Below are 53,435 nucleotides of genomic sequence, written 5' to 3'. Positions count from 1 at the left end.
CAACCGCCGCGGCCACCGCATCGATCGCCGCGCGGCGGGTAAAACTCTTGCGCCACAGGATGACGACCCGGCGCGAGGGCGCCGGATGGGAGAAGGGCACGTAGGTCAGCAGGCCGTTGGGGTCGTGCATGTCGGCCACCGAGGCGCGCGGCAGCACGGTCAGGCCGATGCCGCTCGCCACCATGTGGCGGATGGTCTCCAGCGAGGAGCCTTCGAAGGTGCGCTGCATGCCGTTGCCCGGCGACGAATAGCGCGCCATCTCCGGGCACACTTCCAGCACCTGGTCGCGGAAGCAGTGGCCCGCGCCCAGCAGCAGCATGGTTTCCAGCTTCAGGTCGTCGGCCGGGATTTCCTTGCGCTTGGCCCAGGGATGCGAGCGCGGCATCGCCACCACGAAGGGCTCGTCGTACAGGGTCTGCATCGACATGCCATGCTCGGGCAGGGGCAGGGCCACGATGGCGGCGTCGAGCTCGCCCTGGCGCAGCAGTTCGAGCAGCTTGTGGGTGTAGTTCTCCTGGAGCACCAGCGGCATTTGCGGCACGGTGTCGATCAGGCGTTTCACCAGCGGCGGCAGCAGGTAGGGGCCGATGGTGTAGATCACGCCCAGGCGCAGCGGCCCGGCCAGCGGGTCCTTGTTCTGTTTCGCCAGTTCCTTGATGGCGGCGGTTTGCTCCAGCACGCGTTCGGCCTGGGCCACGATCTGCGCGCCCAGCGGCGTGACGGAGACTTCGGAACCACCGCGCTCGAACAGCGTCACCCCGAGCTCGTCCTCGAGTTTCTTGATGGCGACGGAGAGGGTGGGTTGGGCGACGAAGCAGGCTTCGGCGGCATGCCCGAAGTGTTTGGCGCGCGCCACGGCGACGATGTATTTCAGCTCGGTCAGTGTCATAGGTTTTTTCCACGATGTCACGGCTGGTATGCCGTTAATCCTGACACAATGTTGGCATTTAGTCAGCCAGGATTTCATCACCCCCTCATCATAGTCGATATAATTGCCGGGCAGGATTTCCGCCTGCGTTTACGCGAGGTACCCATGTCGTCCACCTTCGGTCCGGCGGAAGCCCAGGCCTACATCCACAAGCTGCTGACGGTCATGCATCACCAGGGCGGCTCCGACCTGTTCATCTCCAGCGATTTCCCGCCCAGCATGAAGCACCAGGGCGCCATGAAGCCCCTGAGCCAGCAGCGCCTGTCCGGCGAGGTCACGCGCGCGCTGGCCCTGTCCCTGATGAACGAGCGCCAGCGTCTCGAATTCGAAGCCGAGATGGAGTGCAACTTCGCGATCTCGCTCCCCGGCGTGTGCCGCTTCCGCGTCAACGTCTTCGTGCAGCAGCAGAGCGTGGGCATGGTGGTGCGCACGATCGCCTCCGAGATCCCGAACTTCGAGAAGCTCGACCTGCCGGACGTGCTGAAGGACGTCGTGATGACCAAGCGCGGCCTGGTGCTGGTGGTCGGCGGCACCGGTTCCGGCAAGTCCACCACGCTGGCGGCGATGATCGACTACCGCAACAGCAACTCGGCCGGCCACATCATCACCGTGGAAGACCCGGTCGAGTACGTCCACAAGAACAAGAACTGCCTGGTCACGCACCGCGAGGTGGGCGTGGATACCCATTCCTGGCACAACGCCCTGAAGAACACGCTGCGCCAGGCGCCGGACGTGATCCTGATCGGCGAGATCCGCGACACCGAGACCATGGAGCACGCGATCGCCTTCGCCGAGACCGGCCACCTGTGCCTGGGCACCCTGCACGCGAACAATGCCAACCAGACCCTGGACCGCATCATCAACTTCTTCCCGGAAGAGCGCCGCAACCAGCTCCTGATGGACCTGTCGTCCAATTTACGCGCGGTGATCTCGCAACGCCTGATCCGCACGGAGGACGGCAAGGGCCGCAAGGCGGCCATCGAGATCCTGCTGAACACCCCGACCATCGGCGAGATGATCCTGAAAGGGAATTTCCAGAACATCAAGGAGATCATGCACAAGTCGCGCGAACTCGGCATGTGCACCTTCGACCAGGCCTTGTACGAACTCTATAACAAGGGCTACATCGGCTACGATGAAGCGATCCGCAACGCCGACTCGGCCAACGGCCTGCGCCTGCAGATCAAGCTCTCGGGCGAGCGCAAGGGGCCGGACGGCAGCGCAGGCAGGGCCACCGAGCTGTCGATGGCGATCGAGGAAGAACCGGAAGACGACGCACCCACTACCACCTGATTTTTTACAAGCCTTATGCCTGCATTCGAAAACAAGATCTGCACGCGCGCCGAGCTGGCGCAGCGTATCGCCCAATTACCGAAGCCGGTGGTGCTGACCAACGGCGTATTCGACATCCTGCACCGCGGCCACGTGACCTACCTGGCGCAGGCGCGCGAACTGGGGGGCTCGCTGGTGGTGGCCGCCAACACCGACGCCTCGGTCAAGCGCCTCGGCAAGGGCGACGACCGCCCGCACAACACCCTGGCGGACCGCATGGCGGTGCTGGCGGCACTCGAATCGGTGAGCCTGGTGGTGGACTTCGACGAGGACACCGCGCTCGAGGTGGTGCTCGAAAGCCGCCCGGACATCTATGCCAAGGGTGGCGACTACGACATGACGAAGATTCCGGAAGGGCAGGCGGTGCTGGCCTATGGCGGGCGGGCGGTGGCGGTCGATTTCGAGCATGACCGCTCGACGACCAAGCTGGTGGCAAAAATCCGCGGCTGAACGCTCAGCTGCGATGGGCGGCCGCCCGTTGGCGTGACGGCCACCCATGCCGGGCTCTATGCGGACGCTTTCGCCTTGCGGCTGCGGCGGCGCAAGGCCGTCATGCCAGCCAGGCCAAGACCCAGCAGCGCAACACTGCCTGGTTCCGGCACATCGGTGCCGCCGCCTTCGCCTTCCAATGCGATGCCGAAGAAGTTGTCGGCGCTACCTTGCGCATTCAGCAAGGAGGCCGTCAGGCCAATGCGATTGTTGGCACTGAGTACCCCATTAACGCCCGCGATGCCATCACCATCCAGGATGAAGCCAAATCCGGATCTGCCGTTTCCGGTTGGGGTCGACGTATAGGTGACTGGCGCGGCCAGACTGGTCGAGTACAGGAACGCGCCGCTCCCGGAATACACCGACAGGATCAGTGAGTTGATCGTAATGCCATTGGTGTCCGTATTGCCTGGCTCGTTGGGATTGAAAACCAACAGCAGGCTGGCGGCATCGGTAATGCCGAGTTCACCGAACGAATAGGTCGCATTCTTGTTATTACCATCTGAAGAAACATCGCCCGTAGCAAGGTCTTGCGTCCCGGACCAGGCCACGCTTCCTGTCGCGCTCGTGCCATTCGCCTTCGGCTTCAAGGAAAGCATCGAATTGACATTGCCAAATCCCGTGCCGTCCAGATCAACTGTCGTGTTTGGCGGCGGGGCCTGGATAATGCCCGCCTGACTCGACATGCAAATACCGGACAGGGCTGCGGCAATGAATAGTTGTTTTAATATATTCCGTTTCATCATTATTCCTTTCAGTGACAAAACATTCCCATATGAAATCCTGCTCCAGAGGAAGCAAGTGTTGACCTGATAAGTAATTGATTAACCACAACTTTTCAGTATCACATCTGGTTCATGCAGGATTCATACCAGAATTAGTATTTACAGCAAATTCAAATACTTAAAAAGGCGGGGAAGGAATTACGGCCTGAAAGTGTCAAATCCGTCGACAATATTCGTATAAATGCAAATTCTTTGAATAAACAGATAATATTGCCAAGAATTAATTCTATGTTTAAATAGAAGCAACAATTTTACTTGTCAGACAATCGTCTTGTCATTTGCTTAAAGACGTCAAAGGTTTCTTTAAATCAAAAATGCGACGTCTGCATGTTGCCTTGCGGAATTAAATCAACTAATATTTACGAACTGAAAAAGGCAAACCGCGCGAAAGCGCGGGACGCAAAGTCACGGTCTACCGGGCGCAGGCCCCATGACGGCAGGACTGCCAGAGCAAGTACGCTTCCCGGGCTCCGCCGTGCGGTCCGGTGCGGAGGCGTGCGTTCATGCGGCAGTCCTGTTCGGAACACTTAACAGGAAATGCCATGAATTTCATTCACATCCCTTTCGTGCTGCGCACCCTGACCCTCGCCGTGCTCGGCGCCAGCGCCGCCTTTTCCGCCGTAGCCGCGCAACCCGGCGATGAGCTGCTGGTCAAGGGCCGCATGCTGGTCGAAGTCCGCGACGGCGTCACGACCGATTCGCTCGGCAAGATGATCGAAACGCCCGGCCACAAGCGCTACAAGCTCGGCCAGAGCGGCATCTACATCGTCGACCTGCCGGCCAATGCCTCCGAAAAGGCCGTGCTGGCGCGCCTGAAGAACAACCCGCACGTGAAATCGGCCGAGCAGGATCGCCTGGTGCCGAGCACGCTCGCGGTGAACGACCCCTACATCGGCAGCGCCTGGCACGTCGGCAAGATTGGCGCCAACGCTGCCTGGGACATGGCGCAGGGCAGCGGCGTGACGATCGCGATCCTCGATTCGGGCATCGACGCCGCCCATCCGGACCTGGCGCCGAACCTCGTCGGCGGCTACAACGTCTACGATGCGAACACCAACCTGGCCGACGTCTGCGGCCACGGCACCTCGGTCGCGGGCGCCGCCGCGGCGGTCAACAACAATGCCATCGGCGTGGCCGGGATCGCAGGTCGCGCGCGCATCATGCCGGTGCGTGTCGCCTACAAGAAAGCCACCGACGGCGGCTGCTATGCCGCCTACAGCACCGTCGCCAGCGGCCTGATCTACGCTGCCGACAACGGCGCCCGCGTCGCCAACGTCAGCTATGGCGGCGTGACCACCAGCTCGTCGGTGACCAGCGCGGCGAACTACATGAAGTCGAAGGGCGGCCTGGTCTTCGTTTCGTCCGGTAACACCGGTACCGACCAGGGCTATGCTCCCAACAGCGCCATGATCGTGGTCGGCGCCACCGACAGCAACGACAACCGCGCCAGCTGGTCGAGCTACGGCAGCTTCGTGACGCTGACCGCACCCGGCAGCGGCATCTGGACCACCCGCATGGGCAACAGCTACGCCGCCGTCAACGGCACCTCGTATGCGAGCCCGGTGGCCGCCGGCGTGGCCGCACTGATGATGGCCGCCGCGCCGACCGTCTCCAACAGCCGCATCGAAAGCCTGCTCTACTCGACGGCCGTGGACCTGGGCGCCGTCGGCCGCGACAATTACTTCGGCCATGGCCGGGTCAATGCCGCCGCCGCGGTGCAGGCCGCACTGGCCGCCGCCCCGGTCGTGGACAGCAGCGCGCCCAGCGTCGCCATCCAGGCCCCGCTCGGCAGCAGCACGGTCTCCGGCCTGGTGGCCGTCGATGCCGGCGCCAGCGACAATGTCGGCGTGACGCGCGTCGACCTGCAGGTCAACGGCACCACGGTGGCCAGCGACACCAGCGCGCCCTACGGATTCAGCTGGAATTCGGCGGGCGTGCCGAACGGAATGGCCAACCTGGTCGCCGTCGCCTACGACGCCGCCGGCAATGTTGGCCGCTCGGCCAACGTAGCCGTCAACGTCGCCAACGCCACCACGGTGCCAGCCTCGAGCACGGATACCACCGCGCCGGCGGTCAGCATCCTCAATCCGGTGGCCGGCGCGGTCTCGGGCAACGTCAAGGTCAGCGTGAGCGCGAGCGACAACCTGGGCGCCGCGGCGCTGTCCCAGCAACTGCTGGTGAATAATGTCGTGGTGGCGCAGGGCAGCGGCGGCAGCCTGTCGTACACCTGGAACACCCGCAAGCTGGCGGTGGGGACCCACACGCTCAAGGCGGTAGTGCGCGATGCCGCCGGCAATATCGGCAGCGCGAGCGTGAGCGTGACGATCCGCTGAGCGTCGATCGTCGCTTGTCCTTCCAGCGCCCGGTGCATCGACCCGGGCGTTTTTCATTTCGTGGCAAGATGGCCGGATCTTAGACAGACAGGAGTCCGCATGCTGATCGCCCAAGTCACCGACCTGCACCTGCACGCGGACCCCGGCCATCCAAACCTGGCGCGTTTCAACAGGGTGCTGGATCACCTCCTGTCCCTGCAGCCGCAGCCCGGACTGCTGGTCCTGAGCGGCGACCTGGCCGACGACGGCGCGCCCGAGAGCTACCGGCACCTGCAGGGGGCGTTGGCGCGCTGGCCGCATCCGCTGCGTTTCGCGCTGGGCAACCACGACCATCGTGGGCATTTCCGCGCCGTGTTCGGCGAGCGCCACGACGCGGACGGTTTCGTGCAGGGCCGCGCCGAGTTCGGCGGGCTGGAGGTCCTGGTCCTCGACAGCCTCGAGGAGGGCCGCCACGGCGGCGCCTTCTGCGAGGCGCGCGCCGCCTGGCTGCGCCAGGCCGTGCAGGACAGCCGGGGGGCGCCGTTGCTGCTCTTCCTGCACCATCCGCCCGTCGACGTCGGCATCCCCTGGATCGACCCGGGGCCGGGCCAGGACTGGATCGCCCGCCTCGACGCCGCGCTGCAGGGCGCGCAGGTCGCAGGCATCTGCACCGGCCATGTGCACCTGGCGGGCGTGTTTTTCTGGCGCGGACGCCAGGTCGTGACCTGCCCGTCCTCGTCCTCGGACCTGAGCCTGGGCTTCGCGCCCATGGCGGCCGGGCAGCCGGACGGCCGGCCGCTGGTGGAGCAGGGCGAGCCGGCCTTCGCGCTGCACCGCTGGGAAGACGGCGCCCTGGCGACGCTTTTCGGCCGCTGCCCGCAGCGCTTGCTGGCGCGCTGGGATGCGGGTACGCAGCCCATGGTGGCGGCCATGCTGGCCGAAAAAAAGCCGGCCTAGGCGATCCTGTCGCTCTCGATGCGGCCGTCGACCAGGGTGATGGTGCGGTCGCATTGCTCCGACAGGCGCGGATCGTGCGTCACCAGCAGCACCGCGCAACCGAACTCGCGGTTGAAACGGCGGAACAGCTGGAACACTTCGGCGGCGGATTTGCTGTCGAGGTTGCCGGTCGGTTCGTCCGCCAGCAGCAGGGCCGGACGGGTCACCAGGGCGCGCGCCACCGCCACGCGCTGTTGCTGGCCGCCCGACAACTGGTCGGGCTTGCGCGCTTCCATGCCCGCCAGTCCCACCTGCTCCAGCAGGGCGCGGGCGTGATCGGCCTGCGCGCGGGTCGGCTTGCCGCCCACGGCCATCAGCGGCATCAAGACGTTTTCCAGCGCGGTGAAGGCCTGGATCAGGTGGTGGAACTGGAACACGAAGCCGATGCTGCCGCCGCGCAGGGCAGTGCGGCGGGCGTCGTCCATGGCGCTGGTCGGCTCGCCCAGCAGGAACAGCTCGCCCGCCGTGGGCCGGTCGAGCAGGCCGATCAGGTTGAGCAGCGTGCTCTTGCCGGACCCCGAGGCGCCCACCAGGGCGGCGAAGTCGCGCCGCTCCAGGCGCAGGTCGATACCGTGCAGCACCTCGACTTCGGTCGGCTTGCCGACGTTGTAGCTCTTGCGCAGGCCGTCCAGGCGCAGCACTTCCTGGCCGGCGTCGCGCCCGGGATCGCGTTCAGACATGGCGAATCGCCTCCACCGGATCGAGGGCCGCCGCGCGCCGCGCCGGCACCGCCGCCGACACGATCCCGGTCACGGTCGCCAGCGCCGCCGCGCCCGCCAGCAGCGCGGGATCGAGCGGGATGGTGAACAGCTTCGGCCCGAAGGTATTGAACGCGCCCACCAGGGCGTAGCCGGCGGCGCCGCCCAGCAGCGAACCGGCCAGCCCGAGGAGGGCACCCTGCACCAGGAACACGCGCAGCATCTGCCCGCGCGTGATGCCCATCGCGCGCAGGATCCCGATCTCGCGGGTACGCTGGACCACGCTGACCGACAGCACGCTGGCGATGCCGAGGGCCACGCTCAGGGCCACGAAGGTGCTGATCATCCGCGTCGACAGGCTTTGCGAGCGCAGCGCGTTCATCAGCTGCGCATTGGTCTCCATCCAGCTCTCCACTTTCAGGCCGGTCAGGCGGGCGGTGCGCGCGGCGATCTCGCGCGCCGCGAAGATGTCGTCCACGGTCAGGTCGATCACGGTGGCGGCGCCCGGCAGGTCGAGCAGCGACTGGGCCTGCTTCATGTCCAGGTAGACGTAGCGCGCATCCAGCTCGCGCACGCCCAGCTCGAAAATCCCGGCCACGTTCACCACGCTCTCGCGCCCCTGGCCGCCATCGAGCCGCAGCTTGTCGCCGACCCGCATGCCGAGGTCCCTGGCCAGCTGTCTGCCGATCACGGCGTCGCCCGCGCCGATGCGGAAGTCCCCTTCCACGATGTCCTGCTGGATCGGGATGATGCGCTGGTAGCGCGGCGGATCGATGCCCACCAGCGCCACCGACTCCAGCGCATCGCCGCGCCGCGCGAAGGCCGGCCCCGAGATCAGGGGCGAGACCGCCGTGATGCGCGGCAGGGTGTCGAGCACGTCGCGCACTTCCTGCCAGTTGTTGATCGAGCGCAGGCGCTGGGCGCGCTTGCTCTCCAGTACCAGCTGGGTGGTGCCGGCCGCCGGCGGCAGTACCCGGTTGTGCTCTTCGGTGGGCTGGACCTTGATGTGGGCCTGGGTTCCTAGGGTACGGTCGATGATGTTGGCCTGCAGCCCGTTGATCAGGGCGGTCAGGAACACGATCACGGCGACGCCGACGCCGATCCCCACCAGGATCAGGATGCTCTGCGCCCGGCCTTCGCGCAGGAAGCGGGTGGCGATGGTCCACTCGAGCCACATGGGTCAGTCCAGCCTGGCCGGCAGTTCCCTGCGGGTGGCCGAGTCGGCCGGCATGGCGGCCGGCGCCGGCCGTACCCGGTCGCCGGCGCGCAGGGTGGCGGGTGGATCGGCCAGCACCCAGTCGCCGGCGCCCAGGCCGGCCGTGACCTCGGTCTGGACCAGGCCGCGCAGGCCGAGCTGGACGCGGCGCCGCTCGGCCCGGCCGTCCGCCACCACCCAGGTCTCGGCCTGCCGGCCCTGCACCGCAAGCAGGGCGTCGTTCGGGACCACGATGGCGCGCTCGCGCCGGCCGGTTTCCACGTTCACCGAGACGGTCATGTCCTGGCGCAGGAAGGCGGGCGCCGGATCGACCGCGAGGCGCAGGTCCACGGTGCCGCGCTGGGGATCGACGGCCGGGGCGATGAAATCGACCCGGGCCGTGAAGGGCTGCAGCGGATAGGCGTCGGCGACGCAGAGCGCGCCCTGGCCGACGGCCAGCACTTCGAGGTTCTTCTCGTCCACCGGCACCAGGATCTCGGTGGCGCCCGCGCGCGCGATCTCGAACAGGATGCGGCCCGGCTGTACCAGGTCGCCCGGCTCGGCGTTGCGGGTCAGGACGGTGCCGGCGACTTCGGCGCGGATGGTGGTCTTGGCCAGCTGCGCCCTGGCATTGGCGAGCCGCGCGCGCGCCGCCTGTTCGCCCGGATTGCCCGGCACCAGCGCACGCGCGGCCAGGCGTGCCTGCTCGGCCGCGATGCGGGCCACGGTTTCGGCCTGTGCCGCCTGTTCCATGGCCTCGCGCGTGATCATCTGGCGCTGGAACAGGTCGCGCCGGCGCGCCGCTTCGCGGCTGGCCTGGGCCAGCCGCGCCTCGGCTTCGCGCAGGCTGGCCTGGGCCTGCGGCCGGGTCGACTGCTGCAGCTGGGCCAGCTCGGCTTCGGCTTCGCGCACCGCCGCCTCGAGGTCGTCGGCGCGCAGGATCGCCAGCACGTCGCCCGGCCGCACCGCGTCGCCTTCGCGCACGCGCCGCTCCAGCACCACCGCCGTCAGCGGACTGCCGACCTGGGCGCGCGAGACCGCCGCCACCCGGCCGGTGGCCACCACGGTCTGCACCATGGGCCGCTCGCGCAACTGGTAGGCGGCCAGCTCCAGCCCGCGCATGCCGTGGAACAGCCACCAAGCCAGGGCAGCCAGGATCAGGACGGAGGCAATGACGAGCAGTCGACGTCGTTTCACGGCATTCTTTTTGTTGGAATTGATGAGCTTTATTCTAAACGAAGGACCGCGGGACGGCGCAGTAACCCCATTCCATGAGCCGGTATAGACAAGCAATGTCCCTTCGCTGACCCGGTTTTAAGCAAAATTTGAAGCGTGCGTCGCGATTGTGAACCTATATTTAAAGCAGAAACATCATGGTGAACCGCTTGCGCATACAACTTATTCAGGATGTATCACTTAACCGGAGAACTGACATGACACTGCAAGGTTTCCTCAAATATGGCTTGGTGGTTTTTGCTTTCGCGGGCAGCCTGGCCGGATGCGGCAGCAGCGACGACGATGACGATATGGCGCCGGTTCCGATGCAGAAGAACATCGCCGACGTCGCGCGCGAACAGGGCTTCACCGCGCTGCTGGCGGCATCGAGCAAGGCCGGCATCGCCACCACGCTGGCCGACCCGAACGCCCAGCTGACCGTGTTCGCGCCGACCGACCGCGCATTCGGCGACCTGGCCACCCGGCTCGGCTTCGCCAGCGCGACGGCGATGGTCGATGCCCTGCCGGCCAGCGCGCTGCAGAACATCCTGAACTACCACGTGCTGACCAGCCGCAAGGCTTCCGGCGACCTGGCCGCGGGCGGCGCTACCCAGCAGACCGCCTATACCTATGCCGGCGCGCCGAGCCGCCTGAACTTCGACTTCAGCAGCGGCGTGAAGATCACCGACGCCGCCCTCACCAGCGCCACCGTCACCACCCCTAACGTCGGCGCCAGCAACGGCGTGATCCACGTGGTCGACAAGGTGCTGGTGCCGCCCGGCGTGCTGAACATCGTGCAGATGGCCCAGGCCAATCCTGTCTTCAGCTCGCTTGTCAATGCCGTGGTCGCGAGCAACCTGCAGGGCACGCTCGCCGGCGCCGGCCCGTTCACGGTGTTCGCACCGACCGATACCGCCTTCGCGGCCGCGCCGCAAGGCTTGACTGCGGCCCAGCTGCGCACCGTCCTGACCTATCACGTGGTATCGGGCCAGGTGTTGTCGACGCAGATTCCCTTCGGCACGCCGGTCGCCACGGTCGCCGGCCAGAACATCGTGATCTCCGCGGGCACGCCGCCGACCATCCGCGATACCACCGCGGTCGCGGCGCGCATCACCGCGGTCGACGTCAGGGCCAGCAACGGCGTGATCCACGTGGTCGACAAGGTCCTGATCCCCACCCTGTAAGCATTGCATCGGCCGGGCGCCGTGCGCACGGCGTCCCGCCATCCGTGGCAAGATGCCTGATATCGATAAAACGATGAAAGGCATCGATGCGCATCCTGCTGGCCGAAGACGACAGTTCGCTCGGCGACACCATCCAGGCCTGGCTGCGGCTCGACGGGCACGCGGTCGACTGGGTCCGCCGCGGCGACTCGGCCCGCACCGCCCTGGCGACCCACCGCTACGACTGCGTGCTGCTCGACCGCGGGCTGCCCGGCCTCTCGGGCGACGACTTGCTCGCAAACCTGCGCGCGGCCGGCGACACCGTGCCGGTGATCCTGATTACCGCCTTCAATGCGCTGTCCGACCGGGTCGAGGGCCTCGACCTCGGCGCCGACGACTACCTGGTCAAGCCCTTCGAGCTGGAGGAGATGTCGGCGCGCATCCGGGCGGCGGTGCGGCGCGGCGCCAGCCAGGCCAGCAACCTGCTGGCGCACGCCGGCATCGCGCTCGACCTGGAGACCCGCCAGGCCAGCCTGCACGGCCAGCCGGTGGCGCTGACGGCGCGCGAATACCACGTGCTGCTCGCGCTCCTGCAGCGCAGGAACGGCATCGTCACCCGCGCCCAGATCGAGGAAAGCCTGTACGGCTGGGGCGAGGAGGTCGAGAGCAATGCCATCGAGGTCTACATCCACAACCTGCGCAAGAAATTCGGCAGCGACAGCATCGTCACGGTGCGCGGCCTCGGCTACCGGCTGAAGGAACATGCGTAAGCGTTCCGGGCCGTGGTCGCTGCGCCGGCGCCTGCTGGCGGCCATCCTCGCCGCCAGCAGCGTGCTGTGGCTGGCCGGCCTCGGGACCCTCACCGCAATCGCCTGGCAGGAAACCGGCGAGGTGTTCGACGATGCGCTCGAAGAATCGGCCTATATGCTGATGGCGGCCACCACCGACCTCGATGCGCGCGGCCTGCTGGCTCCATTGCCGCCGATGGAGGGGGACGGGGTGCGCCGGGTCGACATGCAGTACCAGGTGGTGGCCGGCGGCCGGGTCGTGCAGCGCAGCGCCGGCGCCCCGGCGCATCCCTTCGTGGGCGGCTTCGACGACGAGCATGGCTTTGCCGACCTGCGGGTCGACGGCGACGACTGGCGCGTGTTCGTGGTGCGCGACGGGGTGCGGCGCTTCGAGGTGCAGGTCGGCCAGCGCGCCGACAAGCGCTTCGAGATCCTGGAAGACCTGGCCGAGGCCCTGTGGCTGCCGGCGCTCGGCATCCTCCTGCTCCTGGGGCTGGTGTGCTGGTGGCTGACCGGGCGTGTGCTGGCGCCGCTGCGCCGCACCGCGGCCAGCATCGCCGCCAAGACCCCGGGCGACCTGGCGCGGGTGGCGCTCGATGGCCAGCCGCGCGAACTGCTGCCGATCGTCGGCGCCCTGAACGAGGTGCTGGGCCGCCTCGACCAGGCCTTGCAGGCCGAGCGCCGCTTCACGGCCGATGCGGCCCACGAACTGCGCACGCCGCTGGCGGGCCTGCACATGCACGTACAGCTGCTGCAGCGCCAGCATCCCGCCCTGGCGGAGTCCTTCCACAAGCTGCGCCATGACATCGGGCGCCTGACCGCGCTGGTCGACAGCCTGCTGGCGCTGGCGCGCCTGGACCCGCTGGCGCGCACCCAGCTGGTGAGCCAGGCGGTGGCGCTGCCGCCCCTGTTCGCGGCGCTGCGCGCCGACTATGCGCCGGAGGCGGCGCGGCGCGGCATCGACCTCGCCTTGCACAGCGCGATCGATCAGGTCGAGGGCGACCCGCAGATGCTGGAGATCGTGCTGCGCAACCTGGTCGGCAATGCGCTGCGCTATTGCCCGGCCGGCAGCCGGGTCGAGGTCGAGGCCCTGCGCCATGCGGGCCGCGACCGGATCGCCGTGCGCGACGACGGCCCCGGGGTCGACGCCGCCAGCAGGGCGCGCCTGACCGAACGCTTCTTCCGGGTGCTGGGGCAGGAGGAGGGCGGCAGCGGGCTTGGCCTGTCGATCGTCCAGCGCATCGCCGACCTGCATGGCGTCAAGCTCGCCTTCGGGCCGGGCCTGGGCGGGCGCGGGCTGGGCGTGACGCTCGACTGGCCTGCGACGCAATCTTAAGATCGGTTTAATGTCCGGCCGGTGTAATGCGCCTGTGTCCCATCATTCACACCAGGAGCCAACATGAAACGCATTGTCCAGATTTCCGCTGTCACGACCCTGCTGGCCGCATCGGCCTTCGCCATCGGCCAGCCGGCCGGCTATACCGGGCCGTCCACCAAGCCGGCCGCGACTTCCGGCTACACGGGGCCGTCGAGCGTTCCCTTGACGACCGCCAAGGAACTGCTCGACAAGGGCAAGGACGACCAGCACGCGCGCCTGCAGGGCAAGCTGCTCAGCCACAAGGGCGGGGACGATTACGAATTCGCCGACCAGAGCGGCAAGATCACCGTCGAGATCGAACCCGAGCACTTTCCGGCGGGCGTGAGCATCGACCAGAACACCGTGGTCGAGCTGACCGGCGAATTCGACAAGGAGACCTTCGGCGACTCCAGTTTCGAAGTCAAGCAGATCAAGGTCGTGGGCAAATAAGCTTACTTGCGCTTGCGCCCGCTGCTGGCGAACACCTCGATCTTCTTGGTCGGGCCGGAGACGATCAGGAGGTCGTTCGGCAGGATGCGGGTTTCCGGCTGCGCATGCTGGAAGTCCTCGTTGGCGCGCTTGACGCCGACCACCGTGACGCCGTGGCGCGAGCGCACCTGCGACTCGGCCAGGGTCTGGTGGTGGGTGTCGAGCGGCGCATGGATCTTGGCGATGGCGAAGCCGTCCTCGAACTCGATGAAGTCCATCATGCGCCCGGTGATCAGGTGCGCCACGCGCGCGCCCATGTCCGCTTCCGGGAAGATCACGTGGTGGGCGCCGATGCGCTGGGCGATCTGGCCGTGCTCCGGCGTCTGGGCCTTGACCCAGATGTCCTTGATGCCGAGCTCGGTCAACACCATCAGCGTCATCAGGCTGGCGGACAGGTTCGAGCCGATCGCCACGATGGCATGGGAAAAGTCGGCCACCCCCAGCTGGAGCATGATGCTCTCGTTGGTGGAATCGGCCTGCACCGCGTGGGTGAGGCGGTCGCCCCAGAACTGGACCAGGTCTTCACGGTTGTCGATGCCCATCACGTCGTGACCCAGGCGCATCAGGGACTGGGCGACGGCGCCGCCGAAGCGCCCTAGGCCGATGACGACGACGCTGTCGCTCGCCGAAAAGGCGAACTGTTCTGTAAAAATCCTACCCAACAATTGGATGTTCCTCCGGATAACGATAAGGCATGCGCCGTTCGCCCAGGACGAGCGAGGTGGCGAGCGTGATGGTGCCGACCCGGCCGATGAACATCAGCACGGCCAGCAGCAGCTGGCCGCTGGGCGGCAGTTGGTGGGTGATGCCGGTCGACAGTCCCGCGCTGCCGAAGGCGGCGATTACCTCGAAGATGATCTGGTCGGTCGGGAAGTGGGTGATGCGCAGCAGGATCACCGTGCCCACCGCGACGATGATGGAGCCCAGGACCAGCACCGTGATGGCCTGGCGCTGGGCCGAGGCGCCGACGCGGCGCCCGAAGGCTTCGGTATCGGTATGTCCTTTTGCTTCGGCGATCACCAGGAGGGCCAGGATGGCGATGGTGCCGACCTTGACGCCGCCCGCGGTGCCGCCGCTGCCGCCGCCGATGAACATCAGGAAGTAGTGCACAGCCCAGGTTTCCGGGGTGAGGGCGCCGATGTCCACCGTATTGAAACCGGCGGTGCGCGCCGCGACCGACATGAACATGCTGTTCGATAGTTTATCGAACAGGGAAAATGGCCCGATGGTCCGCACATTGTTCCATTCCAATATCACGATCGCCAGGAAGCCGCCCAGCACCAGGATGAGTGAGCCGGTCAGCGTCAGCTTGGTGTGCAGCGACCAGTGGCGCGGGTCGCGCCAGCGGTGGCGCAGGTCGTGCAACACGGGGAAGCCGATGCCGCCGATGACGATGGCGATCATGATCGGTCCCAGCACCAGGGCGTCGCCGGCGTAACGCACCAGGCTGTCCGCATGGGTCGAGAAACCGGCATTGTTGAAGGCCGAGGCGGCATGGAACAGTCCGCTCCAGGCGGCATCGCCCCAATCCAGGCCATGGCCGAGGTGCAGCCTGAGCGTGAGGACCGCGAACAGCAGCAGCTGGCAGATCAGGGCGACCCTGAGCACGACCTTCGCCACGCTCGTGATGTCGCCCAGCCCGAGCAGGCGCGTCTCGGTCTGCGTCATCATGCGGGTGCGCAGCCTGGGCGAACGGTTGACCATCAGGCCGAGCAGGGTGGCGGCGGTCATCAGGCCGAAGCCGCCGAGCTGGAACAGGAACATGATCACGGCCTGCCCGAAGCCGGACCAGTAGCTGCCCGTGTCGACGATGGCCATGCCGGTCACGCATACCGCCGAGACCGAGGTGAACAGGGCGACCAGGGGCGGCGCCGGCAGGCCGTCGGCGCGCGCCGCCGGCAGCATGAGCAGCAGCGTGCCGACCACGATGGCCAGCAGGAAGCCCAGGGCGACGGCCCGTGCGGGATGGATAAGTGTTTTCATGCGCGCATCCGTGTCGATGCGCGCGGCAGGGCGCTAAGGGTTCGAAAGTCCATGGTGTCGTGAGGCCTGGCCGCTTGTCGCGGCACTCGTTGCCTTGAATCACCCGAACCCTAACACATGGAGCGGGGGCGACGCCGCAAAACTGCGGCCATGCCGCTATCGGCGGCGCCGTGCGCGCCAGGTCAGCCCGGCCAGGCCGGCCGCCAGCATCGCCCAGGTCGATGGTTCCGGCGCCTGCGACATCATGGTCAGCCGGGTGTCGCTGGTCCAGTACAGGTGGCGCTCCTGGGTCATGTTTGGATTGAATTCGTAGTCGTAGTGCTGGTCGCCGGTGGTGATCAGGCGCCCGCCGCCGACCCAGCCTTCGGGATCCTGGCCGTAGCTGCCGACGCTGAAATGCAGATCGGCATCCTGGGAAAAGGAAAAACTGGTGGCGCCGCACTGGTAGAACGGGTTGCTGGTGGCGGCGCAGGCGATGTAGTCGAGTTCGCCGACGACCAGGGCCAGCAGCTCGTCTTTTTCCAGCAGGCCATTGCTGTTCAGATCATGGCCCTTGAACGAGCCGGAGATGACTTCCTCGGGCAGGAAGCTGTCCGACACGCTGTCGTAGAAACCGTTGAAGGAAAAGCCCCAGGAAATGGTGTCGCCGGGGGCCGCATGGGCGGCGGTGCAGCACAGGAGCAGGGCGCCGGTGGAAAGTAACTTCTTCATTTGAAACCTCAAGCAAAAACAGGGGGCGCCGATCGACAACGCCACGTGGCCAGCGTACTCCTGTTCGCCAAATACTGTCGCGTTAAATTGTGGATATTTCTACATTGTGTCGTAACTTCGCGACAATAAGTAACATTGCCATTGGGAATGCTCGAGGTCGACTCTCAGGCGCCGCCGGCGTAGCCGTTCTGACGCCAGGCCTCGTAAACCACGACTGCCACCGTGTTGGACAGGTTGAGGCTGCGGTTGTCCGGCATCATCGGCAGGCGGATGCGCTGGCTTGGGGCGAAGGTTTCGCGCAGGGCCGGGTCGAGGCCGCGCGATTCGGCGCCGAACACGAACACGTCACCCGGCCGGAAACCGGCGTCGGCGAAAGGCGAGGAGCCGTGGGTGGTCAGCGCGAACATACGCGAAGGATCCGGTTTCACGTCAAGCAGGAAGGCGTCCCAGTTCTTGTGCACCTTCATGGTGGCGTAGTCGTGGTAGTCCAGGCCGGCACGGCGCATCTTGGCATCGTCGAGCGGGAAGCCGAGCGGCTCGATCAGGTGCAGCTGGACACCGGTGTTGGCGCACAGGCGAATGACGTTGCCGGTATTCGGCGGGATTTCCGGTTCGACCAGGACGACGTGGAACAACATGTTCTCCTTCAATTTCTATGGGTGGGCGGCGTACGCGCGAACACCAGGTTGGTGACGCGTGCCGCGCCGGCGCGCTTGAGCACGCCGGCCAGTTCATCGAGTGTGTGGCCGCTGGTCATGACGTCGTCGACCACGCCGACGTGCACGCATTCCAGGGCCGGATGGCCTTCGGCCAGGACGAAGGCGCCGCGCACGTTGCGGCGGCGCTCGCCCGGCGCCACGCCTGACTGCGCGGCCGTTTCCACCTGCCGTTCGAGCAGTCGCGGCGCCAGCGGAACGCCGAGCGCGCTGGACAGCGGCCGGGCCAGCTCGAGCGCCTGGTTATAGCCGCGCTCGACCAGGCGGCGCGGCCCGAGCGGCACCGGGCACAGCAGCTCCGGCAAGTCTGCGCCGCGCGCCCGAACGGCCTCGCGCAAGCGGCCCGCCATCCACGGCGCCAGCGCCAGCCGGCTGGCGAATTTCAGCTGCAGCACCAGCCGGTCGACCGGCGCGCCATAGTCGCAGGCCGCCACGGTGGCGTCGAAAGCCGGCGCATCGGCCAGGCAGGCGCCGCAGCGGCGGGCGCCGTCGGCGGTGCCGACCGGGTTCGCGCAGCAGGGGCAGCGCGTGTGCAGGTCCCGCGCATGCGCCTGCGTGCAGGCCGGGCAGACCGCTTGCTCTCCCAGGCTGCCGCACAGCACGCAGCTGGACGGCAACAGCGCATGAAGAACACGCGGCAGCAGGGAGTGGAAAAGCAGGGGCATCTACTCGAATCCACAGGAGCATGTACACTCCGCCATTATCTCACCAAGTTATCGCACTGAGCGCTTCACCACCATGGCTTCACCGCAACCTTCCCGCATGAGCGCGCCGATCGACCTCGAGCGCGTCCGTACCCTGTTCGCCCAGCCCGGCCGCATCCAGGCTTCCGATTTCCTGCGCCGCGAGATCGCCCAGCGCATGCACGAGCGCCTGCAGCTCGTGAAGATCGCGCCGAAGCAGGTGCTCGATGCCGGCTGCGGCACGGGCGCCGACCTGGCGCTGCTGCAGAAGACCTATCCGGCCGCCCAGATCCTCGGCATCGACGCCGCCCCCGCCATGGCCACGGCCGCGAAAGCGCCGGCGCCGGCCACCCGCTCGCTGAACCAGATGCTCAGCCGTTTGCTGCCGGCCAAGGCCGGCGTGGACATCGTGTGCGGCGACTTCGGCAAGCTGCCTTTCGGGACGAACTCGCTCGACTTGTTGTGGTCGAACCTGGCGCTGCACTGGCATCCGCAGCCGGACCGCGTGTTCGCGGAATGGCGGCGGGTCTTGCGGGTGGACGGCCTCCTGATGTTCTCGAACTTCGGCCCGGACACCTTCTCCGAGCTGCGCAGCGCCTTTGCCGCCATGGATGAAACGCCGCACACGCTGCCTTTCGTCGACATGCACGACTTCGGCGACCAATTGGTGGAGGCGGGGTTTTCCACCCCGGTCATGGACATGGAGCGCATCACCGTCACCTACGACACTGCAGAGAGCCTGCTGCGCGACGTGCGCGCCTTCGGCGGCAACCCGCTCGATACGCGCCGGCGCGGCCTGGTCGGGCGCGCGGCGTGGCGGCGCATGCTCGATGCCTTCGAGGCCCAGCGCCGCCCCGACGGCAAGCTCGGCCTCAGCTTCGAGGTCATCTATGGCCACGCCTTCCGTCCGGCCCCGCGCACCACCGCGGCAGGGGAGGCGATCGTGCGTTTCCAGCCACGCAAGTCTCAATAACTGCCGGCAACAACGACGCCCGATTTTCCTTGAATAAAAATTACTGATTTGATTATAATCAGTAGCTATTTTTGTCGTCTGGACGAGGAAAACGCTGAAAAAAGCAGCAATCCAGGCGCGAAAATAGAAATACAACGAGAAATGAATTGCAGCATCAGCAGAGCCGCTGATGGCGGGTAGCACAAAGCGACCGGCCCCCAGCGTGTAGGTTCCCACCGATTCCGCAGCGCAATTTCGCGGTACTGGTATAACCGTTCTGCGAATTACGTTTCGGAGCGGCGCCAGTTCGTTCATGGAGCTGTCGACCGTTAAAAAATATTTTTATTTTGGGTGGTTGGGGACAACATGACATACGCATCGCGACTTGGGGCCTGGATGTTCGGCCTCGCAGCAACGGCCGGCATCCCAGCATGGGCGGCTCCGGAAATCACGGGCCGGCCGGTGGAACACCAGTTGAACATGCAGCCCCCCGTGACCGGCGTTGGCGCCGATATCTACGACCTGCACAACTGGATGATGATCGTCTGCCTGGTGATCTTCGTCGGCGTGTTCGGTGTCATGTTCTATTCGGTGTTCAAGCACCGCAAGTCGCTCGGCCACAAGCCCGCCACCTTCCACGAATCGACCGCCGTCGAGATCGCCTGGACCATCGTTCCCTTCCTGATCGTCATCGGCATGGCCCTGCCGGCCACCAAGACCGTGGTCGCCCTGAAGGACACCTCGAACGCCGACATCACCATCAAGGCCACCGGCATGCAGTGGAAATGGGGCTATGACTACCTGAACGGCGAAGGCGAGGGCATTTCCTTCCTGTCCAACCTGGCCACCCCGCGCGCCCAGATCGGCCTGCCGGGCCAGGCTGCCACCGAGAAAAAGGGCGAGAACTACCTGCTCGAAGTGGACAACGAGATGGTCGTCCCGGTCGGCAAGAAAATCCGCATGGTGTTCACCGCCAACGACGTGATCCATGCCTGGACCATCCCGGCCTTCGCCATCAAGCAGGACGCGATTCCGGGCTTCGTGCGCGACGGCTGGTTCAAGGCCGACAAGATCGGCGTCTACCGCGGCAATTGCGTCGAACTGTGCGGCAAGGACCATGCCTTCATGCCGATCGTGGTGCGCGTGGTGTCCGCCGAGGACTACACCGCCTGGGTCGCCGGCGAGAAGAAGCGCATGGCCGCCCTGGCCGACGACCCGAACAAGGTCTGGACCATCGACGAACTGAAGACCCGCGGCGAGCAGGTCTACGCCGCCAACTGCGTGGCCTGCCACCAGGCCAACGGCAAGGGCGTGCCGAACGCCTTTGCCCCGCTGGACGGCTCGCCGAACGTGCTGGGCGCCAAGGCGCACCAGATCGACATCCTGCTCAACGGCCAGGACACCCCGGCCTATCCGTCGGCGATGCCGGCCTGGAAGCAGCTGTCGGACACCGAGATCGCCGCCGTGATCACCTATACCCGCAACACCTGGTCGAACAAGGCTGCGGAAAACATCGTGCAACCGGCGGAAGTGCTGGCTGCCCGCAGCAAATAACGTAGCACTGTGTTAGCTATCTAAGCTTCAGGGAATCGACATGACTACCAGCACCATCGATCACGCACACGACCACGGCCACGACCACGCGCACGACCACCCACACGGCTGGCGCCGCTGGCTGTTCGCCACCAACCACAAGGACATCGGTACCCTGTACCTGTGGTTCTCCTTCATCATGCTGCTCTCGGGCGGCGTGCTGGCGCTGATGATCCGCACCGAACTGTTCGAGCCGGGCCTGCAGTTCTTCCGCCCCGAGTTCTTCAACCAGCTGACCACCATGCACGGCCTGGTGATGGTGTTCGGCGCGATCATGCCGGCCTTCGTGGGCTTCGCCAACTGGATGCTGCCGCTGCAGGTGGGCGCCTCGGACATGGCCTTCGCCCGCATGAACAACTTCTCGTTCTGGCTGCTGCCGCCGGCGGCAATCCTGCTGGCCGGCTCCTTCCTGTCGCCGGGCGGCGCCACCGCGGCCGGCTGGACCCTGTACGCACCGCTGTCGACCCAGATGGGCCCGGGCATGGACATGGCGATCTTCGCCATGCACATCATGGGCGCCTCGTCGATCATGGGCTCGATCAACATCATCGTCACCATCCTGAACATGCGCGCGCCGGGCATGACCCTGATGAAGATGCCGATGTTCTGCTGGACCTGGCTGATCACCGCCTACCTGCTCATCGCCGTGATGCCGGTGCTGGCAGGCGCCATCACCATGACCCTGACCGACCGCCACTTCGGCACCTCGTTCTTCAACGCGGCCGGCGGCGGCGACCCGGTGATGTACCAGCACATCTTCTGGTTCTTCGGCCACCCGGAGGTCTACATCATGATCCTGCCGGCCTTCGGCATCGTCTCGCAGATCATCCCGGCCTTCGCACGCAAACCCCTGTTCGGCTACGCCTCGATGGTCTACGCGACCGCCTCGATCGCGATCCTGTCCTTCATCGTGTGGGCGCACCACATGTTCACCACCGGCATGCCGGTGACCTCGCAGCTGTTCTTCATGTACGCCACCATGCTGATCGCGGTGCCGACCGGCGTGAAGGTGTTCAACTGGGTCGCCACCATGTGGAAGGGCTCGATGACCTTCGAAACCCCGATGCTGTTCGCGGTGGGCTTCATCTTCGTGTTCACCATGGGCGGCTTCACCGGCCTGATCCTGGCGGTGACCCCGATCGACATCCAGGTGCACGACACCTATTACGTGGTGGCGCACTTCCACTACGTGCTGGTGGCAGGCTCGCTGTTCGCCCTGTTCGCCGGCTTCTACTACTGGGCGCCGAAGTGGACCGGCCACATGTATCCGGAATTCCGCGGCAAGGTGCACTTCTGGCTTTCCTTGATTACGTTCAACGTCACCTTCTTCCCGATGCACTTCCTGGGCCTGGCCGGCATGCCGCGCCGCTATGCGGACTACGCCACCCAGTTCACCGACTTCAACATGATCGTGTCGATCGGCGCCTTCGGCTTCGGCCTGTCGCAGGTCTACTTCCTGTTCGCGGTCGTGCTGCCGACCATCCGCGGCGGCGCCAAGGCCCCGGCCAAGCCGTGGGAAGGCGCGGAAGGCCTGGAGTGGACCGTGCCGAGCCCGGCGCCGTTCCACACCTTCGAAACCCCGCCGCTGGTGAAGTGATCATGGTCCAGGAACCACGCAAGCCCAGCAACCTGCGTACCGCCCTGATCCTGGGCGGGATCGCCTTGTTCTTCTTCGCCAGCGTGTTCGTCAAGTTCACCTGGCTGAGCTGAAGGTAGCGTCGAGATGAGCGCGAGCAAACGGCTGCTGCAACTGAACCGCACCACCTTGATGAAGTTGGTGGTGGTGGCGGTGGTGATGTTCGGCTTCGGTTACGCGCTGGTGCCGGTGTACCGCCAGATCTGCGAGGTACTCGGCATCAACGTGCTGACCCAGGGCGAGTTCGTGGAAGCGCCCAAGAATACCCAGATCGACAAGAGCCGCAAGATCGTCGTCGAGCTGGATGGCAATGCGCAGGGACCGTGGCGCTTCCGCCCGGTCCAGCGCAGCATCGAAGTGCATCCCGGCGAGCTGACCACCGTCACCTACGAGGTGGTCAACACGCAGGCGAGGGCGGTCAAGGCGCAGGCGATCCCGAGCTACGCACCCCAGGTCGTCGCGCCGCACTTCAAGAAAGTGGAATGCTTCTGCTTCCAGGAGCAGACGCTTGCCGCCAACGAAGCGCGCCAGATGCCGGTGGTCTTCTTCATCGATCCGGCGCTGCCGCGCGAGGTGAAGAACATCACCCTGTCGTATACCTTCTTCGAGATCGGCGGCGCGGTGCAGACGGCGTCGGCGAAAGCGGCGACAGCGACAGTCAAGTAAGGGCAGTAGACAAGACTTAGCGACACAAAAGAATCACCCGAAAACACAAGAGTAGATGAGGAGATGAAAATGAGTTCGCCACAAACCGCGCCCTACTATTTCGTGCCAGGCCCGTCGCGCTGGCCGATGTGCGCCGGCATGTCGATGCTGGTCACCATGGCCGGCGCGTCCGGCTGGGTCAACAGCGCCCCCTGGGGGCCGGCAGTGTGCCTGGCCGGCATCGCCGCCACCCTGGTGGTGCTGTACTTCTGGTTCGGCGACGCCATCAAGGAATCCGAGTCGGGCATGTACGGCAGGCGCATCGACCTGTCCTACCGCTGGTCGATGAGCTGGTTCATCTTCTCGGAAGTGATGTTCTTCGGCGCCTTCTTCGGCGCGCTGTTCTACGCGCGCGCGGTCACCATGCCCTGGCTCTCCGACCTCGACCACAAGATCATCTGGCCGGATTTCGCACCGACCTGGGGCAACACCGGCCCAGCCGGCGTGGTGGACCAGTTCCAGACCATGGGGCCGTTCCCGATCCCGACCATCAACACCGCGCTGCTGCTGCTGTCGGGCGTGACCCTGACCATTTCGCACCACGCGCTGCGCGCCGGCCACCGTTCCAAGACGGCGTTCTGGCTGTTCGCCACCATCCTGCTGGGTGCGATCTTCATGGGCTTCCAGGTCTATGAATACATGCACGCCTATGCGGACCTGAACCTGAAGCTGACCTCGGGCATCTACGGCTCGACCTTCTTCATGCTGACCGGCTTCCACGGCTTCCACGTGACCATGGGCGCGATCATGCTGTCGGTGATCCTGTACCGTGTGCTCAAGGGTCACTTCACGGCGGACAATCACTTCGGTTTCGAAGGCGCGGCCTGGTACTGGCACTTCGTCGACGTGGTGTGGCTGGGCCTGTACGTCGTCGTGTATTGGCTGTAAGCAAGTTCGAGGTAACACGTAGGGTGGGCGGGTTCCCCGCCCACGCGGTGATTGTTGGCAGCAAGATCATCGAACGCGAAAGCGGAGCCGATGGCGATCACCGCGTGGGCAGGAGACCTGCCCACCCTACATTTATGATGGTGGTTTCGCGGTCAGCGAATACCGGTCGGGGCAATCCACCCCATCTTGTAGGCGCCGAGCAGGCACAGGAACAGGGTAATCGACAGCCCGACCCGCAGCGCCAGCGCATGCACCGTCCGGTTGCTCTGGCCTTTGTCGCGCATCAGGAAGAAAAGGGCCGACGCAAGGCTGGCTAGGATTAGGATGAAGGCAATCGCAACAAGCAGTTTCATGGTTGGCCCAGTCAAGGTTGAGGCATCATTGTAATGCGCTTCCCCTTCCATTTTCGCCTCATTCCCTTCATCGCCGCACTGCTTGTTGCCCTGGTAGGTATTGCGCTGGGTAACTGGCAACAGGGCAGGGCCGCATACAAGCTGGCCGTGCAGGAAAAGCTGGCCACCCTCGCCACCGAAGCACCCATGGCGCTCGGCAGCGCCCTCACGCCCGCCGCCCAACTCGAATACCGGCATGTCAGCGTCAGCGGCGAGTTCGTCGCCGGCTGGCCGCTGTTCCTGGCCAACCGCCCGATGGCCGGCCGTCCTGGCTACTACCTGGTCATGCCGTTTAAAATCGCGGGATCGAACACACATGTGCTCGTGATGCGCGGGTGGTTGCCGCGCGAAGCGGAATACGGCAAGCTGCCTGCCTTCACCACGCCCTCGGGCACGGTCACGGTCGAAGGCATCGTCGTGGCCTCGGCCGGGCACGTGATGGACCTGGGTGAGGCCGCGCCGCTGGCGCCGAAGGCGATCGTCCAGAACATCGATCCGGCCCTGGTGGCCAAGGCCACCGGACTGGTGCTGCAGCCCTTCTTCGTGCAGCAGACCGGGCCGGACCAGCCGGGCGAGCTGGACGACATGCTGCTGCGGGTCTGGCCCTCGCCCTCGAGCGGCATCGACAAGCACCGCGGCTACGCCTTCCAGTGGTATGCGCTGGCGGCCATGGCCATCCTATTTTTTGTGATAACAGGGTTCCGAAGTGGAGCAAAGAGTGGAGCAAAACAAGCCGATGCAGGAAAACCTGAAGCAGAAACCAGTGATGCAGGCAACTGATCCCGCCAAGGATCCGGTGAAGGCCCGCCGCACGGGCCGCTGGAAACTGTTCGCCGTGCTGCTGGTCTGCGCGGCACCGATGATCCTGTCCTATCTCACCTATTACGTCATCAAGCCGACCGGGCGCACCAACTACGGCACCCTGATCGACCCGCGCAGCAGGCCGATCCCGGCCATGGCCAGCACCACGCTCGACGGCCGCCCCGAAACGCTGGAGCAGTACGCGGGCAAGTGGATCATGCTGAAGGTCGGGGGCGGCGAATGCCTGGAGGCCTGCCAGAAGCAGCTGTTCGCGATGCGCCAGTGGCGCACCATGCAGGGCAAGAACATGGACCGCGTCGAACGTGTCTGGCTCGTCACCGACAATCAGCCGCTCGACACGATGACGATCCGCCAATACGACGGCATGCACCTGCTGCGCGCGCCGAAGGAGGCCGTCGACCAGTGGCTGCCGGCCGACAAAGGCACGCAACCGTCCGACCACATCTACCTGATCGACCCGCTCGGCAACCTGATGATGCGCTTCCCCGTCAATCCGGACCCGGGCAAAGTACACAAGGATATCGCCAAGCTGCTCAAGGCTTCCGCGATCGGCTGACCAGGCCCGATCCCATCCAGGGCCATGCGCATGGCCCGCGACACCCTGATAGATAATGCAAGCTTCTTCCCTGATCCAACTGGCCCTGATGGGCGTGCTCGTGGCCATCCTGCCACTGTCGATGGTCTGGATGTCCTCGGACCCCAACAAGTTCCGCAAGCTGGTCTGGGTCGCCGTTTTCCTGACCTTCGACCTGATCGTCTTCGGCGGCTTTACCCGCCTGACCGACTCGGGCCTGGGCTGTCCGGACTGGCCGGGCTGCTACGGCATGGCCAATCCCTTCCTGGCGCACGAGCAGATCTCGGCGGCCGAAGCCGCCATGCCGACCGGGCCGGTCACCGTGGTCAAGGCCTGGATCGAGATGATCCACCGCTACCTGGCGATGGGCATCGGCGTGATCATCATGGCCCTGCTCATCACCGCCACCGTGCAGTGGCGCAAGACGAAGATGCAGGCCTTCAAGCCGGGCATCCCGCTGGCGCTGTTCATCTTCGTGTGCATCCAGGGCGCTTTCGGCGCCTGGACCGTCACCCTGAAGCTGCAACCGGTGATCGTGACCATCCACCTGCTGCTGGGCATGGGCTTGCTGGCCCTGCTGACCTGGCTCGGCGGGCGTGAAGACTACCTGATGCACAAGCCGCCACGCGCCGGCGACGACGCCGCGCTGCGCGGCATCCGCACGCTGGCGCTGCTGGCGGCGGTCGTCATCACGGTGCAGATCGCGCTGGGCGGGTGGGTGAGCACTAACTACGCGACCCTGGCCTGCGATGAATTCCCGCTGTGCGACGGCCGAGTGGTGCCGGAAATGGATTTCGAGCACGGCTTCCACCTGTGGCGCGAGCTGGGCAAGACGGCGGCCGGCCACTACCTGCCGTTCTCGGCCCTGGTGGCGATCCACTGGGTGCACCGCAACTTCGCCATCCTGGTGGTCGCCGTCGTCGGCCTGCTGGTGTGGCGCGCCTGGCGCCATGCCTATCTGGCAAAACACGCCAAATGGCTGGCCGGGGTGCTGGTCGTCCAGCTGCTGACCGGGGTGGCCACGGTCTACTTCGACTTCCCGCTCGCCATTGCCGTAATGCATAACGCGGGGGCGGCCCTGCTGGTCCTGCTGGTGACCATGTTAAACTATCGGGTGAGACAGCAACTTGAAGTGAACCGCGCCGGATGAGCAGCGAATTGAGCCTCGACGAGAGCCGCGACCTGGCCGGCGCCACCGCGACCCCGGCCTTGCCGCGGTTCGAGTCCCCACGCCCCCCATCGATGACGACCCAGACAGCCCTCCATAAACCCCCGAGCCGCGTTGCCCAGTACTGGGCCCTGACCAAACCACGGGTCACGCAGCTGGCCGTGTTCTGCGCGGTGATCGGGATGTTCCTTGCCACCGACGGTTTCCCGGGCTGGCAGGTGCTGGTTGCCGGCACCGTCGGCATCTGGCTGCTGGCGGGCGCCGCCTTCGCCGTGAACTGCCTGGTGGAGGCCGAGATCGACGCGCGCATGGCGCGCACGGCGCGCCGCGCCACCGCCATGGGCGAGCTCACCAGCACCCAGACGATCGTCTTCTCGACGATCATCGGCGGCCTGGGCATGGGCGTGCTGTATTTCCTCGTCAATCCGCTCACCATGTGGCTGACCTTCGTCACCTTCGTCGGTTATGCCTTCATCTACACCATGCTGCTCAAGCCGGCCACGCCGCAGAACATCGTCATTGGCGGCCTGTCGGGCGCCATGCCGCCGGCCCTGGGCTGGGCCGCCGTCGCCAATGAAGTGCCGATGGAAGCCTGGCTGCTGGTGCTCATCATCTTCGTCTGGACCCCGCCGCACTTCTGGGTGCTGGCCATGTACCGCCGCGAGGACTACGCCCGCTCCGGCCTGCCAATGCTGCCGATTACCCACGGCATGCAGTACACCGGCCTGCAGGTGTGGCTGTACACCATCGCGCTGGCGGCGACCACCTTGCTGCCTTTTGCCGTCGGCATGAGCGGCCTGATCTACCTGGCCGCGGCCGTCGTGCTGAACGCGGTCTTCCTGCGCCACTCGTGGCGCGTGCACAAGCATTACAGCGACATGGCTGCGCGTAATGCCTTTACCTGGTCCATCGTCTACCTGTCGCTGCTGTTCGCCGCGCTGCTGGTCGACCATTACTTCAAGTTTTGACCATGAAAAAACTGCTGACCGCCCTGATGCTGTCCGCGGCGGTGCTGGCCGCCGGCTGCGACAAGCTGTCGAACAAGACCCCGGCCTTCGTCAATACCGACATCACCGGCCTCGATTACGCCAAGGGCTTCTCGCTGACCGACCACACCGGCAAGCCGCGCACGCTGCAAGACTTCCGCGGCAAGCTGACCGTGGTGTTCTTCGGCTATACCCAGTGCCCGGACGTGTGCCCGACCACGATGGCCAAGATGGCCACCGTGATGAAGGAACTCGGCCCGGCAAGCAAGGACGTGCAGGTGCTGTTCATCACACTCGACCCCGAGCGCGACACCCAGGAACTGCTGAATGCCTACGTGCCGGCCTTCCACCCGAGCTTTATCGGCCTGCGCGGCGATGCCGAAGCCACCGCACGCACCGCCAAGGAATTCAAGGTGTTCTACGCCAAGACGCCGTCCGGCGACGATCCCAAGAACTACACGGTGGACCACATGACCGGCAGCTATGTGTTCGACCGCGAGGGCAGGGTGCGCCTGCTGGTGCGTCACGAGGCCGAGCCGGGTGCAATCGCATCGGACCTGCGCCAGCTCCTGTAACGCTACAGTAGGGTGGGCGGGTTCCCCGCCCACGCGGTGATAGTTGGCAGCAAGATCATCCGGCGCGAAAACGGAATCGTTAGCGATCACCGCGTGGGCGGCAAAGCCGCCCACCCTACGTCATCCTTAACAAGTCTGCTGTTATGATGGTGTAAACACCACTCGACAGGGACGGCATGGAACAACGCCAGGGCAGGAACTACACCCGCATCGCCATTGTCGTCCTGCTGACGCTGGGCTGCCTCTACGTCCTCAAGCCTTTCCTGGCCGCGATCCTGTTCGCGGCCTGCGTCGTGATCTCCTCCTGGCCGCTCTACCTGCGCCTGCAATATGCGATGCGCGGGCACCGTACCCTGGCGGCGCTGACCATGACGCTGTCGCTCACCCTGCTCGTCATCATCCCGCTGTCGATGGTCGCTTACAACCTGGCCGACGATGTCGCCAGGGGCTTCAGCGAGCTGCGCACCGCGGTGGAGCACCGTGAACTGATTCCGCCGTCCTGGGTACGCGAACTGCCGCTGGTGGGCACGACGATCGACAACTACCTGCGCGAGCTGGTCGCCAGCCGCGAGCAGATGATCGCGCTGGCCCAGCGCATGCTGGAGCCGGCGCGGCGCTACCTGATCGCCGGTGGCCTGATGCTGGGCACCGGCGTGGTCCAGCTCAGCCTGGCCGCTTTCGTCAGCTTCTTCTTCTACCGCGACGGCAAGGCCCTGCTCGAAGTGATCGCCGTGACCATGCGGCGCGTGATGGGCGAGGGCGCCGAATCGGTCGCCAACACGGTGAGCCAGACGGTGCGCGGCGTCATGTACGGCCTGCTCGGCACCGCGCTGGCGCAGGCGGTGGTGGCGGCGATCGGCTTCACCATCGCGGGCGTGCCGGCGGTGCCGCTGCTGTCGGTGATGGTCTTCATCTCGTCCCTGATCCCGGTCGGCCCGCCGCTCATCTGGGGCGGCGCGGCTTTCTGGCTGTTCATGCATCACGAGACCGGCTGGGCGATCTTCATGGTGATCTGGGGCACTTTCCTGATCAGCGGCGTCGACAACGTCGTGCGCCCCATGCTGATCAGCCGCGGCAGCAGCCTGCCTTTCCTGCTCACCCTGCTGGGCGTGCTGGGCGGGGTGATCGCCTTCGGCTTCGTCGGCATGTTCATCGGGCCGACCCTGCTGGCGGTCGGCTACTCCCTGATGACCGACTGGACCGGCACGCCGGACCGGGTGATCCGCCAGGGTAGCAACAGCGAGGGTCAGGTCTGACATTTGGACACGGCCTCATCCACATCATTGTTGGGTCCGTGTCTCAATGTCAGACCTGACCCTGATGACCGTGGCAATGCTCGAGGACTGCGTCCGCATCAAGGAGGGCAAGCCCCAGCCGTACGGCAGCCAGCTGAGCGGCAATCCGCTGGGCTTCGATTCGACTACGCCAAGCGCTTCGGGTTGACCTACACGCCCAAGGGCAAGCAATAGCTGGATTGACCAGCATCACTTGTGCTTGTTCTTGATGTGTATATAATCCATATATGGAACGTATATGGAGAGTATAGTGGGCATCGTAAACATCGACGACGAAGTACATGACCAGATCCGCAAGGCGAGCAGTGTGTCCTGCCGCTCGATCAACGCGCAGGCGGCATTCTGGATCAAGATCGGCATGCTGTGCGAGATGAACCCGACGATGAGCTTCAATGAGATCGTCGCGCGCGAACTGAAAGCTGCCGGGGTGGCGCCAGAAAGCGTGCGGGTAGCGGGAGGACCGCCGGACGCCGTCAAGGCAGCGGCGGCATGACCAAGCGGCCTGAAGAAATTGTGCTGATGGCCGAATCGGGCCGGCTGCTGGCTGGCGTGTTCGCCCACCTGGACAGCCTGAACCTGATCGGCATGTCGACCATGCAGGTCAATGACCTGGTCGAGCGCTTCATCGTCGATGCGCTGGGCGCACGTCCGGCCAGCAAGGGCCAGTACGGCTATGCCTACGCGCTGAATTCCTCCCGCAACAACGTGGTCTGCCACGGCGTGCCCTCGCACACCGAGATCCTGCAGAGCGGCGACATCGTCAACCTCGACATCACGCTCGAGAAGAACGGCTACATTGCCGACTCCAGCAAGACCTACCTGGTGGGCGAGGTGTCGCCCGCTGCCAGGCGGCTGGTGAAGGTGACTTATGAGGCCATGTGGAAGGGCATCCGGGCCGTGCGTCCCGGCGCGCGCCTGGGCGACGTCGGCCACGCCATCGAGCGCCACGCACGCAAGCATGGCTATACGGTGGTGCGCGACTACTGCGGCCACGGCATCGGGCGCGAGATGCACGAGCCGCCCCAGGTGCTGCACTGGGGGCGGCCGCAGACCGGCTTGGTGCTGCGCGAGGGGATGACCTTCACCATCGAACCGATGATCAACCAGGGAAAGCATGCCGTGCGCACCGAGGATGATGGCTGGACGGTGGTCACCGTCGATGGCCAGCTATCGGCGCAGTTCGAGCACACCGTCGCGGTGACGCGCCAGGGCGTGCGGGTCTTGACCCTGCGCCCCGGCGAGACGATGCCAATCCTTTAAATCCTCGGCGGTAGGGCCTTGCGCTTGGCGCGCGCTCGGATATTCAGCCCTTCCACCACCAGCGAGAACGCCATCGCGGCGTAGATATAGCCCTTCGGAATGTCCGCTTCGAAGGCTTCCGCCGTGAGCGCCATGCCGACCATCACCAGGAAGGCCAGCGCCAGCACCTTGACGGACGGATGGCGGTCGACGAAGTCGCCGATCGGCTTGGCCGCCACCAGCATCACCAGCACCGAGAAGATCACCGCCGCCACCATCACGCTGATGTGATCCACCATGCCCACCGCGGTGATGACCGAGTCGAGCGAGAACACGATGTCGATCACGGCGATCTGGCCGATGATGCTCCAGAATAGCTTGTTGGTCGCGGCCGCGGCGGCGGCGGTGCCGGCCACGTCCTGCGGCCCGGCCTGGTCCTTGGCTTCCACCTCGACGAAAATTTCGTGCGAGGCCTTGTAGAGCAGGAACAGGCCGCCGAAGAGCAGCACCAGGTCGCGCCCGCTGATGCCCTGATTGAATACATTGAACAGGTCCGCGGTGAGCCCCATTACCCAGCTCAGCGAGAACAGCAGCAGCAGGCGCGAGACCATGGCGAAGCCCAGGCCCAGGCGCCTTGCCTTGTCGCGCATCTCGGGCGGCAAGCGGCCGACCAGGATCGAAATGAAGATGATGTTGTCGACCCCGAGCACGATCTCGAGGGCGCTCAGCATGAGGAAGGCGATCCAGACGTTCGGGTCCGCTAGCAGTTCCATGGCCGCTCCGTTGTGAAAAAGGCCATGGTAGCAGCCTCCGGCTTTATGCAGAGCACAGCCGCGGCGACACCCGATCAGGCGTGCAGGGCAGCGACGATGCGGGCGGCGATCTGTTGCAGCTGCCCGGTATCCGCCGGCACCGCGGCGTGCGGCCGGAGCGCCGCCGCCCCCTCGCGCGGCACGATATGGAAGTGCACGTGCGGGACGGTCTGGCCCGCCGCGCTGCCGTTGAACTGGGCGACCATGATGCCCGGCGCGCCCATTGCGGCCTTGACCGCGGCCGCCACCTTCTTGGTGCTGCGGATGCAGGCCGCGGCCGCGTCGTCGGACAGGCCGAACAGCTCGACGGCCGCCTCTTTCGGCAGCACCAGCACATGGCCAGGGGCCTGCGGCATGATGTCCATGATGGCGAGGGTGTGCTCGTCTTCGTAGACCTTGATGCAGGGCAGTTCGCCGCGCAGGATGCGTGCGAAGGGATTGTTCGAATCGTATTCCATGGAAATCTTGTCGATGCGTCACCTTGAATGGATGCGCCATTCTCTCATGACAGGCCAGGAGCCCCCAGCACGCTGCGCAGCCGGTCGAAGTCGATCGGCTTGGTGAGATGGTGGTCGAAGCCGGCGTCGAAGGCGCGCTGGCGGTCCTTTTCCTGGCCCCAGCCGGTGGCGGCGATCAGGCGCATGTGCCGGCCCGTATCGGTAGCGCGCAGGCGCCGCGCCAGCTCGTAGCCGTTCAGGTCCGGCAGGCCGATGTCGAGCAAGGCGACTTCCGGCGCGAATTCCTGGGCCATGGCCAGCGCCGCACTGGCGCTGTGGGCCGCGCGCACCTCGCAGCCGAACAGTTCCAGCGCCATCAGGAGCATCTCGGCGGCGTCGGCATTGTCGTCCACTACCAGGATGCGCGCCGGCGCCGGCGCGGGCGCCGCCGCCGGTTCCGGCAGCGCGGCAAGCTGGGCCAGCGGCAGGCGTACCGTGAAGCAGCTGCCGCGGCCTTCGCCCTCGCTCTCGGCGGCGATGCTGCCGCCATGCAGGTCCACGATGCCGCGCACCAGCGACAGCCCGATCCCCAGGCCGCCGCGCGAACGCTGCAGCGCCGGCTCCAGCTGCGAGAACATGTCGAACACGGTCGCCAGCGCGTGGCGCGGCAGGCCGATGCCGTTGTCGCGCACCGCCAGCAGCGCCATGCCCTCGTCGACCGCGAGCGAGAGCGCGATGCGCCCGCCGTCGGGGGTGTACTTGGCGGCGTTGGTGAGCAGGTTGACGACCACCTGGTTGATGCGCGTGGGGTCGGCGTCAACCGTGACCGGATGCGGCGGCAACTCGACCGACAAGCGGTGCCCGGCCTGCTCCATCAGGCCGGCGGTGTCGCACACGGCGGCGCGCGCCAGCTGGGTCAGGTCCACGGTCTCACGCCGCAGTTCCATCTTGTCCTGGGTAATGCGCGAGACTTCCATCAGGTCGTCGACCAGGTGGGTCAGGTGGTGCAGCTGGCGGTCGAATACCGACAGCAGGCGCGCGCTGGTGTCCTGCGCCATCGTGGAATGGCGCATCACCTCGAGGGCGCTGCGCAGCGGCGCCAGCGGGTTGCGCAGCTCGTGCGAGAGCGTGGCCAGGAATTCGTCCTTGCGCCGGTCGGCCTCGGACAGCGCGGCGTTCAGGGCCTGCAGCTGCAGTTCGGCGCCGCGGCGCGCTTCCAGCGCTTCCTCGGCGGCGCGGCGCGCGTTGCGCAGCTCGCGCTCGTAGGACTGGCGCTCGGTGGCCATGAACAGGGCCCACTGGTCATGGACGGTATCGCCCATCGGGCCGGCTTCGCGCCGCCGCACGATGTTGACCAGCATCGGCAGGCGGGTGCCGTCGCGGTGGCGCAGGTCGATCTGCAGTTCCGCCACCGAATCGCGCGCCTGCAGCACCGGCTCGCAGTGCGTGTGGTGGAACAGGCGCGCGCCGACGGTCATCAGGTCCTGGATGCGCACGATCCCGGCCAGCTCCGGCAGCGTGAAGCCCAGCCAGGCGCAGGCGGTCGCGTTGGCGTGCAGCAGCAGGCCGTCGGCGTCGGCCAGCAGCAGGCCGCAGGGAGCGTCGTCGTACAGCGCGTCAAGGGAGGTGGCGGCGCTGTCCATGGCTTCAGTCCAGGGTGGCAGCCAGGAAGGCGTCGATCGCGCGCGAGCTGGCGGTCGGCGCGCTCATGTGCGGACAATGCCCGATGTTGTCGATCACATGCAGCTGGGAGCGGGGCAGGTGCCGCGCCAGGTACTCGCCGGCGCTGCGGGGGGCGATCAGGTCGTCGCTGCACTGCAGGATCAAAGCCGGCGTCGTGGAGCGGGGCAGGTCGGCGCGGTGGTCGGACAGGAAGGTGACGCGCGCGAAGTGCTTGGCGATGTCGGGATCGTTGCGGCAGAAGCTGTCGGTGAGTTCCTGGCGCAGGGCAGGGCGGTTGGGCGCGCCCATGATGGCGGGCGCCAGGCTGCTCGACCAGCCCATGTAGTTCGCTTCCATGGTCTCGAGCAGTTCGGCGATGTCCTCGCGCTCGAAGCCGCCGACATAGCCGGGATGCTTGCTCAGGTCATTGATATAGCAGGCCGAGGGCGCCACCATCACCTGGGCCACGAAGCGGCCGGGATCCTCGATGGCGGCGAGCATGCCGATCATGGCGCTCACCGAGTGGCCGACCAGGATCACCGGCCCGGTCGCGAATTCGTCGAGGATCTCCAGCAGGTCGCCGGCATAGCCGTGCAGGCTGGCGTAGCGGGTTAGGTCATAGGCGGAGAGGTCGGAGCGGCCGCTGCCGACCAGGTCGTAGGTGATGACGCGAAAGCGGTCTTCGTAGGCGGGCGCCAGATAGCGCCACATGGTCTGGTCGCAGCCGAAGCCGTGGGAAAACAGCATGGTGGCCCCGCCCTGGCCGGAAACATGCACGTTGTTGCGGACTTGCAGGGACATCATGGCTCCTCGTGGTCGCTACCGCCGGGAATCCCGTCGTCCACGAGTATGCGTCAGGAGTATTGCAAGCGCAACAACTTTGTGTACTTCAATGCTGGAAAGGTTTCGATCCTTCAGTCGCGCTCGTCGTGTCCGTCCTCGCGCTCTCCCTTTGGAAAGACCTTCACCAGGAGGATGCGCGGACCGTTCATCTTCTTGACCACCACGTCGAACTGCGGGAAGCCGATACGCTGTCCCTGCTTGGGGATGTCGCCCAGCTTGGCCATCAGCAGGCCGCCCACCGATTCGACGTCGTCCAGGCCCATCTCCTCGTTGTCGATGTCGATCCCGAGCAGGCGCTCGAGCGAGAAGATCGGCAGGCTGGCCTTGCCGATCCAGGTGCCGTCGGGCTGGGACATCCAGTCGTTCTCGTTCATGCGGAACTCGTCGCGGATCTCGCCCACCATGGCGCCCAGCAGGTTGTCGAGCGTGATGAAGCCGACCGGGCGCTTGCCCTTTTCGCCGATCAGGGCGAAGTGCGGGGCGCCGCTCTTGAAGCGCCGGAAGATGTCCTGCGCCTTGGTGCGCGCCGAGATGGTCTCGACCGGGCGCAGGTGCTGGGTCAGGTCGGTGATGGTGCGCCCGGCCTGCTGGGCGAAGAACAGGTCCTTCAGGTGGATCACGCCCAGCACTTCCTCGCCGTCCTCGTCGAAGTAGGGGTAGCGCGAGAAGCGGTTGCGGCGCACCGTCTCCATGTTTTCCTCGAGCGAGCGGCTGGCGTACAGCGCGCTGACCTCGTTGATCGGCCGCATCAGGTCGGACACGGCCAGCTGGCTGAAGTCGAGCGACTGCGCCAGGATGTTGCGCTCGTCGTTGGTGAATTTCTCGCCCGGCGCGCTGGTGTTGGAGCGCAGGATCATCTTCAGCTCGTCGGTCGAGTAATGGGTGTCGTGGCTGCCGGCGCCGGCCAGGCCGGCCACGCGCAGCACCATGTTGGCGCTGGCGTTGAGCAGGGCGATCGCCGGATACATCGCCCAGTAGAAGGCGTATAGCGGAATGGCGCACCACAGCGCCACCGCTTCCGGCAGGCGGATCGCGAGCGACTTGGGCGCCAGCTCGCCCACCACGATGTGCAGGAAGGAGATGACCGAGAAGGCCACCACGAAGGAGACGCCGTGGATCAGCTCGGGCGAGGTGACGCCCAGCATGGCGAACACCGGTTCGAGCAGGCTGGCAAAGGCCGGTTCGCCGACCCAGCCCAGGCCCAGCGAAGCCAGGGTGATGCCGAGCTGGCAGGCGGAGAGGTAGGCGTCGAGCTGGCCGTGGACCTTGCCGAGGATGCGTCCGCGCAGGCCGGTGGTCTTGGCGATGGCGTGCACGCGGGTCTTGCGCAACGTGACGATGCTGAATTCAGCCGCCACGTAGAAGCCGTTCAGCGCCACCAGGAACAGGGCGAGAACGACGAACAGAAAGTTTTCCATTGAAGAGATTTAGTTAAAAAATGGCAATAGCCGACACCATTGTACCGCTATGTACCCGCGAGGACGCCCTTATGGACCGCCGACAGGATGGCTTCGACGGCCGGATGCTTGATCTTGCGCTCGTTCGAGATCGCATAGAAGTGCTCGCGCACCTGCGGCACCCGTCCCACCAGCAGCGCGTTGAACTGCTCCTCGAGGTCGTGCACCAGGGCGGCCGGAGCGAAGAACAGCCCCAGTCCGCGCCGGCCGAAGGTATTGAGCAGGGCATTGTCCATGAACTCGCCGACGATGTCGGGACGCACGCCCTGCAGCTCGAACCATTCGTCGATCTTGCCGCGCAAGGCATTATTGCGGGTCGGTAGCAGGAAGGGCGCGCCGTTCAGCGAGCGCGGGAAGTCCGCGCCCCAGTCCTTCACCAGGCCGGGCGCGCCGACCACGATGGTCTCGCTATCGCTCAGCAGGTGGCTGAACACGCGCAGCGTCGTGCCCGAGCGCACCGCGCGGTCGGTCAGCACCACGTCCAGCTTGTGCAGGGCCAGGTCGGCCAGCAGCTCGTCGAACTCGCCTTCGTAGCAGACCAGGCGCACCGGGCGCGGCAGCTGGGTGGCGATTTCCAGCAGCCGGTAGGCGGTCAGCTTGGGCAACGAATCGGAAATGCCGACCGTCAGGCGGGTGCGCGCGCTGTCGGACTCGGCCAGCGCTTCCTGCATCTGCTCTCCCAGAAGGAAGATCTGGTCGGCGTAGGACAAGGCCAGGCGCCCGGCCTCGGTTAAAGTCAGTCTCCGGCCCTGCTGGGTGAACAGGGACTTGCCGAGGGACAGTTCGAGCTGCGCCAGCTGGGTACTGACGGTCTGGATTGCCAGGCCCAGGCGTTCGGCGGCGCGCGTGATGCTGCCTTCCTTGGCGACGACCCAGAAGTAGTACAGGTGGCGGAAATTCGGAGGCGCGTGATTCATCTCTTCTGTTTTTGCGAAGTAATTCTTCGATTATCTTCGCTTTTTCAATATTCGGCCAGGCCTCATACTGCGTGGGTCTTCTGGACGAAAAATGATACTGACACAACAACTCATCGCATATTCAAAAACTTAACTGAAAAATAAGGGGAAACGACAACATGAAGCACTTTACGTGGTCATTCATCGTGACCGCCGTCTGTATGGCGTTGGCAGGCTGGTGGGGTTACGACCATGGCGGCGTCGCCGGCATGATAACGGCGCTGGGCGTGACGGCCATCCTGTCGGTCATGGAAGTCTCACTGTCTTTCGACAACGCGGTGGTCAACGCCTCGGTGCTGAAAGGCTGGGACGAGTTCTGGCTCAAGCTGTTCCTGGGCCTGGGCATGATCATCGCCGTGTTCGGCATGCGCCTGGTATTCCCGCTGGTGATCGTCGCCGTGGCGGCCGACCTCGGCATGATGGACGTGTGGAACCTGGCGCTGACGAATCCGAAGGAATTTTCCTCGCACCTGACCAACCACCACGCGGAAGTGGCGGCCTTCGGCGGCATGTTCCTGCTGCTGGTGTTCCTGAACTTCCTGCTGGACGACGAGAAGGAAGTGCACTGGCTCGGCAACGTCGAGAAGAAGCTCGGCTCGCTCGGCAAGGTGTCCTCGATCTCGGTGCTGGTATCCCTGGGCGCGCTGATGTTCGCGACCAGCTACGTGCCGGACGCGCAGCGCATGGTGGTCCTGGTTGCCGGCCTGTGGGGCATCCTGGTGTACATCGGCGTCGACATGATTTCCAGCCTGCTCGAGAAGAGCGAGTCGGATGAGAACAGCAACGTCGGCGACATGGTCAAGAAGGGCGGTATCGGCGGTTTCCTGTACCTCGAAGTGCTGGATGCATCGTTCAGCTTCGACGGCGTGATCGGCGCCTTCGCGATCACCACCGACGTCGTGATCATCATGCTGGGCCTGGCGATCGGCGCGATGTTCGTGCGTTCGATGACGGTCTACCTGGTGCGCCAGGGCACGCTGGACGAATTCGTCTACCTGGAGCACGGCGCGCACTATGCGATCGGTATCCTGGCCGTGATCATGCTGCTGAGTATGCACATGCACGTGCCCGAGCTGATCACCGGCGGCGTGGGCGTGGCCTTCATCCTGGCCTCGCTGTGGAGCTCGATCCAGCACAAGAAGAAGCACGCGGCAATCGAAGCATAAACAAGGGCAGGCCTGGCCTGCCCTGCAAGAACCGCACGGCGAGTGGCAGAACACCAGCTCGCTGTGCTCATACCCCCGGTGTTCAAGAAGTCATTTTTAGGAGAGTCACAATCATGGCAATCAGTCTGCAAAAAGGCGGCAACGTCAACCTGTCGAAAGAAGCTCCCGGCCTGACCCAGCTGAAGGTCGGCCTCGGTTGGGACACCCGCGCCACCGACGGCGCAGCGTTCGACCTCGACGGCGCGGTGTTCCTGCTGAACTCGTCGGGCAAGGTGCGTTCGGATGGCGACTTCATCTTCTACAACAACCTGAAGTCGGCCGACGGCTCGGTGGTCCACTCGGGCGACAACACCACCGGCGCGGGCGAGGGCGACGACGAAACCGTGTCGATCGACCTGAGCAAGGTGCCGGCAGACGTCGACAAGGTCGTGCTGGCCGTGACCATCCACGACGCCGAAGCGCGCCGCCAGAACTTCGGCATGGTCGGCAAGGCCTTCATCCGCTGCATCAATGCGGCCAACAACAGCGAGATCGCGCGCTACGACCTGTCGGAAGACAGCTCCACCGAAGCGGCGATGATCTTCGGCGAGGTGTATCGTAACGGCGCCGACTGGAAGTTCCGCGCGATCGGCCAGGGCTTCGCGGGCGGCCTCGGGCCTCTCGCCAAGAACTACGGCGTCAACGTTTAATCACCATGCTCGCGGCCCGCGCCAGGTGCGGGCCGCTTACGAAAGGAAGTCCACATGCCAGTATTTACCGTGACCGGGGACGTCGATCCCTTCCTGCATGTCTCGATGCGGCGCGGCGAAACCATCTATTGCGAATCGGATGCGATGGTGATGATGGAGTCGACGCTCGACCTGAAAGGCAAGATGAAGGGTGGCCTGGGCAGCGCGCTGATGCGCACCTTCGCCAACGGCGAGTCCTTCTTCCAGCAGCACATCGAGGCGACCCGCGGCGACGGCGACTGCCTGCTGTCGCCGACCCTGCCGGGCGCGATGCAGACCATCGACTGCGGTCCGAACCAGTACATCATCAGCGACGGCGCGTTTGTCGCCGCCACCTCGGGCGTGGACCTGAAGGTGCGCACCCAGAGCCTCGGCAACGCCCTGTTCGCGCAGAGCGGCGGCTTCTTCGTCACCGAGACGACCGGCAGCGGCCAGGTGGTGGTGTCGGGCTTCGGTTCGATGTCGATGCTGGAGGTGGAGCCGGGCAAGGACGCGATCATCGACAACTCGCACGTGGTCTGCTGGGACAGCGGGCTGCGCTACGAGATCTCGATCACGACCGGCCAGAGTGGCGGCTTCCTGGGCAACCTGATCAACAGCCAGACCAGCGGCGAGGGCATGGTATTGCGCTTCTCGGGCAAAGGTCGGGTGTATGTATGTTCGCGCAACCGGATGGCATTCAAGGCCTGGATGCAGACGCCGGCGCGCTGAAGGTTTTTAAATTAGGGAGAACGATATGTCAGTAAATCTGAGCAAGGGCCAGAAAATCTCGCTGGACAAGGAAGCCGGCGGAGCGCTGAGCCGCGTGACGATGGGCCTGGGCTGGGACGTGGCCAAGTCGAAGGGTTTCTTCGGCTTCGGCGGCGGCGCCGGCCAGCCGGTCGACCTGGACGCATCGGTCGTGATGTTCGACGAATCGAACCGTCCGATCGACGTGGTCTGGTTCCGCCAGCTCAAGAGCAAGGACGGCAGCATCACCCACACCGGTGACAACCGCACCGGCGCCGGCGACGGCGACGACGAGCAGATCCAGGTCGACCTGTCGCGCGTGCCCGCCAGCGTGAAGTCGCTGGTGTTCACCGTGAACAGCTTCACCGGCCAGAACTTCTCGACCGTGGAAAACGCCTACTGCCGCCTGCTCAATGCCGGCAACAACCAGGAAGTGGCGCGCTTCAACCTGTCGGTGCAGGGTTCGCACACGGCCCAGATCATGGCCAAGCTGTACCGCCACAACGGCGAGTGGAAGATGCATGCGATCGGCGAAAACGGCTCGGGCCGTACCTTCGACGACCTGATGCCGCTGATCACGCCGCACCTGTGATCATCGCTTGATGTATTGGAGAGCCGGGCTTGCCCGGCTCTTTTCGTTTACGCCGCTTCTTCTTACCGGGGTCAGGTCTGACATTTAGACACGGACTGAGCAGTACAGCACGCTAATGCTCGAGCTCGTGTCCGAATGTCAGACCTGACCCCTATGAGGTGGGCTCAGTCCGGGGCTTCCTCCAGCGAGAACAGTTCCTCGACGCTGACGCCGAGCGCCCGCGCCAGCTTCAGCGCCAGGATCGTCGAGGGCACCATGGCCCCGGTCTCGATGGCGTTGATGGATTTGCGCGTGACGCCCGCCCGATCGGCCAGGCCGGCCTGGGTCAGGTCGAGCCTGGCGCGCTGCACTTTCATCGTCGTCTTCAAGTGTTCCGTCATGGTTCAGCGGTCGTGATACAGCAGGCTGGCAAGGAACACGGTGAGACCGGTCGCGATCGTCAGGACCGCCATCAGCGCGACCGGGTAGGGCGTGGACAGCCAGGCCAGGCCGGGCGCCAGCACGACCTGCGCCGCCAGCACGGCGAGGAAGCCATTGCGGCTGGCCTTCTGCTGGCTTGCCTGGCGCAACTCGTCGTCCACCAGCGCGCGGACCTCGGCGCTGGTTGGGGCGCCGCGCCCGCCGCCCGTCTTCAGGGCGGCCACGGCAAGCACGATCGCGATCGGCAGGAGGGAGAACAGGCGCGCCGGGGCTTCTGCACCGGGAAATGCCAGCAGGCCCACAGCGGCGGCGGCGAGCACGAGTACGGCTCCCAGCGCAAACCACAACTGGCGGCGCGAGAATGCGACGAGCTTGTCCTGGTGATCGTGAACGGCGGTTTTCATGACAATGTCTCCTTTGTTTGTTGATATGGACCACTGTAACACAAGTCGGACAAAAAGCAACTGATAAGTTACACAAAGAGTCGCATGGGTAGCTTTTCGAGCCGATCAGGCCAGGGGCAGCCAGACGGTGAACCTGCAGCCCTTGCCCGGCCCATCGCTGTGCGCCTGCACCTCGCCGCCGTGCAGCGCCACCATGGTCCGCACCAGCGCCAGGCCGATGCCCAGGCCGCCCTGCGAACGGTCTGGCGTGCGCTCGCCCTGGGTGAACAGGTCGAACGCCTGCGGCAGCAGCCCGCTATCGATGCCGATGCCGTTGTCCTCCACGCACAGCCGCACGCGCATGCCGTCACGCGCGGCGCCGAGGACGATCCTGCCGCCGTTCGGGGTGTACTTGGCGGCATTGCCCAGCAGGTTGGCGATCACCTGCACCAGGCGGGTGGCATCGCCATGCACCCGGGCTGTGGCAAGTTCCGGCGCCATCTCGAGCGTCAATGCGTGCCCGCGCGCTTCGACCAGCGGGCGCGACTGCTCGACCGCGCTGGCCACCACCGTCCCGATGCCGACCAGGGTCTTGTCCAGCTTGATCAGCCCGCGCGTCACGCGCGATACGTCGAGCAGGTCGTTCACCAGCGACGTCATGTGCCGCACCTGGCGCGCGATCACCTCGCTCGCAACGCGGACGCGCCCGGGATCGGCGGCGATTCTCAGCACCTCGGCGGCGGCGGCGATCGGCGCCAGCGGGTTGCGCAGCTCGTGGGACAGCATCGCGAGGAACTCGTCCTTGCGCCGGTCCTGCTCGCGCAAGGAGCGATACAGCCGGGCGTTGGCGAAACCGGTGGCCGCCAGCGCGGCCAGCTGCGCCAGGATGGCTTCGTCCTGCTCGTCGAAGCCGCCAGCCTTGCCGGCAACCCGGATGCGGCCGATCCGCCGTCCCTTGCGGTCGAGCAGGGGCAGCGCCAGGCTGGCGCCGGGCGCTGCGCCCGGCGCGGCCGCGGAGGCGTCTCCGATATCGCCATCCAGCGCGACGTCGACCTCGGCCGCGCCGAGGATGGCGCGCACTTCCTGGCTCAAGGCATCGGCGATGTCTTCGCTGGACAGCGCCGTGTGCAGGGTGCGCGCGGCGCTCGCCACCTTGGCCAGCAGGGTCGACTGGCGCCGCTCGCTGTCCAGCCGCTGCAGCAGTCCTTCCTGCTGGGTCACGCTGTCGTGGATGTCGCGGTTGGCGCCGACCCATTCGCGCACGCTGCCGTCAGGCCCGAGGAGGGGAATGCCCTTGACCGCCGTCCAGCGGTAGCTGCCGTCGGCGCGGCGCAGGCGGTATTCGGTTTCGTAGATGGCATGGCTGGCGATGGAAGCGTCCCAGGCCTGGCGCGCACGCTCGCGATCGTCGGGGTGGACGGCGTCGAGCCAGCCGTGGCCACGCCATTCTTCATGGCGCTGGCCGGTGAAGGCGCGCCACGACGGCGAATCCTCGAGGATCTGTCCATCGGCGGTGCTGCTCCAGACGATCTGCGAGGTCGCCATCGCCAGGGTCCGGAAGCGTTCCTCGCGTTCGCGCAGGATGGTTTCGGCCTGGATCCGTTCGGTGATGTCCTCGTGCATCAGCATGACCTCGACCACCCGGCCCTGATCATCCTTGATGGGATGCGCGCGCGCGGTAACCCAGCGCGCCCGGCCGGATTGCCCGAGCGCGGCGGTGTCGTAATGGATCGCGGGGATCTCGACCGATTCGCCCGCCACCGCGCGCGCCAGGCAGGCGGCGACGCCGGTGGCGACCAGTTGGGGGTCACGCAGCAGGTTGTAGTCTCGGCTCATCACGTGGCGCTTCAGCGCGCTGCCTTCGTGGATGTGCCAGAGCGCTTCCCAGGCCCGGTTCACCCGCATCGTGTAGCCCTGCGGGTCGAGGATCTGCAAGCTGACGGGCGCCTGCTCGAACAGTTCCCGGAAGCGGACTTCGGGATAGGCCTGGGATGCGGCGCCGGCGCCTGTTTCTGCAGTGGGGGACATGGTTCCTTGTTCGTCTCTGTTCGGTGCATGGAAGCGGCGTCCACGCGGCCTCGGCGTGCGCATCATGTCATAGATTTGTTTAAGACGGGAAATATACATAGGGCATAACTTGCGCCTGTCGCTTGACAGGAAAAACTGGCGCGGATAGTGTATTACTCAATTAATACACATATACGCAGCGTCAACGACAACCCAGCCCATGCCGATCCATCCACCCCAGCTGTTTTCGATCACGCCAGGCTCGACCGAACCGATCTACCGGCAGCTCGTCGAGCAGGTGCGGCGCCTGGTGGCCGGCGGCCAGATGGCGCCCGGCGACGAACTGCCATCGGTGCGCGAGGTAGCGCAAACCCTTGCCGTCAATCCGATGACCGTGTCCAAGGCCTACGGCCTGCTCGAGGCCGAGGGCCTGCTGGCGCGCCGGCGCGGCCTTGGAATGCTGGTGGCCGAGCGTCCGCGCGCCGCGCAGGGCAGGGCCGAGCGGATCGCGCTGCTGCGCCCGACCCTGGAGCGCGCCGCGCGCGAGGCACGCGAACTCGAACTCGACTCCGACACCGTCCTTTCCCTTTTCACTCACATCCTGAAGGAAGAATCGTGACTGCACCCATCATCCAGATGCGCGACGTGGCCAAGTACTACGGCAGTGCCAGCGTCCTGAGTAGCCTCGACTGGGAAGTCGGGCAGGGCCAGGTCATCGGCCTGCTGGGCCGCAACGGCGCCGGCAAGTCGACGCTGATGGAATGCCTGCTCGGCCTGCGTGAGCCGGATGCCGGCAGCATCCGCCTGTTCGGCGAAGACGTTGCCGCGCTGTCGGATGCGACCCGCGCCCGGATCGGCTACGTGCCGCAGAAGCACGGCCTGTTCGAGTGGATGACGCCGCTGCAGATGCTGGATTATTTCAAGGCCATGTATCCGCGCTGGAACGGGGTCAAGGTCGATGCGCTGCTGGAACGCTGGGGTTTCGGCGACATCCTGCTCCACAAGCCGATCGGCCGCCTGTCCGGCGGCGAGCAGCAGCGCCTGTCGATCATCCGCGCGCTGGCGCACGACCCGGAACTGCTGGTGCTGGACGAGCCGGTGTCGGCGCTGGATCCGGCCGGGCGCCGCGCTTTTCTCTCCGAGCTGGTGGACGGCGTGATCGAACGCGGCACCACGGTGGTGTTCTCGACCCACATCCTGACCGACCTGGAACGGGTGGCGCTCGACGTCGCCTTCCTGAAGGGCGGCCGCATTGCGCTGCAGGGGCCGCTCGACGAACTGCTCGAAGCTGCGCGTAGTACCACAGAGGGGCGGCGCGCCGAGCCGGTCAGCCTGGAAGACCTGTTCATCGAGGTGACGCAATGAACGCGACGATGAACGCGCGCATGCGCGACTACCGGATCCTGTGGCGCGCCGCAGTGTCCCATGCCACGCCGTTCTCTTCCGCCATCATCCGCTGGGGCGGCGGCTTCCTCCTCATCGTCTGTATCGCCGTGGTCTGGTTGATCGAGGGGCTGCGCGGGCTGGCGGCGATGGCCTGGTGGGGAACATGCGGCGCCGTCCTGGCGGCATGGACCTGGCGTTTCATGCCGGGCGCGGTGAAACTCAACTCCCCAAGCAATGCGAAACTCGTCCCGGGCATGCGCCGGCGCCTGGTCGAACTCGCCTGCGTCGCGTGGATCGTCCCGCTGGTCGGGATCGCCCTCTTGCCGAATCCGGATGGCGGGAGCCTGGGCCTCTGGCTGCTGCTGGTCGTGTGCATCACCCTGGGCAGCGCGCTTGCCACCGCGGGTCATCGGGCCGGGACTGCATTCATCTATGCGGCCTGTTTCGGCCCGCTCCTTGCCGGCCAGCTGCCGCAGGCGGTCGGTGACATGCTGTCGCGTCCACCGGTCATCGCGCTGGCGCTGCTGCTGTATGCGGGCCTGGCCGTCGTGGCGGTACGCGAGATGCTTCCCGAAGGCGGCGAACGCCACTGGCGCATGGAGGCAAAGCGCGCCCGTCTGTTCGATCCGGCCGGCAAGCGCGATGTGGTGATCGACAAAGTGGCCGGCAAGCATACCCGAGGCTGGTATTCCGCTTCCCTGCGCCGCGCTTGCGAACGCCGCGACAGCCGGCGGCTGGTGCTGCATGCGCTCGGGCCCGCGCACCACCTCGGGGAACTGGTCGCTGCGCTGGGTCTGCTGACCTTCACCCTGATTGTGATCGTCATCCTGAGCTTCTGGCGCACCGAGAAGGATGTGCTGGCGGGCATCGGCTGGCTCCTGCCGTGTACGCTGCTGGCCGTACCGTTCGCGACCAGCCTGCGCTTGAACAGCCTGGCAGGCAGCTATCCTGGCGAAGGAGCGCTGGCGAGGCTGGCGCCGGCAATGCCCGGCTTGGCCCCGTCCTTCAACCGCCACCTGGGGCGGGCCCTGCTGCTGGAGTCATCCAAGGGCTGGGCCTTGAGCGCCGCCGCGGTACTGCTGTTGACGGCGCTGACCGGCGCCGACCTGCCGACCCTGGTGCGGCAAGCCGGTATCTGCTGCCTGACGCTGCCGCTCGTAGCCGCCCCGCTGCGCAACCATGCCCGGCGTGCGCCGAGCTCCGCCATCATGCCGGCCGCGCTGTTGCTGGTCTCGATTGCCGTGAGCATCAGCGTCGGACTCGCGGTTCGCGCGGTGACGGGGTTGCCCCTGATGCTGACCGCGGCGCTGGTCAGCATCGCCGTAGCCGCTTATGCCGTCGGGCGCGGACTGCACGTGATGGAGCGGGCGCCCTTCGCCTTCCCGGCCGGACGCATGGATTGAACAAGCTTTAGCTGGACGCCGGCGCCGCGGCGCCGGCGGTTTGCTTGCGGCCCAGGATCAGGAAGCCGAAGGCGGTGGCGAACACGTACATGCTGACCGAGTAGATCGCCGCCGGCAGCATCAGCTGGAAGTCGCCCAGCACCGACACCGCCACGAAAATCGCCAGGGTGGAGTTGTGGATGCCGATCTCGTAGCCGATCGCGATGGCGTTCGGCTTGTCCAGGCCCAGCATGCGCGGCACGTAGTAGCCCAGGCCCAGGCTCAGGATGTTGAAGAGGATGACGGCCAGGCCGATCGAGGCGAAGGAGCTCGTGATGGCCGTCCATTCCTTGGCGATGGCGATGATGGCGAGCAGGGCCAGCACGGCCATCGAGAAGCGCTTCATCGGCTTGTCCATGCGCGCGGCGAAGCTTGGGGCGCGGCTTTTCACGAACATGCCGATCGCCACCGGAATGAGCACGATGACGATCACCTCGATCACCTTGGCGGTCTGCATCGGCACCACCTGCCCGCTTTTCGCGAAGGTGGCGATGGCGAAGTTGGCGATCAGGGGCAGGCTGACGATCGACAGCACGGTGTTGATCGCGGTGAGCGAGATGTTCATCGCCACGTTGCCGCCGAACAGGTGGCTGAACAGGTTGGCCGAGACGCCGCCCGGCGATGCCGCCAGCAGCATCAGGCCGACCGCGTACACCGGCGCCACACCCAGGCCATTGACCAGGCCGTAGCAGATCGCCGGCAGCACCATGGCCTGCAGGACCAGGGCCAGCGCCACGGCCTTCGGGTGCTTGATGAGGCGGCGGAAGTCGGCGAGGGTGAGGGACAGGCCCAGCCCGAACATGATTAGCGCCAGCGCGCCGATCAGGAGGGTGGGCAACAGGGTGATGAAGTTGCTCATGCGTTGTCTCCGTCGTTATCGTTATTCGGTCGCGCAGGCTCGGCGGCCGTCCTGACAGTGTAGTACCTTGCTGAGCTGTACAGACAAAAAAATGCGGCGGCACCGGATGCAGACGGCGCGCCGCACGAAGGCGTGACGGGAATCGCACGCATGGAGACGGGGTGACTACTGAATCACGCTTGCTTCCTTCAGCACGGCAGGCCAGTCGATGTTGTACAGCACGCCGATCAGCCGCCCGGCGTTGCCGACCGGGTCGATGCGCTTCTGTACGAGGTGCAGCTCGCTGGGGATGAAGGCGCCAACGTAGACGGTCATGAACTGGATGTCCGAGCGCGGCCGCGCATCGTCGAGCAGGTCGGGGTTCACCTGCGTGTCGTCGGCCGGACCGACGAGCAGCGGACGGTCGGTATTCGGGATCACGAACATGTAGCCGTGGCGCAGCACGGTCATGCCCTTGTAGCTGCCGGACGAGCGGCGAGAACCGATCTCTTCCGGATTGTTCACGGTGATCTTGAGCACCGGGCCTTCTCCCGGCGTGTGGAAGCTGCCGTCCGGGTGGCGCACCGTCTTCGGATCGTCCAGGCTGATCGGACGAGCAATCATCGACAGACTGGCTACCAGAGGCCGCTTGCCCCCGTCGTAGCCGAAATCGGCGCTCCAGGTCAGGCTCGCGCCGCGGATGCCGACCAGGGCCGGGTGCTCCATCACCCGCGCGATGATCCGTTCGAGCCTGCGCTGCAGCAGGGCGTAGTCCGCCCCCTTCTTGCTGGCGCCGAACTTCGAGGGGATGGGCATGATCCAGCCCGGCGCGTCGAGCTCGGGCGTGCTGCCGCGGGTCGGGGCGTCCGGCCGGCTCCAGTAGTCGATGATGTAGTCGGCGTGGAAGGGTTCGCCGTTCTCCAGGCGCATGCGCTGCTCTTTGGCGCCGGCGCGCACGCTGGGCGCGGCGGCGGCCGGGACGGCCGGAGCAGCCGCCGTCGCGACCTTCGCCGCCGCGTGCCTGGATACCGCCTGCACGGTATCGCCCACCACCTGTTTGGCCAGGTTGTTGAGGAAATCGCTGGCCGCTGCCGGCTGCGCCGCGACAAGGGTGGCGCAGAGCATTGCCAGCAGGGCAGGGGGAAAGCGTCGCTGAGTCATACCGGTCCGTGGTGTGGGATTGTCCGGTACGCACTCTAGCCCTGTGCTGCGCTAGAAAACAGCCCCCGTCGTGGGGGCGGTGCGACTGGCAGCGACGTGCACACTCGGCGCAGGGCCGGGTTCGGCGCGCGCGAACGACAGCATGCCGCGGCCGCCGTGCTTGGACGCGTAGAGCGCGTCGTCGGCGGCCTGCATCATGCCCTCCAGGTCGGCGCCGTTCAGCGGGAAGCCCGCGGCGCCGATGCTGGCGCCGACCGCGTTGTCGGCAAGGCCTGGACGCAGGGAGGGGTACAGGCAGTCGATCAGGCGCCGGCCGACGCTGGTGATTTCGTTGCGCGAGAACTCGCCATCCATCAGCACCACGAATTCGTCGCCGCCCACGCGCGCCAGGAATTCGCCGCTGCGCAGGACCGACTGGAAGCGCCGCGCCACTTCCTTCAGCACCTCGTCGCCGGCCGCGTGGCCGTGGGTGTCGTTGACCTCCTTGAAGCGGTCCAGGTCGATGGCCAGCAGGGTAAAGGGCCTGCCGCTGCGCTGGCTCCTGGCCACCAGGCGGCGCGCCCAGCGGTCGAAGTAGCGCCGGTTCGGCAGGCCGGTGAGGACGTCGTGCGAGGCTTCCATCGCCAGGCGCTTGGCCAGCTCGTTGTTGCGCCGCGCGGCCGCCGACAGCGAGCGCCAGGCGTGCACCGTCATGGCGACCACGGTCGACAGCATCAGCACCAGGATCATGGCGGCGCGCAGCAGGCGGCGGTTGAAGTCGTCGATGAGCGCTTCGCGGACCACCCGCAACCGCGTCACCTCGTCCTGGATCAGCCGGCGCGCTTCGCGCATCTTGCTGCGGCCGAAGCCCTCGCGCATGATGGCCAGGGCGGCGGCATCGTCGCCGCGCTTCTTGAGCTGCACGGTGCGCTCGATCTCGTCGAGCTTGCTCTCCGTGACCAGGGCCAGCTTGCGCACGTTGGCGAGGAATTGTGCGTCGTGGTAGCCGGACTGCTCGGCCTGCGCCAGGTTGTCGCGCACGCTGCCGCGTCCGAGCTGGTAGGGCTCCAGGTAGGCCGGGTCGCCGGTGAGCAGGAATCCGCGCTGCCCGGTCTCGGCATTAAGCAGGTTCATCAGGACGTTGCGGACCTGGATGCGCGCCACGTCGTTCTGCCTGAGCTGGCCCATCGCGTCGCGCAGGTCGACGACCTCGCGGACGAAAAAGATGCTCATCGCCGTGATGAGCACGAGCGCGAGAATCAGGGCGAGGGCACTCCGGCGGATCGGCGGGGTGGGCACGACGTAGGAGGTGGACATAAGGATATGAACAGTACTGACGTTCGTATGTTATCCCAATGTAAGATCATTCCTACACGAAATTGTATTTTTCCCAAGAAAGATTTTGAACATGTAACAAACGCCCAACGCCGAGCTCCGGTTTCCTAATGGCCGCGGCGCTGTACGAGGGCCGTGCCGACGCCATGGCGCCTGCTTTCGCTGACCGCGGTGACGGTGCCGTCCGGGTTGAACACCAGGGCATTCGCAGCGCCGATTTCTTCCGGCTCGGCTTCCCAGCGGTGGCCGAGGCGTTCGAGCGCGCGCGCCTGCTCGCTGCCGGAAAAGCCCGGCTCGATCGAGGTGGCCTCGCCGTTGCGCTCCGAGATGCGCGGCGCGTTCACGGCCTGGTCCATCGGCAAGCCGAGGTCGATGTAGTTGACGATGGTCTGCAGCACCGTCGTGATGATGGTCGAGCCGCCCGGGCTGCCGATGGTGAAGGCCGGCTTGCCGTCCTTGAGCGCGATGGTGGGCGCCATGCTGGAACGCGGGCGCTTGCCGGCTTCGGGCACGTTCGGGTGCGGACCGCTGAAGTCGAAGTCGGTCAGCTCGTTATTCAGCAGGAAGCCGTAGCCCGGCACCACGATGCCGCTGCCGCCCCAGGATTCGATGGTGAAGGTATAGGACACCACGTTGCCGTCCTTGTCCGAGACCGTCAGGTGGGTGGTGTGGGCGTTTTCGAGCTGCAGTTTGGCGGACTGGGGGGATACGGCCTCCCGGCGCAGCGGCACGCTCAGGTCGCGCTGGTAGCCGTAAGGGTCGCCCGCTGCCACATTGCGCGCGGCCTGCGCCCCGATCAGCTTGCGCCGCTGGGCCGCGTATTCCTTGGACAGGATGCCGGCCACCGGCGCGTCGATGTATTCGGGGTCGGCCAGGTAGGCGTTGCGGTCGGCGAAGGCCAGGCGGCTGGCTTCGATGTACAGGTGCTCGGCCTGGGCGCGCGGCAGCTTTTTCAGGTCGTAGCCTTCCAGGATGTTCAGCGCTTCGGCCACCGTGGCGCCGCCGCTGCTTGGCAGCGGCATGCCGACAATCTCGTAGCCGCGGTAGGTGCTGCGCAGCGGCTGGCGGATGCGCGCCTCGTAGTTGGCCAGGTCGGCCATCGTCATCTTGCCCGGGCGCGCGCTCTTGCCCGGGGCCAGCGGCGGCTTGTTGACGGCATCGACGATGGCGCGCGCGAGCGGCCCTTCGTAGAAGGCCTTGACGCCGCCCTCGGCGATCTCGCGGTAGGCCTTGGCCATGCCCGGATTGCGGATCAGGGTGCCCGGCTGCACGGCCTTGCCGTTGCGCAGGTAGAGTGCACTGGTCGGCGCGTATAGCTGAAATTTTCTTTCATTTTGGGCCGTTAAATGACTGAATATTTCAGTCACTTGGTAGCCCTTTTCAGCGACTTCGATGGCCGGCGCCAGCACCTGGCTGAAGCGCATCGTGCCGTAGCGCTCGAGCGCCTCGTGCCAGCCGCGCACGGTGCCGGGCACGCCGACCGAGGCGCCGCTCGCCACCGCCGTTTCAAAATCGACCGGCTTGCCGTTCTCGAGGAAAGCCTGGGGCGTGAAGCTGGCCGGGGCCGTCTCGCGGTGGTCGATGGTGATGGCGCGCTTGTCCTTGGCCAGGTAGATCACCATGAAGCCGCCGCCGCCGATGCCGCAGCTGAACGGATCGGTGACGCCCAGCGTGGCTGCGGCCGCGACCGCCGCGTCGACCGCATTGCCACCCTTGTTCAGGATCGCCATGGCCGACTGCGAGGCCTGCTCGCTGATGGTGGCGACCGCGCCGCCGGTGCCGGTGGCTACCGGCGTCTTCGCCGCGGCCGCGGCCGGGTGCAGGACGACGGACAAAGTCAGCCCGCAAGCGAGCAGGGTCGCCTTCATGGGTCTTCCTTCGCGCGCCTAGTAGGCGTACATGTTGAAGGTCACCGGATACGACACCGGTGCGGCGCCCGCGATGCCGCGCGGCGGCTGCGGGGTCAGGTGATCGAGCTGGATGAGCGAGCCGCGCAGCGCCGGCGACATGTAGCCCGGCCGGCCCGGCACCAGGTAGAAGCCCTGCGCCACGTTACCGATGCGCATCGTGAAGCGGTAGGCCAGCTGGCCCGGCCAGATGCAGCGCGCGTTATCGGGGCAGCGGCTGTCTTCCGCGCCTTCGTAGGTGATGGTCAGGCCTTCGCCCAGCGGCAGCACCTGGCGCTCGGTCAGGGTGTAGCGCGCTTCGGGCAGGCGGTCGGGGGTGGCGCAGCCGAGCAGCAGCGAGGCGGCGCAGCCGAATGAGAGAACACGGAGCAGGGGATGCATGCGATGTCCACCGGGTTGTTTTTTTGGAATCCTCATCATAGCAAACCTGCCCGCCGCGGTCGCGCACATGCGGTCACGGAGCGGTCACATTGCCGTCATATTCCGGTCATATCGGCGGACTAGACTTTGCCGCGTGGTCCAAAACACACCTCCATCAACCAGGAATAGGAATAAGAAGCCAATGTTCAAGAAGATCCTCGCCGCCGCAGCCACCACTGCCGCCGTGTTCGCGATGTCGACCTCCCACGCCGCAGACATGACCGGCGCCGGCGCGACCTTCCCGTACCCGATCTACGCCAAGTGGGCCGAGTCGTACAAGGCTGCCACCGGCAATGGCTTGAACTACCAGTCGGTCGGTTCGGGCGCCGGCATCAAGCAGATCAAGGCCAAGACCGTGGACTTCGGCGCGTCGGACATGCCGCTGAAAGCCGAAGACCTGGACGAAGCCGGCCTGATGCAGTTCCCGGCCATCATGGGCGGCGTGGTCGCCGTGGTCAACGTCGAAGGCGTGCAGCCGGGCCAGCTCAAGCTGACCGGCCCGGTGCTGGCCGACATCTACATGGGCAAGATCACCAAGTGGGACGCACAAGCAATCGCCGCGCTGAACCCGGGCGTGAAGCTCCCTAGCGCAGACATCACCGTCGTGCACCGCGCGGACTCCTCGGGCACCTCCTTCCTGTTCACCGACTACCTGGCCAAGACCAGCCCCGACTGGAAGAACAGCATCGGCGCCGGCACCACCGTGAAGTGGGCCGTGGGCGTGGGCGGCAAGGGCAACGAAGGCGTGGCCGCCAACGTGCAGCGCATCAAGGGCGCGATCGGCTACGTCGAGTGGGCCTACGCCAAGAAGAACAAGCTGTCGCACACCCAGCTGAAGAACAAGGACGGCGCCTTCCTGCAACCGGACGACGAGGCCTTCAAGGCTGCCGCCGCCGGCGCCGAATGGACCAAGGCCCCGGGCTTCGGCGTGGTGCTGACCGACGCGGCCGGCAAGCAGAGCTGGCCGATCACGGGCGTGTCCTACATCCTGATGCACAAGACCCAGGCCGATGCCGCCAAGGGCCTGGAAGTCGTGAAGTTCTTCGACTGGGCCTTCAAGAACGGCGCCCCGGCTGCCGCAGAGCTGGACTACGTGCCGATGCCGGCATCGGTCGTCAAGCTGGTGCAGGCCAACTGGAAGGCCAACCTGAAGGATGCATCGGGCAAGGCGATCTACTGATCTCCTGACTCCGTCACGATTCCGGCAGCTGGGCTGCCGGATTTTCTTTGGACCCCATGATGACAACGGCTAACACGATCGTCCTGGTCGTCGACGACAAGCCGGCCATCGCCGAGCTGCTCAAGTATTCGCTGCACGAAGACGAGTGGGTCTGGCACAGCGTGCCGAGCCTGGCGCAGGCCTGGGATTTCATCGGGCGCGAACGCCCCGAACTGCTGCTGCAGGAATCGATGCTGCGCCAGGAAGGCGGCCTGCGCCTGCTGGCGCGCCTGCGCGGCGATCGCCGCCTGCGCGAGAAACCGGTGATCCTGCTCGCCGCCGAATCCACCGACGGCGAACGCACGGCGCCGCCCCCGCTCGCCGAATTCACCCCCCAGCCGCCGCCGGACGACGCGCCGGACGAGCGCCTGCTGTGCCTGGGGCGCCTGGTGCTCGATCCGCTCAGCTGCACCGTGCGCGTCGGCAACCACAAGGTCGAGGTGCGCCACGCCGAATACCGGCTGCTGCGCTTCCTGCTGTGCCACCCGGGCCAGGTGTTCTCGCGCGCCCAGCTGCTCGAGCAGCTATGGGCTTCGCACGACCGGCTCGACCAGCGCACCGTGGACGTCCACGTGCTGCGCCTGCGCAAGGCGCTGGGACGCGCCAAGTCCCTGCTCAAGACCGTGCGCGGGGCCGGCTACATGCTGTCGGCGGCCTGAGGCAGACCATGTCATCGGGATGACATGTTTGCTAAGTAGACTTACGGCAACTTTGCGTCCTTGACCCAGCCTGCATGAGCATCCACGCCGCCGTCCGCACCGCTTCCCGCACCAACCGCTATCTCGTTTTCATCTGGCCGCTCCTCGCGCTGCTCCTGTGTGCGGCGCTGTGGATCGCCACCGTGCTGCGCGCCGAGGCCGAGCGCGCGCGCGCCGACACCCAGGCGCGCAA

The 53,435-nt window shown here is 65.9% G+C and carries 58 protein-coding genes and 1 riboswitch (2 of these 59 only partly in view); of the genes, 33 read left to right on the top strand and 25 right to left on the bottom strand.

What is annotated here, in order from left to right; genetic code table 11:
• Nucleotides 1–889, bottom strand: the 5' portion of a protein-coding gene (locus tag ACK6C6_RS23340) for a hydrogen peroxide-inducible genes activator (protein ID WP_209587829.1). Its footprint begins 53 nt before the window's first position; 889 of the gene's 942 nt are visible here — the first part of the coding sequence; it begins with the start codon at nt 887–889; its stop codon lies off the left edge, out of view.
• Between the two features lie 144 nt (nt 890–1,033).
• Here ACK6C6_RS23340 and ACK6C6_RS23335 point away from each other — a divergent pair, with 144 nt between their 5' ends.
• Both ACK6C6_RS23335 and ACK6C6_RS23330 read left to right on the top strand, forming a co-directional pair.
• Nucleotides 1,034–2,221 carry a PilT/PilU family type 4a pilus ATPase gene (locus tag ACK6C6_RS23335; RefSeq protein ID WP_409269538.1) on the top strand — a complete coding sequence of 396 codons (1,188 nt, stop codon included), beginning with the start codon at nt 1,034–1,036 and terminating at the stop codon, nt 2,219–2,221.
• Between the two features lie 15 nt (nt 2,222–2,236).
• Entirely contained in the window at nt 2,237–2,710 is a 474-nt protein-coding gene (locus ACK6C6_RS23330; RefSeq protein WP_209587831.1) for an adenylyltransferase/cytidyltransferase family protein, read from the top strand.
• A 56-nt stretch (nt 2,711–2,766) separates the two neighbouring features.
• On the opposite strand, the gene ACK6C6_RS23325 is transcribed toward ACK6C6_RS23330, so the two are convergent.
• Nucleotides 2,767–3,495 carry a PEP-CTERM sorting domain-containing protein gene (locus ACK6C6_RS23325; RefSeq protein WP_409269537.1) on the bottom strand — a complete coding sequence of 243 codons (729 nt, stop codon included), beginning with the start codon at nt 3,493–3,495 and terminating at the stop codon, nt 2,767–2,769.
• Nucleotides 3,496–3,898: 403 nt separating this feature from the next.
• Nucleotides 3,899–3,984, top strand: a riboswitch (cyclic di-GMP riboswitch).
• A 92-nt stretch (nt 3,985–4,076) separates the two neighbouring features.
• Between ACK6C6_RS23325 and ACK6C6_RS23320 the strand changes: the two genes are divergently transcribed.
• Nucleotides 4,077–5,867 (top strand): S8 family serine peptidase, encoded by a 1,791-nt coding sequence (locus tag ACK6C6_RS23320; RefSeq protein WP_409269536.1) that lies wholly within the window; start codon nt 4,077–4,079, stop codon nt 5,865–5,867.
• A 99-nt stretch (nt 5,868–5,966) separates the two neighbouring features.
• The gene (locus ACK6C6_RS23315; RefSeq protein ID WP_409269535.1) at nt 5,967–6,803 is read left to right on the top strand and encodes a metallophosphoesterase; all 837 of its coding nucleotides are present in this window, start codon (nt 5,967–5,969) and stop codon (nt 6,801–6,803) included.
• Here ACK6C6_RS23315 and ACK6C6_RS23310 read toward each other — a convergent pair.
• The 3 genes from ACK6C6_RS23310 to ACK6C6_RS23300 are packed head-to-tail and all read right to left on the bottom strand — an operon-like array spanning nt 6,800 to nt 9,932.
• Nucleotides 6,800–7,522, bottom strand: coding sequence for an ABC transporter ATP-binding protein (locus tag ACK6C6_RS23310; RefSeq protein ID WP_209587834.1), 723 nt, complete (start codon nt 7,520–7,522; stop codon nt 6,800–6,802). The two genes, ACK6C6_RS23315 and ACK6C6_RS23310, sit on opposite strands and share 4 nt — an antisense overlap.
• Complete coding sequence (locus tag ACK6C6_RS23305) at nt 7,515–8,717, bottom strand: ABC transporter permease (protein ID WP_409269534.1); 1,203 nt, start codon at nt 8,715–8,717, stop codon at nt 7,515–7,517. Before ACK6C6_RS23305 ends, ACK6C6_RS23310 begins: the two co-directional genes overlap by 8 nt.
• A gap of 3 nt (nt 8,718–8,720) precedes the next feature.
• Nucleotides 8,721–9,932: an efflux RND transporter periplasmic adaptor subunit gene (locus ACK6C6_RS23300; RefSeq protein WP_409269532.1), complete on the bottom strand. Its 1,212-nt coding sequence runs from the start codon at nt 9,930–9,932 to the stop codon at nt 8,721–8,723.
• Between the two features lie 236 nt (nt 9,933–10,168).
• On the opposite strand from ACK6C6_RS23300, the gene ACK6C6_RS23295 reads away from it, so the two are divergent.
• From ACK6C6_RS23295 to ACK6C6_RS23280, 4 genes are all read left to right on the top strand, one after another.
• The gene (locus ACK6C6_RS23295) at nt 10,169–11,134 is read left to right on the top strand and encodes a fasciclin domain-containing protein (protein ID WP_209587837.1); all 966 of its coding nucleotides are present in this window, start codon (nt 10,169–10,171) and stop codon (nt 11,132–11,134) included.
• 86 nt (nt 11,135–11,220) lie between these two features.
• The gene (locus ACK6C6_RS23290) at nt 11,221–11,883 is read left to right on the top strand and encodes a response regulator transcription factor (RefSeq protein ID WP_409269530.1); all 663 of its coding nucleotides are present in this window, start codon (nt 11,221–11,223) and stop codon (nt 11,881–11,883) included.
• Nucleotides 11,876–13,237, top strand: a complete 1,362-nt coding sequence (locus ACK6C6_RS23285; protein WP_409269528.1) for an ATP-binding protein — start codon at nt 11,876–11,878, stop codon at nt 13,235–13,237. The genes ACK6C6_RS23290 and ACK6C6_RS23285 overlap by 8 nt, the downstream gene beginning before the upstream one ends.
• Before the next feature lie 63 nt (nt 13,238–13,300).
• Nucleotides 13,301–13,708 (top strand): YgiW/YdeI family stress tolerance OB fold protein, encoded by a 408-nt coding sequence (locus ACK6C6_RS23280; protein ID WP_409269526.1) that lies wholly within the window; start codon nt 13,301–13,303, stop codon nt 13,706–13,708.
• 2 nt (nt 13,709–13,710) lie between these two features.
• On the opposite strand, the gene ACK6C6_RS23275 is transcribed toward ACK6C6_RS23280, so the two are convergent.
• From ACK6C6_RS23275 to ACK6C6_RS23255, 5 genes are all read right to left on the bottom strand, one after another.
• Nucleotides 13,711–14,412, bottom strand: coding sequence for a potassium channel family protein (locus ACK6C6_RS23275; protein ID WP_409269524.1), 702 nt, complete (start codon nt 14,410–14,412; stop codon nt 13,711–13,713).
• Nucleotides 14,402–15,730: a potassium transporter TrkG gene (locus tag ACK6C6_RS23270; protein ID WP_209587840.1), complete on the bottom strand. Its 1,329-nt coding sequence runs from the start codon at nt 15,728–15,730 to the stop codon at nt 14,402–14,404. Before ACK6C6_RS23270 ends, ACK6C6_RS23275 begins: the two co-directional genes overlap by 11 nt.
• Nucleotides 15,731–15,886: 156 nt before the next feature.
• Nucleotides 15,887–16,441, bottom strand: a complete 555-nt coding sequence (locus ACK6C6_RS23265) for a PEP-CTERM sorting domain-containing protein (protein WP_409269521.1) — start codon at nt 16,439–16,441, stop codon at nt 15,887–15,889.
• A gap of 164 nt (nt 16,442–16,605) precedes the next feature.
• Complete coding sequence (gene trmL / locus ACK6C6_RS23260) at nt 16,606–17,076, bottom strand: tRNA (uridine(34)/cytosine(34)/5-carboxymethylaminomethyluridine(34)-2'-O)-methyltransferase TrmL (RefSeq protein WP_209588284.1); 471 nt, start codon at nt 17,074–17,076, stop codon at nt 16,606–16,608.
• An 11-nt stretch (nt 17,077–17,087) separates the two neighbouring features.
• Nucleotides 17,088–17,822, bottom strand: coding sequence for a double zinc ribbon domain-containing protein (locus ACK6C6_RS23255; protein ID WP_409269519.1), 735 nt, complete (start codon nt 17,820–17,822; stop codon nt 17,088–17,090).
• 97 nt (nt 17,823–17,919) lie between these two features.
• Here ACK6C6_RS23255 and ACK6C6_RS23250 point away from each other — a divergent pair, with 97 nt between their 5' ends.
• The 6 genes from ACK6C6_RS23250 (at nt 17,920) to ACK6C6_RS23225 (ending at nt 23,614) form a co-directional block, all read left to right on the top strand.
• The gene (locus ACK6C6_RS23250; RefSeq protein WP_209587843.1) at nt 17,920–18,813 is read left to right on the top strand and encodes a methyltransferase domain-containing protein; all 894 of its coding nucleotides are present in this window, start codon (nt 17,920–17,922) and stop codon (nt 18,811–18,813) included.
• 345 nt (nt 18,814–19,158) lie between these two features.
• On the top strand, nt 19,159–20,346 hold the full coding sequence (gene coxB / locus ACK6C6_RS23245) for a cytochrome c oxidase subunit II (protein ID WP_081925914.1): 1,188 nt from the start codon (nt 19,159–19,161) through the stop codon (nt 20,344–20,346).
• Nucleotides 20,347–20,386: 40 nt separating this feature from the next.
• On the top strand, nt 20,387–21,982 hold the full coding sequence (gene ctaD / locus ACK6C6_RS23240; RefSeq protein WP_209587844.1) for a cytochrome c oxidase subunit I: 1,596 nt from the start codon (nt 20,387–20,389) through the stop codon (nt 21,980–21,982).
• Nucleotides 21,983–21,984: 2 nt separating this feature from the next.
• A complete protein-coding gene (locus ACK6C6_RS23235) occupies nt 21,985–22,095 on the top strand; it encodes a cytochrome oxidase small assembly protein (RefSeq protein ID WP_209587845.1) in 111 nt (36 codons plus the stop codon).
• Nucleotides 22,096–22,108: 13 nt separating this feature from the next.
• A complete protein-coding gene (locus ACK6C6_RS23230) occupies nt 22,109–22,687 on the top strand; it encodes a cytochrome c oxidase assembly protein (RefSeq protein ID WP_209587846.1) in 579 nt (192 codons plus the stop codon).
• A gap of 69 nt (nt 22,688–22,756) precedes the next feature.
• Entirely contained in the window at nt 22,757–23,614 is an 858-nt protein-coding gene (locus ACK6C6_RS23225; RefSeq protein ID WP_209587847.1) for a cytochrome c oxidase subunit 3, read from the top strand.
• A 152-nt stretch (nt 23,615–23,766) separates the two neighbouring features.
• Here ACK6C6_RS23225 and ACK6C6_RS23220 read toward each other — a convergent pair whose 3' ends face one another.
• Nucleotides 23,767–23,967, bottom strand: a complete 201-nt coding sequence (locus ACK6C6_RS23220) for a twin transmembrane helix small protein (RefSeq protein ID WP_027867006.1) — start codon at nt 23,965–23,967, stop codon at nt 23,767–23,769.
• A gap of 33 nt (nt 23,968–24,000) precedes the next feature.
• On the opposite strand from ACK6C6_RS23220, the gene ACK6C6_RS23215 reads away from it, so the two are divergent.
• From ACK6C6_RS23215 to map, 9 genes are all read left to right on the top strand, one after another.
• Nucleotides 24,001–24,786 (top strand): SURF1 family protein, encoded by a 786-nt coding sequence (locus ACK6C6_RS23215; RefSeq protein WP_409269516.1) that lies wholly within the window; start codon nt 24,001–24,003, stop codon nt 24,784–24,786.
• Nucleotides 24,773–25,384 carry an SCO family protein gene (locus ACK6C6_RS23210; protein WP_409269515.1) on the top strand — a complete coding sequence of 204 codons (612 nt, stop codon included), beginning with the start codon at nt 24,773–24,775 and terminating at the stop codon, nt 25,382–25,384. Before ACK6C6_RS23215 ends, ACK6C6_RS23210 begins: the two co-directional genes overlap by 14 nt.
• 55 nt (nt 25,385–25,439) lie before the next feature.
• Nucleotides 25,440–26,552, top strand: coding sequence for a COX15/CtaA family protein (locus ACK6C6_RS23205; RefSeq protein WP_409269514.1), 1,113 nt, complete (start codon nt 25,440–25,442; stop codon nt 26,550–26,552).
• Nucleotides 26,553–26,644: 92 nt separating this feature from the next.
• Complete coding sequence (gene cyoE / locus ACK6C6_RS23200) at nt 26,645–27,538, top strand: heme o synthase (RefSeq protein WP_409269716.1); 894 nt, start codon at nt 26,645–26,647, stop codon at nt 27,536–27,538.
• 2 nt (nt 27,539–27,540) lie between these two features.
• The gene (locus ACK6C6_RS23195) at nt 27,541–28,131 is read left to right on the top strand and encodes an SCO family protein (protein WP_292039809.1); all 591 of its coding nucleotides are present in this window, start codon (nt 27,541–27,543) and stop codon (nt 28,129–28,131) included.
• A gap of 176 nt (nt 28,132–28,307) precedes the next feature.
• Nucleotides 28,308–29,387, top strand: coding sequence for an AI-2E family transporter (locus tag ACK6C6_RS23190; protein WP_409269513.1), 1,080 nt, complete (start codon nt 28,308–28,310; stop codon nt 29,385–29,387).
• 46 nt (nt 29,388–29,433) lie between these two features.
• Nucleotides 29,434–29,574 carry a hypothetical protein gene (locus ACK6C6_RS23185; protein WP_409269511.1) on the top strand — a complete coding sequence of 47 codons (141 nt, stop codon included), beginning with the start codon at nt 29,434–29,436 and terminating at the stop codon, nt 29,572–29,574.
• A gap of 102 nt (nt 29,575–29,676) precedes the next feature.
• Nucleotides 29,677–29,919 carry a ParD-like family protein gene (locus ACK6C6_RS23180; protein WP_051996465.1) on the top strand — a complete coding sequence of 81 codons (243 nt, stop codon included), beginning with the start codon at nt 29,677–29,679 and terminating at the stop codon, nt 29,917–29,919.
• Entirely contained in the window at nt 29,916–30,686 is a 771-nt protein-coding gene (gene map, locus ACK6C6_RS23175) for a type I methionyl aminopeptidase (protein ID WP_209587853.1), read from the top strand. The genes ACK6C6_RS23180 and map overlap by 4 nt, the downstream gene beginning before the upstream one ends.
• Here the strand turns inward: map and ACK6C6_RS23170 are convergent.
• The 6 genes from ACK6C6_RS23170 to ACK6C6_RS23145 form a co-directional block, all read right to left on the bottom strand.
• Complete coding sequence (locus ACK6C6_RS23170) at nt 30,683–31,438, bottom strand: TerC family protein (protein ID WP_409269510.1); 756 nt, start codon at nt 31,436–31,438, stop codon at nt 30,683–30,685. The genes map and ACK6C6_RS23170 overlap by 4 nt on opposite strands.
• 74 nt (nt 31,439–31,512) lie before the next feature.
• Nucleotides 31,513–31,935, bottom strand: a complete 423-nt coding sequence (locus ACK6C6_RS23165; RefSeq protein ID WP_409269509.1) for an HIT family protein — start codon at nt 31,933–31,935, stop codon at nt 31,513–31,515.
• A gap of 44 nt (nt 31,936–31,979) precedes the next feature.
• Entirely contained in the window at nt 31,980–33,557 is a 1,578-nt protein-coding gene (locus ACK6C6_RS23160) for an ATP-binding protein (protein WP_409269508.1), read from the bottom strand.
• Between the two features lie 4 nt (nt 33,558–33,561).
• The gene (locus ACK6C6_RS23155) at nt 33,562–34,377 is read right to left on the bottom strand and encodes an alpha/beta fold hydrolase (RefSeq protein ID WP_409269714.1); all 816 of its coding nucleotides are present in this window, start codon (nt 34,375–34,377) and stop codon (nt 33,562–33,564) included.
• A gap of 113 nt (nt 34,378–34,490) precedes the next feature.
• Entirely contained in the window at nt 34,491–35,837 is a 1,347-nt protein-coding gene (locus ACK6C6_RS23150) for a hemolysin family protein (protein WP_409269506.1), read from the bottom strand.
• 47 nt (nt 35,838–35,884) lie between these two features.
• The gene (locus tag ACK6C6_RS23145; RefSeq protein WP_209587859.1) at nt 35,885–36,793 is read right to left on the bottom strand and encodes a LysR family transcriptional regulator; all 909 of its coding nucleotides are present in this window, start codon (nt 36,791–36,793) and stop codon (nt 35,885–35,887) included.
• Between the two features lie 158 nt (nt 36,794–36,951).
• On the opposite strand from ACK6C6_RS23145, the gene ACK6C6_RS23140 reads away from it, so the two are divergent.
• From ACK6C6_RS23140 to ACK6C6_RS23125, 4 genes are all read left to right on the top strand, one after another.
• Complete coding sequence (locus ACK6C6_RS23140; RefSeq protein ID WP_209587860.1) at nt 36,952–37,998, top strand: DUF475 domain-containing protein; 1,047 nt, start codon at nt 36,952–36,954, stop codon at nt 37,996–37,998.
• Between the two features lie 113 nt (nt 37,999–38,111).
• Nucleotides 38,112–38,687: a TerD family protein gene (locus ACK6C6_RS23135; RefSeq protein WP_027867019.1), complete on the top strand. Its 576-nt coding sequence runs from the start codon at nt 38,112–38,114 to the stop codon at nt 38,685–38,687.
• 54 nt (nt 38,688–38,741) lie between these two features.
• On the top strand, nt 38,742–39,437 hold the full coding sequence (locus ACK6C6_RS23130) for a TIGR00266 family protein (protein ID WP_027867020.1): 696 nt from the start codon (nt 38,742–38,744) through the stop codon (nt 39,435–39,437).
• A gap of 25 nt (nt 39,438–39,462) precedes the next feature.
• Nucleotides 39,463–40,047 carry a TerD family protein gene (locus ACK6C6_RS23125; RefSeq protein ID WP_036210757.1) on the top strand — a complete coding sequence of 195 codons (585 nt, stop codon included), beginning with the start codon at nt 39,463–39,465 and terminating at the stop codon, nt 40,045–40,047.
• 164 nt (nt 40,048–40,211) lie between these two features.
• On the opposite strand, the gene ACK6C6_RS23120 is transcribed toward ACK6C6_RS23125, so the two are convergent.
• From ACK6C6_RS23120 to ACK6C6_RS23110, 3 genes are all read right to left on the bottom strand, one after another.
• Nucleotides 40,212–40,403, bottom strand: coding sequence for a helix-turn-helix transcriptional regulator (locus ACK6C6_RS23120; protein WP_152570942.1), 192 nt, complete (start codon nt 40,401–40,403; stop codon nt 40,212–40,214).
• A 27-nt stretch (nt 40,404–40,430) separates the two neighbouring features.
• Nucleotides 40,431–40,871: a hypothetical protein gene (locus tag ACK6C6_RS23115; protein WP_409269504.1), complete on the bottom strand. Its 441-nt coding sequence runs from the start codon at nt 40,869–40,871 to the stop codon at nt 40,431–40,433.
• Between the two features lie 105 nt (nt 40,872–40,976).
• A complete protein-coding gene (locus tag ACK6C6_RS23110; RefSeq protein WP_409269502.1) occupies nt 40,977–42,878 on the bottom strand; it encodes a PAS domain S-box protein in 1,902 nt (633 codons plus the stop codon).
• Nucleotides 42,879–43,077: 199 nt separating this feature from the next.
• Here ACK6C6_RS23110 and ACK6C6_RS23105 point away from each other — a divergent pair, with 199 nt between their 5' ends.
• The 3 genes from ACK6C6_RS23105 to ACK6C6_RS23095 are packed head-to-tail and all read left to right on the top strand — an operon-like array spanning nt 43,078 to nt 45,646.
• The gene (locus ACK6C6_RS23105) at nt 43,078–43,476 is read left to right on the top strand and encodes a GntR family transcriptional regulator (protein ID WP_209587864.1); all 399 of its coding nucleotides are present in this window, start codon (nt 43,078–43,080) and stop codon (nt 43,474–43,476) included.
• Nucleotides 43,473–44,222 (top strand): ABC transporter ATP-binding protein, encoded by a 750-nt coding sequence (locus ACK6C6_RS23100; protein ID WP_409269501.1) that lies wholly within the window; start codon nt 43,473–43,475, stop codon nt 44,220–44,222. The genes ACK6C6_RS23105 and ACK6C6_RS23100 overlap by 4 nt, the downstream gene beginning before the upstream one ends.
• Complete coding sequence (locus ACK6C6_RS23095) at nt 44,219–45,646, top strand: hypothetical protein (protein WP_409269500.1); 1,428 nt, start codon at nt 44,219–44,221, stop codon at nt 45,644–45,646. Before ACK6C6_RS23100 ends, ACK6C6_RS23095 begins: the two co-directional genes overlap by 4 nt.
• A gap of 7 nt (nt 45,647–45,653) precedes the next feature.
• Here ACK6C6_RS23095 and ACK6C6_RS23090 read toward each other — a convergent pair whose 3' ends face one another.
• The 5 genes from ACK6C6_RS23090 to ACK6C6_RS23070 all read right to left on the bottom strand — a co-directional run bounded on the left by ACK6C6_RS23090 (nt 45,654) and on the right by ACK6C6_RS23070 (nt 51,286).
• Nucleotides 45,654–46,544, bottom strand: a complete 891-nt coding sequence (locus ACK6C6_RS23090) for a bile acid:sodium symporter family protein (protein WP_409269499.1) — start codon at nt 46,542–46,544, stop codon at nt 45,654–45,656.
• 165 nt (nt 46,545–46,709) lie between these two features.
• Nucleotides 46,710–47,684, bottom strand: a complete 975-nt coding sequence (locus ACK6C6_RS23085; protein WP_409269497.1) for a hypothetical protein — start codon at nt 47,682–47,684, stop codon at nt 46,710–46,712.
• Nucleotides 47,685–47,735: 51 nt separating this feature from the next.
• Complete coding sequence (locus tag ACK6C6_RS23080; RefSeq protein ID WP_409269496.1) at nt 47,736–48,980, bottom strand: diguanylate cyclase domain-containing protein; 1,245 nt, start codon at nt 48,978–48,980, stop codon at nt 47,736–47,738.
• A 125-nt stretch (nt 48,981–49,105) separates the two neighbouring features.
• Nucleotides 49,106–50,866 carry a gamma-glutamyltransferase gene (gene ggt / locus ACK6C6_RS23075; protein WP_409269495.1) on the bottom strand — a complete coding sequence of 587 codons (1,761 nt, stop codon included), beginning with the start codon at nt 50,864–50,866 and terminating at the stop codon, nt 49,106–49,108.
• A gap of 18 nt (nt 50,867–50,884) precedes the next feature.
• Nucleotides 50,885–51,286, bottom strand: coding sequence for a hypothetical protein (locus ACK6C6_RS23070; RefSeq protein ID WP_409269494.1), 402 nt, complete (start codon nt 51,284–51,286; stop codon nt 50,885–50,887).
• A 181-nt stretch (nt 51,287–51,467) separates the two neighbouring features.
• On the opposite strand from ACK6C6_RS23070, the gene pstS reads away from it, so the two are divergent.
• The 3 genes from pstS to ACK6C6_RS23055 all read left to right on the top strand — a co-directional run.
• Entirely contained in the window at nt 51,468–52,505 is a 1,038-nt protein-coding gene (gene pstS / locus ACK6C6_RS23065) for a phosphate ABC transporter substrate-binding protein PstS (protein WP_409269492.1), read from the top strand.
• 56 nt (nt 52,506–52,561) lie between these two features.
• Nucleotides 52,562–53,203 carry a winged-helix domain-containing protein gene (locus tag ACK6C6_RS23060; RefSeq protein ID WP_409269490.1) on the top strand — a complete coding sequence of 214 codons (642 nt, stop codon included), beginning with the start codon at nt 52,562–52,564 and terminating at the stop codon, nt 53,201–53,203.
• A gap of 74 nt (nt 53,204–53,277) precedes the next feature.
• A protein-coding gene (locus tag ACK6C6_RS23055) for an EAL domain-containing protein (RefSeq protein WP_409269489.1) crosses the window boundary here: on the top strand, nt 53,278–53,435 show its 5' portion. The gene runs 2,557 nt beyond the window's last position; only the first 158 of its 2,715 coding nucleotides appear in the window; its start codon is at nt 53,278–53,280; its stop codon lies off the right edge, out of view.

It is taken from the genome of Massilia sp. BHUDP2 (genome assembly GCF_046236355.1).
GTDB classification, from domain to species: domain Bacteria; phylum Pseudomonadota; class Gammaproteobacteria; order Burkholderiales; family Burkholderiaceae_D; genus Telluria; species Telluria varians.
This window is presented reverse-complemented; position numbering and strand designations above follow the sequence as displayed.

What these genes read in the sequence shown, in the direction of transcription:
- ACK6C6_RS23115 (WP_409269504.1), bottom strand. Translation starts at nt 40,871, where the DNA reads ATGAAAACCGCCGTTCACGATCACCAGGACAAGCTCGTCGCATTCTCG.
- ACK6C6_RS23080 (WP_409269496.1), bottom strand. Translation starts at nt 48,980, where the DNA reads ATGTCCACCTCCTACGTCGTGCCCACCCCGCCGATCCGCCGGAGTGCC.
- ACK6C6_RS23120 (WP_152570942.1), bottom strand. Translation starts at nt 40,403, where the DNA reads ATGAAAGTGCAGCGCGCCAGGCTCGACCTGACCCAGGCCGGCCTGGCC.
- ACK6C6_RS23265 (WP_409269521.1), bottom strand. Translation starts at nt 16,441, where the DNA reads ATGAAGAAGTTACTTTCCACCGGCGCCCTGCTCCTGTGCTGCACCGCC.
- ACK6C6_RS23110 (WP_409269502.1), bottom strand. Translation starts at nt 42,878, where the DNA reads ATGTCCCCCACTGCAGAAACAGGCGCCGGCGCCGCATCCCAGGCCTAT.
- ACK6C6_RS23145 (WP_209587859.1), bottom strand. Translation starts at nt 36,793, where the DNA reads ATGAATCACGCGCCTCCGAATTTCCGCCACCTGTACTACTTCTGGGTC.
- ACK6C6_RS23290 (WP_409269530.1), top strand. Translation starts at nt 11,221, where the DNA reads ATGCGCATCCTGCTGGCCGAAGACGACAGTTCGCTCGGCGACACCATC.
- ACK6C6_RS23295 (WP_209587837.1), top strand. Translation starts at nt 10,169, where the DNA reads ATGACACTGCAAGGTTTCCTCAAATATGGCTTGGTGGTTTTTGCTTTC.
- ctaD (WP_209587844.1), top strand. Translation starts at nt 20,387, where the DNA reads ATGACTACCAGCACCATCGATCACGCACACGACCACGGCCACGACCAC.
- ACK6C6_RS23270 (WP_209587840.1), bottom strand. Translation starts at nt 15,730, where the DNA reads ATGAAAACACTTATCCATCCCGCACGGGCCGTCGCCCTGGGCTTCCTG.
- ACK6C6_RS23090 (WP_409269499.1), bottom strand. Translation starts at nt 46,544, where the DNA reads ATGAGCAACTTCATCACCCTGTTGCCCACCCTCCTGATCGGCGCGCTG.
- ACK6C6_RS23185 (WP_409269511.1), top strand. Translation starts at nt 29,434, where the DNA reads ATGTCAGACCTGACCCTGATGACCGTGGCAATGCTCGAGGACTGCGTC.
- ACK6C6_RS23280 (WP_409269526.1), top strand. Translation starts at nt 13,301, where the DNA reads ATGAAACGCATTGTCCAGATTTCCGCTGTCACGACCCTGCTGGCCGCA.
- ACK6C6_RS23125 (WP_036210757.1), top strand. Translation starts at nt 39,463, where the DNA reads ATGTCAGTAAATCTGAGCAAGGGCCAGAAAATCTCGCTGGACAAGGAA.
- ACK6C6_RS23220 (WP_027867006.1), bottom strand. Translation starts at nt 23,967, where the DNA reads ATGAAACTGCTTGTTGCGATTGCCTTCATCCTAATCCTAGCCAGCCTT.
- ACK6C6_RS23325 (WP_409269537.1), bottom strand. Translation starts at nt 3,495, where the DNA reads ATGATGAAACGGAATATATTAAAACAACTATTCATTGCCGCAGCCCTG.
- ACK6C6_RS23225 (WP_209587847.1), top strand. Translation starts at nt 22,757, where the DNA reads ATGAGTTCGCCACAAACCGCGCCCTACTATTTCGTGCCAGGCCCGTCG.
- ACK6C6_RS23105 (WP_209587864.1), top strand. Translation starts at nt 43,078, where the DNA reads ATGCCGATCCATCCACCCCAGCTGTTTTCGATCACGCCAGGCTCGACC.
- cyoE (WP_409269716.1), top strand. Translation starts at nt 26,645, where the DNA reads ATGACGACCCAGACAGCCCTCCATAAACCCCCGAGCCGCGTTGCCCAG.
- ACK6C6_RS23310 (WP_209587834.1), bottom strand. Translation starts at nt 7,522, where the DNA reads ATGTCTGAACGCGATCCCGGGCGCGACGCCGGCCAGGAAGTGCTGCGC.
- map (WP_209587853.1), top strand. Translation starts at nt 29,916, where the DNA reads ATGACCAAGCGGCCTGAAGAAATTGTGCTGATGGCCGAATCGGGCCGG.
- ACK6C6_RS23255 (WP_409269519.1), bottom strand. Translation starts at nt 17,822, where the DNA reads ATGCCCCTGCTTTTCCACTCCCTGCTGCCGCGTGTTCTTCATGCGCTG.
- ACK6C6_RS23150 (WP_409269506.1), bottom strand. Translation starts at nt 35,837, where the DNA reads ATGGAAAACTTTCTGTTCGTCGTTCTCGCCCTGTTCCTGGTGGCGCTG.
- ACK6C6_RS23130 (WP_027867020.1), top strand. Translation starts at nt 38,742, where the DNA reads ATGCCAGTATTTACCGTGACCGGGGACGTCGATCCCTTCCTGCATGTC.
- ACK6C6_RS23085 (WP_409269497.1), bottom strand. Translation starts at nt 47,684, where the DNA reads ATGACTCAGCGACGCTTTCCCCCTGCCCTGCTGGCAATGCTCTGCGCC.
- ACK6C6_RS23095 (WP_409269500.1), top strand. Translation starts at nt 44,219, where the DNA reads ATGAACGCGACGATGAACGCGCGCATGCGCGACTACCGGATCCTGTGG.
- ggt (WP_409269495.1), bottom strand. Translation starts at nt 50,866, where the DNA reads ATGAAGGCGACCCTGCTCGCTTGCGGGCTGACTTTGTCCGTCGTCCTG.
- ACK6C6_RS23335 (WP_409269538.1), top strand. Translation starts at nt 1,034, where the DNA reads ATGTCGTCCACCTTCGGTCCGGCGGAAGCCCAGGCCTACATCCACAAG.
- ACK6C6_RS23205 (WP_409269514.1), top strand. Translation starts at nt 25,440, where the DNA reads ATGCAAGCTTCTTCCCTGATCCAACTGGCCCTGATGGGCGTGCTCGTG.
- ACK6C6_RS23215 (WP_409269516.1), top strand. Translation starts at nt 24,001, where the DNA reads ATGCGCTTCCCCTTCCATTTTCGCCTCATTCCCTTCATCGCCGCACTG.
- ACK6C6_RS23210 (WP_409269515.1), top strand. Translation starts at nt 24,773, where the DNA reads ATGCAGGCAACTGATCCCGCCAAGGATCCGGTGAAGGCCCGCCGCACG.
- ACK6C6_RS23235 (WP_209587845.1), top strand. Translation starts at nt 21,985, where the DNA reads ATGGTCCAGGAACCACGCAAGCCCAGCAACCTGCGTACCGCCCTGATC.
- ACK6C6_RS23305 (WP_409269534.1), bottom strand. Translation starts at nt 8,717, where the DNA reads ATGTGGCTCGAGTGGACCATCGCCACCCGCTTCCTGCGCGAAGGCCGG.
- ACK6C6_RS23195 (WP_292039809.1), top strand. Translation starts at nt 27,541, where the DNA reads ATGAAAAAACTGCTGACCGCCCTGATGCTGTCCGCGGCGGTGCTGGCC.
- ACK6C6_RS23190 (WP_409269513.1), top strand. Translation starts at nt 28,308, where the DNA reads ATGGAACAACGCCAGGGCAGGAACTACACCCGCATCGCCATTGTCGTC.
- ACK6C6_RS23170 (WP_409269510.1), bottom strand. Translation starts at nt 31,438, where the DNA reads ATGGAACTGCTAGCGGACCCGAACGTCTGGATCGCCTTCCTCATGCTG.
- pstS (WP_409269492.1), top strand. Translation starts at nt 51,468, where the DNA reads ATGTTCAAGAAGATCCTCGCCGCCGCAGCCACCACTGCCGCCGTGTTC.
- ACK6C6_RS23160 (WP_409269508.1), bottom strand. Translation starts at nt 33,557, where the DNA reads ATGGACAGCGCCGCCACCTCCCTTGACGCGCTGTACGACGACGCTCCC.
- ACK6C6_RS23285 (WP_409269528.1), top strand. Translation starts at nt 11,876, where the DNA reads ATGCGTAAGCGTTCCGGGCCGTGGTCGCTGCGCCGGCGCCTGCTGGCG.
- ACK6C6_RS23140 (WP_209587860.1), top strand. Translation starts at nt 36,952, where the DNA reads ATGAAGCACTTTACGTGGTCATTCATCGTGACCGCCGTCTGTATGGCG.
- coxB (WP_081925914.1), top strand. Translation starts at nt 19,159, where the DNA reads ATGACATACGCATCGCGACTTGGGGCCTGGATGTTCGGCCTCGCAGCA.
- ACK6C6_RS23315 (WP_409269535.1), top strand. Translation starts at nt 5,967, where the DNA reads ATGCTGATCGCCCAAGTCACCGACCTGCACCTGCACGCGGACCCCGGC.
- ACK6C6_RS23135 (WP_027867019.1), top strand. Translation starts at nt 38,112, where the DNA reads ATGGCAATCAGTCTGCAAAAAGGCGGCAACGTCAACCTGTCGAAAGAA.
- ACK6C6_RS23250 (WP_209587843.1), top strand. Translation starts at nt 17,920, where the DNA reads ATGAGCGCGCCGATCGACCTCGAGCGCGTCCGTACCCTGTTCGCCCAG.
- ACK6C6_RS23320 (WP_409269536.1), top strand. Translation starts at nt 4,077, where the DNA reads ATGAATTTCATTCACATCCCTTTCGTGCTGCGCACCCTGACCCTCGCC.
- ACK6C6_RS23165 (WP_409269509.1), bottom strand. Translation starts at nt 31,935, where the DNA reads ATGGAATACGATTCGAACAATCCCTTCGCACGCATCCTGCGCGGCGAA.
- ACK6C6_RS23330 (WP_209587831.1), top strand. Translation starts at nt 2,237, where the DNA reads ATGCCTGCATTCGAAAACAAGATCTGCACGCGCGCCGAGCTGGCGCAG.
- ACK6C6_RS23230 (WP_209587846.1), top strand. Translation starts at nt 22,109, where the DNA reads ATGAGCGCGAGCAAACGGCTGCTGCAACTGAACCGCACCACCTTGATG.
- ACK6C6_RS23070 (WP_409269494.1), bottom strand. Translation starts at nt 51,286, where the DNA reads ATGCATCCCCTGCTCCGTGTTCTCTCATTCGGCTGCGCCGCCTCGCTG.
- ACK6C6_RS23060 (WP_409269490.1), top strand. Translation starts at nt 52,562, where the DNA reads ATGATGACAACGGCTAACACGATCGTCCTGGTCGTCGACGACAAGCCG.
- ACK6C6_RS23155 (WP_409269714.1), bottom strand. Translation starts at nt 34,377, where the DNA reads ATGTCCCTGCAAGTCCGCAACAACGTGCATGTTTCCGGCCAGGGCGGG.